47 protein-coding genes and 9 tRNA genes (1 of these 56 only partly in view) are annotated in these 57,671 nt (G+C 40.5%); 35 read left to right on the forward strand and 21 right to left on the reverse strand.

Going from position 1 to position 57,671, the window contains the following annotated elements:
* Window positions 1-93 precede the first annotated feature (93 nt).
* Window positions 94-1,353 (forward strand): iron-sulfur cluster carrier protein ApbC, encoded by a 1,260-nt coding sequence (gene apbC / locus DCO44_RS06650; protein WP_116760275.1) that lies wholly within the window; start codon window positions 94-96, stop codon window positions 1,351-1,353.
* A gap of 62 nt (window positions 1,354-1,415) precedes the next feature.
* On the opposite strand, the gene DCO44_RS06655 is transcribed toward apbC, so the two are convergent.
* A complete protein-coding gene (locus DCO44_RS06655) occupies window positions 1,416-1,955 on the reverse strand; it encodes a DUF2062 domain-containing protein (RefSeq protein ID WP_116760278.1) in 540 nt (179 codons plus the stop codon).
* Window positions 1,956-2,326: 371 nt separating this feature from the next.
* Between DCO44_RS06655 and DCO44_RS06660 the strand changes: the two genes are divergently transcribed.
* The 6 genes from DCO44_RS06660 to DCO44_RS06685 all read left to right on the forward strand — a co-directional run bounded on the left by DCO44_RS06660 (window position 2,327) and on the right by DCO44_RS06685 (window position 9,548).
* On the forward strand, window positions 2,327-2,920 hold the full coding sequence (locus tag DCO44_RS06660; RefSeq protein ID WP_116760280.1) for a LysE family translocator: 594 nt from the start codon (window positions 2,327-2,329) through the stop codon (window positions 2,918-2,920).
* A 128-nt stretch (window positions 2,921-3,048) separates the two neighbouring features.
* Window positions 3,049-3,618 carry a dCTP deaminase gene (dcd, locus tag DCO44_RS06665; protein WP_099338403.1) on the forward strand — a complete coding sequence of 190 codons (570 nt, stop codon included), beginning with the start codon at window positions 3,049-3,051 and terminating at the stop codon, window positions 3,616-3,618.
* Between the two features lie 279 nt (window positions 3,619-3,897).
* Window positions 3,898-5,295, forward strand: a complete 1,398-nt coding sequence (locus DCO44_RS06670; RefSeq protein WP_116760282.1) for a hypothetical protein — start codon at window positions 3,898-3,900, stop codon at window positions 5,293-5,295.
* Between the two features lie 10 nt (window positions 5,296-5,305).
* Entirely contained in the window at window positions 5,306-5,923 is a 618-nt protein-coding gene (locus DCO44_RS06675) for a hypothetical protein (RefSeq protein ID WP_116760284.1), read from the forward strand.
* A gap of 23 nt (window positions 5,924-5,946) precedes the next feature.
* Entirely contained in the window at window positions 5,947-8,184 is a 2,238-nt protein-coding gene (locus DCO44_RS06680) for a DUF6160 family protein (RefSeq protein WP_116760286.1), read from the forward strand.
* Between the two features lie 26 nt (window positions 8,185-8,210).
* A complete protein-coding gene (locus DCO44_RS06685; RefSeq protein WP_116760288.1) occupies window positions 8,211-9,548 on the forward strand; it encodes a hypothetical protein in 1,338 nt (445 codons plus the stop codon).
* Between the two features lie 58 nt (window positions 9,549-9,606).
* Here DCO44_RS06685 and DCO44_RS06690 read toward each other — a convergent pair whose 3' ends face one another.
* The 4 genes from DCO44_RS06690 to DCO44_RS06705 form a co-directional block, all read right to left on the reverse strand.
* Window positions 9,607-11,322, reverse strand: a complete 1,716-nt coding sequence (locus tag DCO44_RS06690; protein ID WP_116760290.1) for a proline--tRNA ligase — start codon at window positions 11,320-11,322, stop codon at window positions 9,607-9,609.
* A gap of 89 nt (window positions 11,323-11,411) precedes the next feature.
* On the reverse strand, window positions 11,412-14,516 hold the full coding sequence (locus tag DCO44_RS06695; RefSeq protein ID WP_116760292.1) for an efflux RND transporter permease subunit: 3,105 nt from the start codon (window positions 14,514-14,516) through the stop codon (window positions 11,412-11,414).
* Window positions 14,517-14,531: 15 nt separating this feature from the next.
* Window positions 14,532-15,629: an efflux RND transporter periplasmic adaptor subunit gene (locus DCO44_RS06700; protein ID WP_116760294.1), complete on the reverse strand. Its 1,098-nt coding sequence runs from the start codon at window positions 15,627-15,629 to the stop codon at window positions 14,532-14,534.
* Window positions 15,630-15,656: 27 nt separating this feature from the next.
* Window positions 15,657-16,298, reverse strand: a complete 642-nt coding sequence (locus DCO44_RS06705; protein ID WP_116760296.1) for a hypothetical protein — start codon at window positions 16,296-16,298, stop codon at window positions 15,657-15,659.
* A 283-nt stretch (window positions 16,299-16,581) separates the two neighbouring features.
* Between DCO44_RS06705 and pilG the strand changes: the two genes are divergently transcribed.
* From pilG to DCO44_RS06735, 6 genes are all read left to right on the forward strand, one after another.
* The gene (gene pilG / locus DCO44_RS06710) at window positions 16,582-16,965 is read left to right on the forward strand and encodes a twitching motility response regulator PilG (RefSeq protein ID WP_116760298.1); all 384 of its coding nucleotides are present in this window, start codon (window positions 16,582-16,584) and stop codon (window positions 16,963-16,965) included.
* 20 nt (window positions 16,966-16,985) lie between these two features.
* The gene (locus DCO44_RS06715) at window positions 16,986-17,354 is read left to right on the forward strand and encodes a response regulator (protein WP_116760300.1); all 369 of its coding nucleotides are present in this window, start codon (window positions 16,986-16,988) and stop codon (window positions 17,352-17,354) included.
* Between the two features lie 3 nt (window positions 17,355-17,357).
* Window positions 17,358-17,894: a chemotaxis protein CheW gene (locus DCO44_RS06720; RefSeq protein WP_116760302.1), complete on the forward strand. Its 537-nt coding sequence runs from the start codon at window positions 17,358-17,360 to the stop codon at window positions 17,892-17,894.
* A gap of 48 nt (window positions 17,895-17,942) precedes the next feature.
* Window positions 17,943-20,015 (forward strand): methyl-accepting chemotaxis protein, encoded by a 2,073-nt coding sequence (locus tag DCO44_RS06725; RefSeq protein WP_116760304.1) that lies wholly within the window; start codon window positions 17,943-17,945, stop codon window positions 20,013-20,015.
* Between the two features lie 158 nt (window positions 20,016-20,173).
* The gene (locus DCO44_RS06730; protein ID WP_116760306.1) at window positions 20,174-24,658 is read left to right on the forward strand and encodes an Hpt domain-containing protein; all 4,485 of its coding nucleotides are present in this window, start codon (window positions 20,174-20,176) and stop codon (window positions 24,656-24,658) included.
* A gap of 4 nt (window positions 24,659-24,662) precedes the next feature.
* Window positions 24,663-25,124 (forward strand): hypothetical protein, encoded by a 462-nt coding sequence (locus DCO44_RS06735; RefSeq protein WP_116760308.1) that lies wholly within the window; start codon window positions 24,663-24,665, stop codon window positions 25,122-25,124.
* A 66-nt stretch (window positions 25,125-25,190) separates the two neighbouring features.
* Here the strand turns inward: DCO44_RS06735 and dapE are convergent, their stop codons facing one another.
* From dapE to DCO44_RS06750, 3 genes are all read right to left on the reverse strand, one after another.
* Window positions 25,191-26,324, reverse strand: coding sequence for a succinyl-diaminopimelate desuccinylase (gene dapE / locus DCO44_RS06740; RefSeq protein ID WP_116760310.1), 1,134 nt, complete (start codon window positions 26,322-26,324; stop codon window positions 25,191-25,193).
* Window positions 26,325-26,439: 115 nt separating this feature from the next.
* Window positions 26,440-26,580: an entericidin A/B family lipoprotein gene (locus DCO44_RS06745; protein ID WP_016167063.1), complete on the reverse strand. Its 141-nt coding sequence runs from the start codon at window positions 26,578-26,580 to the stop codon at window positions 26,440-26,442.
* Window positions 26,581-26,695: 115 nt separating this feature from the next.
* Entirely contained in the window at window positions 26,696-27,574 is an 879-nt protein-coding gene (locus DCO44_RS06750) for a DUF1853 family protein (RefSeq protein ID WP_116760312.1), read from the reverse strand.
* A 96-nt stretch (window positions 27,575-27,670) separates the two neighbouring features.
* Here DCO44_RS06750 and DCO44_RS06755 point away from each other — a divergent pair, with 96 nt between their 5' ends.
* From DCO44_RS06755 to DCO44_RS06805, 11 genes are all read left to right on the forward strand, one after another.
* Window positions 27,671-28,045, forward strand: coding sequence for a YbaN family protein (locus DCO44_RS06755; RefSeq protein ID WP_116760314.1), 375 nt, complete (start codon window positions 27,671-27,673; stop codon window positions 28,043-28,045).
* 40 nt (window positions 28,046-28,085) lie between these two features.
* Window positions 28,086-28,592, forward strand: a complete 507-nt coding sequence (gene elsL, locus DCO44_RS06760; RefSeq protein ID WP_116760317.1) for a cell wall-recycling L,D-carboxypeptidase ElsL — start codon at window positions 28,086-28,088, stop codon at window positions 28,590-28,592.
* A gap of 226 nt (window positions 28,593-28,818) precedes the next feature.
* Window positions 28,819-28,894, forward strand: a tRNA-Val gene (locus tag DCO44_RS06765).
* A 23-nt stretch (window positions 28,895-28,917) separates the two neighbouring features.
* Window positions 28,918-28,994, forward strand: a tRNA-Asp gene (locus DCO44_RS06770).
* A gap of 50 nt (window positions 28,995-29,044) precedes the next feature.
* Window positions 29,045-29,121, forward strand: a tRNA-Asp gene (locus DCO44_RS06775).
* A gap of 21 nt (window positions 29,122-29,142) precedes the next feature.
* Window positions 29,143-29,218 (forward strand) — tRNA-Val (locus DCO44_RS06780).
* Between the two features lie 13 nt (window positions 29,219-29,231).
* Window positions 29,232-29,308: transfer RNA gene (locus DCO44_RS06785), tRNA-Asp, on the forward strand.
* A 100-nt stretch (window positions 29,309-29,408) separates the two neighbouring features.
* Window positions 29,409-29,484 (forward strand) — tRNA-Val (locus DCO44_RS06790).
* A 44-nt stretch (window positions 29,485-29,528) separates the two neighbouring features.
* Window positions 29,529-29,605: transfer RNA gene (locus tag DCO44_RS06795), tRNA-Asp, on the forward strand.
* A gap of 94 nt (window positions 29,606-29,699) precedes the next feature.
* A tRNA-Val gene (locus DCO44_RS06800) sits at window positions 29,700-29,775 on the forward strand.
* Window positions 29,776-29,855: 80 nt separating this feature from the next.
* Window positions 29,856-30,317, forward strand: a complete 462-nt coding sequence (locus DCO44_RS06805) for a DUF2750 domain-containing protein (RefSeq protein WP_116760319.1) — start codon at window positions 29,856-29,858, stop codon at window positions 30,315-30,317.
* Between the two features lie 3 nt (window positions 30,318-30,320).
* Here the strand turns inward: DCO44_RS06805 and DCO44_RS06810 are convergent, their stop codons facing one another.
* The 4 genes from DCO44_RS06810 to yccS form a co-directional block, all read right to left on the reverse strand.
* Window positions 30,321-31,106 (reverse strand): YdcF family protein, encoded by a 786-nt coding sequence (locus DCO44_RS06810; protein WP_116760321.1) that lies wholly within the window; start codon window positions 31,104-31,106, stop codon window positions 30,321-30,323.
* Between the two features lie 132 nt (window positions 31,107-31,238).
* The gene (locus DCO44_RS06815; RefSeq protein WP_116760323.1) at window positions 31,239-33,854 is read right to left on the reverse strand and encodes a PepSY domain-containing protein; all 2,616 of its coding nucleotides are present in this window, start codon (window positions 33,852-33,854) and stop codon (window positions 31,239-31,241) included.
* Window positions 33,855-34,015: 161 nt separating this feature from the next.
* Entirely contained in the window at window positions 34,016-34,576 is a 561-nt protein-coding gene (locus DCO44_RS06820; RefSeq protein ID WP_116760326.1) for a hypothetical protein, read from the reverse strand.
* A 160-nt stretch (window positions 34,577-34,736) separates the two neighbouring features.
* Complete coding sequence (gene yccS / locus DCO44_RS06825) at window positions 34,737-36,911, reverse strand: YccS family putative transporter (protein ID WP_116760328.1); 2,175 nt, start codon at window positions 36,909-36,911, stop codon at window positions 34,737-34,739.
* Between the two features lie 140 nt (window positions 36,912-37,051).
* On the opposite strand from yccS, the gene DCO44_RS06830 reads away from it, so the two are divergent.
* Entirely contained in the window at window positions 37,052-38,269 is a 1,218-nt protein-coding gene (locus DCO44_RS06830; protein ID WP_116760330.1) for a multidrug effflux MFS transporter, read from the forward strand.
* Window positions 38,270-38,340: 71 nt separating this feature from the next.
* Here the strand turns inward: DCO44_RS06830 and DCO44_RS06835 are convergent, their stop codons facing one another.
* Window positions 38,341-38,898 (reverse strand): hypothetical protein, encoded by a 558-nt coding sequence (locus tag DCO44_RS06835; protein WP_116760332.1) that lies wholly within the window; start codon window positions 38,896-38,898, stop codon window positions 38,341-38,343.
* 245 nt (window positions 38,899-39,143) lie between these two features.
* Between DCO44_RS06835 and DCO44_RS06840 the strand changes: the two genes are divergently transcribed.
* Together DCO44_RS06840 and DCO44_RS06845 are read left to right on the forward strand one after the other, a co-directional pair.
* Entirely contained in the window at window positions 39,144-40,643 is a 1,500-nt protein-coding gene (locus tag DCO44_RS06840) for a cation:proton antiporter (RefSeq protein ID WP_116760334.1), read from the forward strand.
* A 29-nt stretch (window positions 40,644-40,672) separates the two neighbouring features.
* Complete coding sequence (locus DCO44_RS06845) at window positions 40,673-41,017, forward strand: MGMT family protein (protein ID WP_116760336.1); 345 nt, start codon at window positions 40,673-40,675, stop codon at window positions 41,015-41,017.
* 54 nt (window positions 41,018-41,071) lie between these two features.
* Here the strand turns inward: DCO44_RS06845 and DCO44_RS06850 are convergent, their stop codons facing one another.
* Complete coding sequence (locus tag DCO44_RS06850) at window positions 41,072-41,512, reverse strand: universal stress protein (RefSeq protein ID WP_116760338.1); 441 nt, start codon at window positions 41,510-41,512, stop codon at window positions 41,072-41,074.
* A gap of 349 nt (window positions 41,513-41,861) precedes the next feature.
* Here DCO44_RS06850 and DCO44_RS06855 point away from each other — a divergent pair, with 349 nt between their 5' ends.
* Window positions 41,862-43,310 carry a KAP family P-loop NTPase fold protein gene (locus tag DCO44_RS06855; RefSeq protein ID WP_116760340.1) on the forward strand — a complete coding sequence of 483 codons (1,449 nt, stop codon included), beginning with the start codon at window positions 41,862-41,864 and terminating at the stop codon, window positions 43,308-43,310.
* On the opposite strand, the gene DCO44_RS06860 is transcribed toward DCO44_RS06855, so the two are convergent.
* The 4 genes from DCO44_RS06860 to carA form a co-directional block, all read right to left on the reverse strand.
* Complete coding sequence (locus DCO44_RS06860; protein ID WP_116760342.1) at window positions 43,307-43,930, reverse strand: CatB-related O-acetyltransferase; 624 nt, start codon at window positions 43,928-43,930, stop codon at window positions 43,307-43,309. The two genes, DCO44_RS06855 and DCO44_RS06860, sit on opposite strands and share 4 nt — an antisense overlap.
* 423 nt (window positions 43,931-44,353) lie before the next feature.
* Complete coding sequence (gene greA / locus DCO44_RS06870) at window positions 44,354-44,830, reverse strand: transcription elongation factor GreA (RefSeq protein ID WP_116760346.1); 477 nt, start codon at window positions 44,828-44,830, stop codon at window positions 44,354-44,356.
* Window positions 44,831-44,923: 93 nt separating this feature from the next.
* On the reverse strand, window positions 44,924-48,157 hold the full coding sequence (gene carB / locus DCO44_RS06875) for a carbamoyl-phosphate synthase large subunit (RefSeq protein WP_116760348.1): 3,234 nt from the start codon (window positions 48,155-48,157) through the stop codon (window positions 44,924-44,926).
* A 14-nt stretch (window positions 48,158-48,171) separates the two neighbouring features.
* Complete coding sequence (carA, locus tag DCO44_RS06880; RefSeq protein ID WP_116760350.1) at window positions 48,172-49,314, reverse strand: glutamine-hydrolyzing carbamoyl-phosphate synthase small subunit; 1,143 nt, start codon at window positions 49,312-49,314, stop codon at window positions 48,172-48,174.
* A gap of 307 nt (window positions 49,315-49,621) precedes the next feature.
* Here carA and DCO44_RS06885 point away from each other — a divergent pair, with 307 nt between their 5' ends.
* On the forward strand, window positions 49,622-50,077 hold the full coding sequence (locus tag DCO44_RS06885) for a hypothetical protein (protein ID WP_116760352.1): 456 nt from the start codon (window positions 49,622-49,624) through the stop codon (window positions 50,075-50,077).
* 66 nt (window positions 50,078-50,143) lie between these two features.
* On the opposite strand, the gene DCO44_RS06890 is transcribed toward DCO44_RS06885, so the two are convergent.
* Together DCO44_RS06890 and DCO44_RS06895 are read right to left on the reverse strand one after the other, a co-directional pair.
* The gene (locus DCO44_RS06890; RefSeq protein WP_116760354.1) at window positions 50,144-50,683 is read right to left on the reverse strand and encodes a DOMON-like domain-containing protein; all 540 of its coding nucleotides are present in this window, start codon (window positions 50,681-50,683) and stop codon (window positions 50,144-50,146) included.
* A gap of 9 nt (window positions 50,684-50,692) precedes the next feature.
* Window positions 50,693-51,016 (reverse strand): YhbY family RNA-binding protein, encoded by a 324-nt coding sequence (locus DCO44_RS06895; RefSeq protein WP_116760356.1) that lies wholly within the window; start codon window positions 51,014-51,016, stop codon window positions 50,693-50,695.
* A 185-nt stretch (window positions 51,017-51,201) separates the two neighbouring features.
* Here DCO44_RS06895 and rlmE point away from each other — a divergent pair, with 185 nt between their 5' ends.
* The 5 genes from rlmE (at window position 51,202) to DCO44_RS06920 (ending at window position 57,037) form a co-directional block, all read left to right on the forward strand.
* Window positions 51,202-51,852: a 23S rRNA (uridine(2552)-2'-O)-methyltransferase RlmE gene (gene rlmE, locus DCO44_RS06900; protein ID WP_116760358.1), complete on the forward strand. Its 651-nt coding sequence runs from the start codon at window positions 51,202-51,204 to the stop codon at window positions 51,850-51,852.
* 136 nt (window positions 51,853-51,988) lie between these two features.
* Window positions 51,989-53,878: an ATP-dependent zinc metalloprotease FtsH gene (gene ftsH, locus DCO44_RS06905; RefSeq protein WP_116760360.1), complete on the forward strand. Its 1,890-nt coding sequence runs from the start codon at window positions 51,989-51,991 to the stop codon at window positions 53,876-53,878.
* 142 nt (window positions 53,879-54,020) lie between these two features.
* Window positions 54,021-54,872 (forward strand): dihydropteroate synthase, encoded by an 852-nt coding sequence (folP, locus tag DCO44_RS06910; RefSeq protein ID WP_116760362.1) that lies wholly within the window; start codon window positions 54,021-54,023, stop codon window positions 54,870-54,872.
* 135 nt (window positions 54,873-55,007) lie between these two features.
* A complete protein-coding gene (locus DCO44_RS06915) occupies window positions 55,008-56,600 on the forward strand; it encodes a VWA domain-containing protein (RefSeq protein WP_171304944.1) in 1,593 nt (530 codons plus the stop codon).
* Between the two features lie 122 nt (window positions 56,601-56,722).
* On the forward strand, window positions 56,723-57,037 hold the full coding sequence (locus DCO44_RS06920; protein ID WP_116760366.1) for a DUF5713 family protein: 315 nt from the start codon (window positions 56,723-56,725) through the stop codon (window positions 57,035-57,037).
* Between the two features lie 84 nt (window positions 57,038-57,121).
* On the opposite strand, the gene DCO44_RS06925 is transcribed toward DCO44_RS06920, so the two are convergent.
* A tRNA-Leu gene (locus DCO44_RS06925) sits at window positions 57,122-57,207 on the reverse strand.
* Between the two features lie 209 nt (window positions 57,208-57,416).
* Between DCO44_RS06925 and DCO44_RS06930 the strand changes: the two genes are divergently transcribed.
* A protein-coding gene (locus tag DCO44_RS06930; RefSeq protein ID WP_116760368.1) for an alkaline phosphatase D family protein crosses the window boundary here: on the forward strand, window positions 57,417-57,671 show its start. Its footprint extends 1,530 nt past the window's final position; 255 of the gene's 1,785 nt are visible here — the first part of the coding sequence; it begins with the start codon at window positions 57,417-57,419; its stop codon lies off the right edge, out of view.

The raw sequence follows: 57,671 nt of genomic DNA on the forward strand, positions 1-57,671 counted from the left end.
TATTGCCAAAGTGGCGCGGTGAAATGCTTAACCTAACGGAAAATAAGCGTTAAACTATATTATTCAGCTGTAATCCAGATTTGGAGTAAATGTATGTCTTGGCTTTCTTCACTTAAATCCGTTTTTTCACCCGCTCAGGAGGTGAAAGAAGAAGAAATCCAGCAAGTTTTACAACAATATTTTCTGCCGAATTCAAATCACGCATTAAAAGACCGTATTTCACAAATTAATGTGCAAGGTCGAGTCTTACAAATCACCATTAATACCTACCCTGAAGAAGCTGATCATTTACAACAAATTCATGATGATTTGGCTGAGTCCCTAGAAAAATGTGGGATTCAGGAACTCAATATGCATGTGATTCAACAAAAAACAGCACATGCTGAAAAATCTGGTGGCTGTGGGCACAATCATGCGCAAGGCGAAAGCTGTTCAAGCCCTGCTAAACCAGAAAAAACCAATTTACCGCCAGTCATGGATGCTGCTGCATCGACTCAGACTGAAACAGAAACCGATCCGAATAATCCTCCAATTGCCAAAGCAGCCCCGCAACAGCGCGATGTGCCGAAGCATCCACGTATTCAGAATGTGATTTTAGTGTCTTCTGGTAAAGGTGGTGTCGGTAAATCAACGACGACAGTCAATTTGGCTTTGGCATTGCAGCAATTGGGACTAAAAGTTGGTGTTTTAGATGCCGACATTTATGGTCCAAGCATTCCAACCATGTTGGGTAATGCGGGTAAAACCCCAATGATTGAAGCGGAAAACTTTGTTCCGCTCGATGCGTATGGACTTGCTGTACTTTCGATTGGGCATTTAACAGGTGACAATAATACCCCTGTGGCATGGCGTGGTCCTAAAGCAACAGGTGCATTAATGCAACTATTCAATCAAACCTTATGGCCAGATTTGGATGTGCTAATGATTGATATGCCTCCAGGAACTGGAGATATTCAATTGACTTTGGCGCAGCGTATTCCAGTGACTGGCGCGGTGATTGTGACCACGCCACAAAATGTCGCACTTCTGGATGCAACTAAAGGTATTGAATTGTTCAATCGTGTGCATATTCCAGTGATGGGTGTGATTGAAAATATGTCGACCCATATTTGCTCGAATTGTGGATTTGAAGAACAAATTTTTGGTACAGGTGGGGGAGATAAATTGTCAGAGCAATACCACATTCCATTGTTGGGACGTTTACCGCTCGATGCAGCCATCCGTGAAAATGCAGATGCAGGTCAGCCTTCTGTTATTGTTGGTGATGCTGCGGCAGAAAGCTACTTGGCGATTGCGGAAAAAATCGTGGCACAATTAACCAAGTCGGATAAAGATAAAAATCGAATTTTCTAAAGTCAAAAAGGGATGTTGATCGCAACATCCCTTTTTACATGATGGTTTTGGCTGAGTGTTTTTTAGGAATGAAATCTTTTATTCCATTTACGTAAAACCGACCAGCGCCAAATAATACGTGTGCAAATATAAAGAATAAATGCAGTTAATAATGCTTCTAATACTAATCCAGTCATTAAAATTTTGGCAAGATGCAAGTCAATATGACCATGCCCAAAGTTTTTAACCCAGTTCAAAATCTGGTGTAATACCCCTAAAATCATATCTTTATCAATCATATTGACTTGGAAAATTTTACTGCCTAACCAGAAGCCCAAATATAAAATGGGTACGACAGTGAGCGGGTTAGATAACCATGCAAGGGTTAGGCTCAGTGGGAGGTTCACTTCAATCAATAATACTGTGAACACAATAAAGACACTGTGAAACGGCACAGGTAGAATGCCCCAAAAAGTACCAATAAAAACAGCATGGGAAATAGATTTTCGATTGACGTACCAAAGCACAGGATTCAAGGTGCGTTGACCAAAAATCCGCATAAACTTCAGTTGATTGACTTTTTCAGGAGAGGGAAGCCACGATTGGAAAAATTTCTTTGCCATACGAAATCAGCTTTTCAGGACAGGGTATTGTGCATGATTTAAGTGAAAAACGATAGTTGATTCACCTTTTTGCTATAAGGAACTGTGCTTTAGAGTTACATACCAAACTGAAAGTAAACTTAAAAAAACTGCTGAATCATGGCTTTAAATTGTATAGCGCGACATAAAAATTAAATGAATTGTGACAAAAAATATAATATATCTTGATAGCGTGACCCACAGGTTTTATTGGACTTATTGTTGTTAAAATGATGATTTTTATCGAATATGTTAAAGTCGCAAAAACTTTCTCGATTTTCCTTTACAATATTTTTTTTGCTATATTGAAACAATTCAACTACGCTTCATTTGCTCAAATGTGAGGTAAGGGTATGGTTTCTTTGTTTTTTATAGGATTGGTGGTTTCTTTATTATTAACCCCAGGTCCTACCAATACTCTACTTGCTTCATCTGGTATTCAGGTCGGCATTCGAAAATCATTTCGTCTTATTCCTGCAGAAGCATTTGGTTATCTAATTTCTATAACCGTATGGGGTATCATTATTGGTACCGTATCGCGTCATTATCCAGTCATTCCGACTGCACTGAAACTTTTTAGCGCCAGCTATATTCTATTTTTAGCCGTTAAACTATGGAAAACGGCAGATGTAGAAGAAAGTTATAATCAACCAACCATTCGTGCTCGTGAGCTATTTTGTGCAACTTTGTTGAATCCTAAAGCACTTTTATTTGCATCTGCTATTTTTCCAGCAGTTGTTTGGATCAATGTAGATGCTTACATTGCACATATGTTGGTATTTTTGATTTTGATTGTTCCTATTGCTTTTTTCTGGACTTTTATTGGTTCGATCTTGGCATCCAACCGAGTACGTTGGTTAACTAAATCTAATCTGCAAAAAACAGCATCGATTGTGTTGGTTAGTTTTTCTATTCCATTGAGTTATTCGGCCTTATTAAACCTTTAATTTTCTCAAGCACGCTGTTGAATTTGCATTTTTAAAGCATGCAGCATCACATGTGCCCGTATTTTCATTGGGGCTGAATTAAGTTAAAGTACAGCGCAAGAATTGCTTGAAGTTTTGGAAATAGAATAATGGCTATTAAGTCTGATCGTTGGATTCGCGAAATGAGCGAAAAACACGGCATGATTGAACCGTATGCGGAAAATCAGGTACGTTTGGATGAGAATGGCGAAAAGCTCATTTCTTATGGCGTGTCGAGTTATGGCTATGATGTTCGTTGTGCGCGTGAATTTAAAGTGTTCACCAATGTTCACTCTGCAATTGTAGATCCAAAACATTTCGATGAAAAAAGTTTTATCGATATCGAGTCTGATGTTTGCATCATTCCACCAAACTCATTTGCTTTAGCGCGTACTGTGGAATATTTCCGTATTCCCCGTAATGTGTTAACCGTGTGTCTTGGCAAGTCGACTTATGCACGCTGCGGTATTATTGTAAACGTGACGCCGTTAGAGCCTGAGTGGGAAGGTCATGTCACGCTTGAGTTTTCCAACACCACCAATTTACCTGCGCGTATTTATGCAGGTGAAGGTGTTGCGCAAATGCTGTTTTTTGAGAGTGATGAAGTGTGTGAGACTTCTTATAAAGACCGTGGTGGTAAGTACCAAGGTCAAACGGGTGTAACTTTACCGAAAGCTTAATTTGCAGTAAGTTGTATTATCACTAAAAACCTATTTGTTCAGTCAAATAGGTTTTTTTTATGGCTAAAAACGCATCAAGCTCTGAATCTTCATTCATCGGAAAATGTCGACATTTCCTGAGTTTTTTTTGCAATCGTGTAATTATTCAGCATAATGAGGGTTAAAAATGTCTTGGTGAAATGTACCTGATACGGAACATTTGACAGTAAAACAAAGCATAACCAAGTCTAGGATGAACAAAATAATGATGCGGAGCATCAAATAACAAGGAAGGTCGCGATGACGGATTGGCATACGACAATTTTGCGTAAAACATTGCTAGCGAGCATGATTGGGCTCTGTTGTTCTTATAGTTTTGCTTTAGAAGCACTTTCAGATCAGGTATTAAGTAATTCTACGGGCGAAGGCATTGCTATTCTGCCTGAAAATTTCAAAATGGTATTTCAAACTGCCGAAGATGGTTTGACCGTGGCGCAGAATCAAACTCGTTTAGCCAATCGCAACTATGACACTGGTTTAATTCGCTTTATCCCAGTGGGACCACTTTCAGACACAGCCAAAACTGCGGGTGCCAAAAAAGCAGATGTCTTTTTTTATGGTTTAGCGTTATCGGCATCGGACAGTAATCTAAATTCTCGTTTTAGTAATATGGGCTTCAATTGGGGGCAAGAAACCAATCCTTGGGTATTTAGTGTGAAGTCTATTAGTACCACCGCCAACCGCGTGGTATATGACTTTGCAGGGGTTGCACAAGATTTCAGTTATTTATCTTTAGAAGCACCTTATGCTCTTGATGGTGCTGCCAATACCGCAGCGGATAATAATATTAAATTAGGCTTGTGGGGAGATTTCTTCGAACGTAATCCTTTGGTTGCTGCACCTGTCGATGCTAAAAACGGCGCACCTGCGAATTTAAATGGCTTAGACAGTCGTTTAAGGCTGCAAATGGTGGCCAATGGTTTGTCTTTGAATGGATCTAATTTAAAGTTATTCCAGACTTTGGGGGGAGCCACAAGCTCATCACTACCGACGTCTTATAACAATACTTTAGGTCTGGCGGCACTCATTCGATTAAATACCAATGATAATCCAAGCGCTGCAACTGAAGATAAATCCAAAGCATTGCGCATTAGTACAGCAGAAACCTTAGGCACAGATATAACCAATGATTTAACTACGCCTGCAATTTCTAAAACTTCGGCACCAAATTTTAATGAACATGATGGCGTGTTTTTATATAGCCCGAATATTAACTTGGTATTGGGAAGTGTTTATCAACCCTTAATTGTTGATACGGCGGCAGATGGTCAAAATTTTGTGATTGAATTGACCCGTATTCCGAATAAAGCCAATGTTTATCAACAAATTTATACGGACTACACCGCATTGGCGAGTGGTGCGGCTTCGGCTTATAAGGGTTCAACCTGTAATGTTCAATACTGTGGTGATCCAATCAGCATGGGGCAAACTTATCAAGGCAATACAGCCACACACAGCAGTATTTCCATTGGTACAGTCGGTTTTACCAATAACAATAAATTTTTAAAAGCTGACACCAGTACCAATGCAGTAGGGGTGAGTTTTGTTACCCCAGCAGGAATCAAGACCAATTTAGGGTCTGCAGCGATCGATGGAATGTTAATTCAACATCTGAAAATTACGACAACAGGGCTATAAGGAGAAATAGATGAAACATTATATTCTTGCTGCCCTAATGTTAAGTTCTCAGTGTGCTTCGGCAGCGTTAGATGCATTAGATGCCAACCAATTATCGAATATACGTGGACAAGGCGGGGCAGATTTAAGCTGGTCATTTTCTTTAAATCATAACTTGCCGACCAATACTACAGAAGTCCCTTATGAGTATTCCTGTAATGGCGCAGGTAATGAATTTTGCCGTTTAGCCTTTAACGTGAGTAATCGTAAAGATGCCAGTGGAAACTTGTATTGGCTAGTTTTTAAAAAAATACAGGGCACAATTGCGATCGATAAATTTCAATTAGATGGCACCACTGTAACGACCAGTGCAGGCTATAAAACGGCAATGAAATTGACTTTTCTAGATGGTTATCCAATCCAGATTCGTAATTTTGGTTTTGAAGCACTGGCTATTGAAAAAGATTCAGGTACGAGTGATGCGCAAAAAGGTTATTTAAAGCAAACGACTTATAGTTCATCGCATGAGTCTGTGTTTGATCGTGGTTTAGAAACAGGCTTTACGGGCTTAAATATGCATGGAAATTTAGCCTTATCAGGAACAATGAAGTTTTTTAGTTGTAATTCTACTGCGACTTCACGTTGTTAATTCAATCACATAAGGAACTGTGAATGAGTACAAACAAAATTATAAAACTCAGTGTGTTGGCTTCGAGTGTTTTATTGGCGCAGCAGATTTATGCTTTAGAAGCACTTTCAGATCAAAGCTTGCGTACTGTCTCAGGACAGGATGGAATTAGCTTAAGTTATGAAACTGACCGAGTCACCATTGATCAATTCAATTGGAAAGACAATACCAATTTCTCGAATGGTACTTCAGGGAATTTGAATCTTTCCTTGAATAATATTGAAATCAATAAAATTGACAATAATAAAATTGGTGGGAAAGTTAAACTCGATGTGGGAACCAATGCCAATAAGACGGGCATGCGGATAGAGGCGGTGATTAATCCTGCCAATATACATATTGCCAAAGTGGCTGTGTGTGGTGATGGCACACGTGGTGCAGATTGCATGAACCAAAATACCTTGGGTGCTTTAACTCTGCAAAATCGGGCACCGATGAATTTTGTCTTAGAAACCCGAAGTGGTTTGTTTAACTCAAAAGATAAAGCCTATTTGGAATTTGGTCTGCAAAATGCCAATATTTTCCATACGCTCAAAAATGGCAATGAATATAACCAGCTTATTTTAAAAGACTTTAACTTTAATTTTAAAGGTACAGGTTATTTATATTTAGATGCCAATAAAGGCATGGTGTTATCGACCAACTCACCGAATGCTTCGGACAGTACAGTGAATGAAGTTGTTCTTGAGCGTGTTCAGGATTTGGATAATCCAGGCAAGACTCGACCTGGTTTTAATATTGATGTGCGATATAAAACCAATGTCGGCAATGATGGAAAATTGTATACCGCCAATGAAAATACAGACCAACTGAATTCTATTATCCGTTTAGGGGCATCTGGACGTTTACGAGATGCAGAAGTATCGGTCAATGCTGATCGAACAAATTTAGGTGGTGCAGAAGGGACTTCAACGTCAAGTAATCAAATGACAGGTTCAACAGGACTGCACTTGAATGTGAAAACCAGTTTTACTCGTGATGAGAAGAATGCATCTGGTGTTGTGACGGCGGAAGGGACAAAATTTGAGCTTGGGCACACGGGTAAGAATTCTTATGCCATCGAGTTTGGGAATTTAACGCCATTACAAATTCGTACTCAAAATGGCTCTAATTTAGTTGCCAATAATAATCTGGCTTATATTAATTTTGGCGACATTTATATTAATGCAGTGCAAACCAAATCGTTGGAGTTTGAAATTGGGCAAAATATTGCCAAATTATTAGGCAAGCAAGCAGGCATTGGTCGTTATAACTTAAGCAATAATGCACAGAATGCTGTCGCAATTGCAGTACGAGGCATGGATTTTCAAGCGATTGCCCGAAATGCTAAGTTTATTGCCAATAATAGCAATGACGCGAGCCATCAAATTACCTCCCAAAGTGCAACATGGGGATTGGGTATTCCCATTTATAATTTGAATGCCAATTTAGGTTTATATGGCACGACTTATGGGGCAAATAATGCTGAAGCGATTGGTTTTGGTTTAACTATGTCCACACAGGGGCGTGATGCAGCAGGCTCTAAAACAACCTCCATTATTTTGATTGATGGTGCGCCAAATAGTTTCAATACGGCGGAAGAAGTGAATTATTATACAGGTCTGCGCAATATTGATTTCTTCATGGATACGCAAGGCGTGTTGGCAATGGAGCAATCAGGCATTAAGTTAGACTTGCCTCGTTTAGTGATTGCAATGGGGGCTGAAATTGCATTGGGGCAGTTACCAGGCAGTCGCTATGAGGCTGCTGCATGCGCGAACGCTGCAACAACTAGTTTAAATTGTTTTGTTCCAGCCAATAGTTTTACCAATACGGATGATGTGTTATTCGGATTGGCATTGCGCTTGGATTCTTCAGCACAATTGAACATTTTACCAGGGACAGCAGCAGATAATCATTTAGCCATTCAAGGCAATATTAAACTGAATGCTTCTGATGCAACCACCAATAAAAACTACCTACATTTGACCAATGTTCAAGACAATGCCACGATTGGTTTTGACCGAATTCAAGGTGAACTAGATTTGAATGCCAAAATTTTGGTAGAGAAAGATCAGGTTAAATTTAATAATAACATCCGTTTAAATCCGACTAATCAGGCTGCTGGGGTTTTCAAAGCCGATGTTAATTTATACCCGACAGCAGATCGAGCACAGAATTTAGGCACGATGGTGTTTACTGGTGGGAATATTCGCAGCAGTTTCGGCATTACACCAAGATAAAAAGAATGAAAGGAATCTAAGCGGTCATGAAGACGAAACTATTATTAAGCATTTTACTAGCTACCGCTATTACACCTGTCATGGCAAAGAGTTTGCAAAGTCTTTCCGATCAGGAACTGTCAGATGTATCGGGTCAAGCTTTATTAACGTTACAATATTTACAGGGAACCTCACAAACCGATCAGAAAGGGGATACTTATAATCAATCCAATATTGGCTTTTATAAGTTGGGTCTTGAAGCGGTTATGGAGTTGAATGCCAATATTAATAAATTGGCATTGGGCTGTGGTGGTGTCAACAACAGTGTACGTGCCAGTAGTTGTGACATTGATATTGATAATATTTCTTTAAGTGGTTTACCTGCAAACTCCAACTATACGTCTGATGAGCGAGCAGCAACTTCGGCTAAAATTACCAATCCATTTTTACAATTTGCGATTAAAAATCCGAACTCAGCAGCTACGCGTGAAGTCGTAGGATTTCGTGTCAGTGCCGAGAAGATTTCAGGACTCATGACTTTAGGTACAGAAAACTCTGCAACACCAAATGGAATTAACACTTTTAGTGGTTATATGAAAACTAAAACTGCAACGGGTACAGCCGTGACACAGGCACGTAATATGACTTATGCAGATACAGGGTTAACGATCAATGGTATTGTGCAAGGCCGATTATTGGGAAGTAGTTCTGGAACAACGTGTGTCGATGGTTTTTTAGATCCTTGTTATGATATTTCTTATACCTCGAATAATTATAATTTAAGCCTTTCTTCAACTTCTGCCCCTTTTACGATTAACTCTACCATTGTGTCGGGAACGAGACTAAAAGATGTGGTTTTAAAAGGCAGCGGGACAGTTGGGCAGATTGACTTTAGTGGGCAATTAACGGCTAAAGTATTAAATTTATTAAACTTAGATAAGCAAGTAACAGGCAACATTACAGGGCTTAAAACCGATATTACGGTCAATCAGAACTTGGGTTTAATTCATGCGCTATATTTAAATAACCCAGCTTCACTATCGTTACAGTCACAAAAAATATTATGGCCTGGGGCAGCGGTAGCTGCCAATCAAGGTTGGTGGCTGTCTATGGAAGATGAAGTGGAACTTGGGAGTTTAAGCCCAACTACACAAGTAGCGATTACCAATCAAGTTTTACAGCAAACCATTGCTGGGATTAATAAAGATTTAACTGAAAATCCACGAAATTGTGGAAACCTATTAACAGGATGTGTAGGGGGTTCTGCATTAGTCGTGGGTAATGTTCCTATGAATACCACGACTTTAGATTTTCCACTGACTAATTTAACTTTGCAAGGGCAAAACTTTCGTTCTAACTGCTTTGGTGGAATGAAGTTCTGTTGATTGCAAGACAATAAAAAATCCCGCAAGTTGCGGGATTTTTTTATTTTACGAACAAAAATTACTTGGCAATTTTTGCTAATAATTCATCTTTAGACATGTTCACTGATTCAGCATCGGTACGGCCTTTATATTCAAACGTACCTGCATCCAGACCTTTCTCGCCAATCACGATACGGTGTGGAATACCTGTTAACTCAAGATCGGAGAATTTCACACCTGGGCGCTCATTACGATCATCCAGTAATACGTCATAACCCGCAGCAGTTAACTCCGCATATAAAGCTTCAGCAGCTTCTAAAGTACGTGGAGATTTGTGCGCATTCATTGGCACAATTGCGACTTCAAACGGTGCAATTGCTGCTGGCCAAATGATACCTTTCTCATCAAAATTTTGTTCGATTGCAGAAGCGACGACACGTGTAACCCCAATGCCATAACAACCCATAGTGACAGTAAATGGTTTGCCATCTTCGCCCAATACTTTACAGCCCAAAGCTTCTGAGTATTTTTGACCCAATTGGAAAATATGACCGACTTCGATACCGCGTTTAATTTGCAGTGTACCTTTACCATCTGGAGATGGATCACCTTCAACCACATTACGTAAGTCATAAACTTCGGTGAATTGAGCATCACGTTCCCAGTTTACACCTGTCGCATGCTTGTCTACTTCATTGGCACCTGCCACAAAGTCAGACAGTACCGATGCAGCACGGTCAACAATTACTGTTAAACCTTTTTCAACTAAACCTTGTGGCCCACAGAAACCAGCAGTTAAACCAAGCGCTGCAAGCTGTTCTTCTGTTGCAAACGTTAATGGTGATGCAATCAATGGGTGCTTCTCAGCTTTAATTTCATTCAGCTCATGATCGCCACGCAAGAATAAAGCGATAACCAGAGTTTGACCGTTTTCATCTGTTACACCTTGTACCAACAATGCTTTTACAGAGTGTGCAGGATCAGAATTCAAGAATGCAGAGACATCTGCAATGGTTTTTTGATTTGGTGTATCGACAATTTCCAAAGCTTGGGTTGGAGCAGTGCGTTCACCAACCAATACTGCTTCAGCCATTTCAATGTTGGCTGCATAGTCTGATTCAGTCGAGAAAGCGATATCATCTTCACCGCTTGAAGCTAAAACGTGGAATTCATGTGAACCTGAACCACCAATCGAACCTGTATCCGCTTGTACTGGACGGAAATCCAAACCTAAACGGGTGAAAATGTTGCAATAGGTTTGATACATTAAATCATAAGTTTCTTGCAAAGAGGCTTGATCTGCGTGGAAAGAATAAGCATCTTTCATAATGAATTCGCGTGAACGCATTACGCCAAAGCGTGGACGAATTTCGTCACGGAATTTGGTTTGAATTTGGTAGAAATTGATTGGTAATTGCTTATAACTTTTTAATTCATTACGTGCTAAATCTGTAATCACTTCTTCATGGGTAGGACCCAAAACGAATGGATTATCATGACGATCTTTGAAACGCAATAATTCTGGACCGTATTGTACATAACGACCAGACTCTTCCCAAAGGCTTGCAGGTTGCGCTACGGGCATGAATACTTCAAGTGAGCCTGAACGGTTCATTTCCTCACGTACAATCGCTTCAACTTTATTTAGCACACGTACGCCCATCGGCAGCCAAGTGTATAAACCTGAAGCCAATTTACGAATCATGCCCGCACGGAGCATAAGTTGATGTGAAATAACTTCAGCATCGTTTGGGGTTTCTCTTAACGTTGCAAATAAAAAGCGACTCGCGCGCATGAATACTGTCCTAATATTAATCGTGAAGGATAATCCAATCTAAAATGAAACAGCCACTCGATACTGACTGTCCATTGAACTGCCATGGATTATGCCATGATTTTCTGTTTGAGACGAAGTAGAAAATTCTTAAAGTCGTCTAAGTAAGTAAAGATCACAGGAACCACCACCAAGGTGAGCAGGGTAGAGGTAATGACTCCACCAATCACGGCATGCGCCATCGGGGCGCTTTGCTCACCACCTTCATCGAGTCCGAGCGCTAGCGGAATCATACCCATGACCATCGCACTGGTGGTCATTAAAATTGGGCGTAAACGGGTTTTACCTGCTTGTAAAATCGCATCATAACGGCTGCTGCCAGATTCCATGGCTTTTTTAATAAAGTCGATCAGTAAGATGGCATTTTTGGTGACCAGTCCCATCAGCATAATGATGCCAATAATGGAGAATAGATTCATGGTCGAATTGAACAAGAACAGGGCCAAAAATACCCCAATCAGCGACAGCGGGAGTGACGCCATAATCGCAGCAGGGTGAATAAAGCTATTAAACTGCGAACCTAAAACAATATAAATAAACACAATCGACAAGGTAATTGCCGTGAGTGCATAGCCCGCCGATTCAGCCATATCGGCATTTGCTCCTTGAGTATCGAAACTATAGCCCGCAGGCAGTTTAAAATTATCCTGAATTTTTTGTATATCGGCCCCAATATCACCCGCAGGGCGCCCAGCCGTATTGGCTTCAACCAAGACTTCACGTGCCAAATCACGACGATTAATCTGAGAAGCTCCTAAGCTTTGTTCTAGGCTCGCGATACTGCCAAGAGGCACTAAAATATTTTGTCCTGACTGATCTTGTTTTGCAGCGTTAATGTATAAATTGCCTAAATCACTTGGTAGGCTACGTTGGCTTTCAGCTAATCGAACATTGACATTATAGGTTTCACCGTTGTCATCTTGCCAAGATGTGACATCATCCCCCGCAATTAAAGGGCGCACAACATTGGCAATTTGACTGACAGATAAACCTAAATCATTCGCCAAAACTCGATTAATGTGGACGGCCAAAGTGGCTTTAGGTTCTTTGAGCGAACTTTCTAAATCGACAACGCCTCGAACTTGAGCAACTTCTTGCATGAACTGATCTGAGATTTTTTGTAGTTGATTTAAGTCAGGTCCTTTAATCGAGATTATGATCGGTTTTTGTCCACCAGAAACATTTTCATCGGCAGAGGCAACCGAAGTCACCCGAATTCCTGCAATGCTTTTAAGACGATCACGGAATTCATTATTCAATTTAATTAGTGTTTTGTCGCGTTGTTGGCGTGGGGTCACCGTCACATGCAGGCTGACATGGTTTTTCCCACGATCTGTAACGCCGTTAATTACGCCATAAGTACCGAGTACTTCAGGGTTCTGTCTTAGAATTTGCTCGACTTGTAACAGTTTGGCCTGCGAATATTCCAAAGATGCATTAACTGGCGTTTCAAATTTGATGCGAATCTGAGCTTTATCTGGCGTAGGTACAAATTCGGTACCAATCATTTTAGATAAAGCGAGAGCTCCAAAAAGGGAGGCAATCGCAATCATGAGCGTAATCAAGCGAAAGCGTAATGCCAACTTTAATAAGTACTCATAAACGTGGGTGATACGCTCTAGCAGATGTGCAATCGCATCAAAGAAACGTCTTAATAGGTTTGGTTTTTTAGATTTTTTGCCTGAATCTGTCCAATGCGCAGAAAGCATAGGATCAAGGGTGAAACTGACAAACATGGAAATCAGTACGGCTGTACTGACTGTTACCCCAAATTGGTAAAAGAAACGACCGATAATACCGCCCATAAAGGCAACGGGTAAAAATACCGCCACAATGGTTAAGGTCGTGGCTAAGACTGCCAAGCCGATTTCTTTGGTTCCATCCAAGGCAGCACTGACGTGATCTTTACCCATATCGGCATGGCGAACAATATTCTCCCTGACCACAATCGCATCATCAATCAGTAAGCCAATGCTTAGTGACAAGGCTAACAGCGTCATCATATTAATGCTAAAGCCGAAAGCCCAAATCATGGCTAAAGTACCCAATAAAGAGATGGGTAGGGTCATGCCTGTAATAATGGTAGAGCGGAAGGAGCCAAGAAAAAGTAAGACAATCAAAACGGCGAGTATTGCACCTTCAAGAATGGTTCGGCTGACATCTTGAATGCTGCCACGAATGCCTTGAGAGCTATCGACCACAACTTTGACACTGACGCCCTTGGGGAGTTGTTGTTCAATCTTGGCTAAGGCTTTACGGGTGCCATCCACCACTTGAATAATATTTGAATCGGAGTTGCGCAATACATCAACCGCGACAGCAGGGTTGCCATTTAAAAAAGCGCTAGAGTCAAGTTCTGCCTGACTGTCTTCAACAGTCGCAACTTGTTTGAGAAAAATCGGACTGCCATTTTTGGTGGCAACGATTAAATCTCCAAAAGCATAGGGATGAATCACTTTGGATTTGATTTCGACCACAAGTTCGGAATTGGCTTGTTTGAGGGTGCCACCTGGAACTTCAATATTTTCACTTTTTAGGGTGTTGATGACTTGGTCTACGCCAATGCCATAGCTTTGTAATTTGTATGGATCAATGACAATTCGAATTTGGCGTTGGCTATCGCCTAATAAATTGACCGCACCCACGCCAGATACCGTTTGTAATTTGGGTACAATCCGCTGGTCGATATAGGTACTGAGCTCACGTAAGGACTGGCTATTGGACTCAAATACAATTGACATAATTGCACTGGCAGTCGGGTCATAGCGTTCTACCACAGGATCCTGAATTTCATCTCGAAACTCGGCAGTCACAGGTGCTATTTTGTCGCGAATATCTTGAGCAGCGACAGCAGAGGGAACGTCTAAGTTAAACTCAACAATGATGGTGGAAAGCCCTTCACTGGATTGAGAAATGACTTGTTTTAATCCTGAAATGGTATTGATCTGATCTTCCATTTTTTTGGTAATTTCAGATTCAATGGTTTCAGGCGAAGCACCTGGATAAGTGGTATGCACAACAACAAATGGAAAGTCGACATCAGGAAATTCCTCCACGCTCATGCGTTGCCAAGAAGCTAAGCCGAGCACCATCAGCGATAACATCATCATGATAGTAAAGACAGGATATTTTACGCTGATACGGGTTAACCACATTTTGAGACCCTAAACTTATTTAGTTCGCTGAATCGTAACGGTTTTATGAAGATCATCATCGTTGAACTTTACACGGCTAATTTGATCGCCATTGGTCAGTCCAGAGACAACAGCCATATTTTCGCTATAGCGTTGTTCAAGTATTTGTATAGGAACGCGTTCAATTTTTTGTTGACGGATAACCCAGACATAAGGCTTTTGTTCAAGGTTTTGAATCGTATCTAAGGGAATTAATTGTCCCGATGCAGAAGGTACTGCCAGAATATTACCTTCGACAAATGCGCCTATACTTAATGGATTAAGCACTGAATTGGGTGTGGCATAAAATTCAATTTGACGACTGTTTAAATCCGCCAATGGTGAGATGCGACTGAGTGTTGCGGTCAGTGTTTCAGGACTTCCTTGTATGCGGTATTCAATTTTTTGCCCAGCTTTTAAAGCACTGCGCTGATCACTTGGTAAACGTGCTTGAAGTTCTAACCGTGTTGGATCAACGATTTCAAATAAGGTTTGACCCGCAGCAACGGTTTGACCGGGTTCAACCTGACGCTTGGTCACAACGCCTGTTATTGGGCTACGTAAAGTCCCATCTTGTTCAGCTTTCAGTGCAATATCAACAGTCGCTTGTTGCGCGTTGGCATTTTCTAATTGCGCCTGATAGTCCACTTGACTTTGTTCAAATTCAACTCTGGAAATAAAGCCCTGATCAAGTAACCGTTGTTTACGTTTCATCATGTTCAGAGCGAGGTTGGCTTGCGCTTTTGCCGCAGCTAAATTCGCTTTTGCTTGAGCTAGACGAGCTTCATTATCTTGATTGTTGAGCTGGATTAAGATTTGTCCTTGCTGTACAGCATCTCCAACATTGGCACGGACTGAAGTTGCGGTTGCTGTCACTTGAGATTGCAGGCTGCTTTGATTCAAGGCGCGAATACTGCCCGTAAATGAAGTTTTTTCTACAGACTGACCAAAATTAAGCGCAACTAAATCTTGCTGAATCAGCTCAATCTTCTTATTTTCACTGGGGGGAAGAGTTTCAGGTTGTTTTTGACAAGCTGCGAGTAAAAAACAAATCGTGAGGGCTGATGTTTTAAATAAACGGAGTACATACTGCATCAAAAAAGTCCTTACTACATTGCAGAATTAGTTTTCCATGGCTTTTAAGCGCGCAATGATATTCGCGTATTCAGCTTGCGTATTGCGATAGTTGGTTTGTAACGTCTGAATTTGCTCTTTTTTATTGCTGATATTGGTCGCATTATTGCTGAGATTGCTTTTTAAAATCGCTGGAACAGGATCACCCTTACGTAAATATTCCATTTCTTGTCGTTTAAATAAAATACGATCACTTTGTAATTGTTTGAGCTGGTCTTGTTGGAAGCGGATCTGCTTTTTGAGATAGGCTAAGGTATCATCACGTTTTTGGGTTGCAACTTGGCTGTTGGTATAGGCACGTTTTAAACGTAAATCAGCTTCACGCTGTTTAGCCTGAGCAGCACGTTGCGGTGCTTTTTTTTCTTCGGTTTCCGCATTATAGGGACGATTACGTTTAATCACCTGCATATTGCGGTCGAGAGCTTCATAACCATAGCGAATATGATTGGGGGTTACATTGGTGCTAATATTCGCCACACCTTTGCTATCATAGTAACGATACCAAACAGCCTTTACGCCTTCAGCAAAAGTAAATGCAGATTGGAGGAGCAATAGGCTAATCAGCAATACTTTAAATGCGATTTCCTTTTCTGCAATGAAAGCAAGTTTTCGACTAAACTGACTTTTCATTGAATCCCCCACAAAAGTTAAAGTTGACTAAATTACTTATTTTTAAGTAATAAAAAAGTTATATTAGAACTAATCTAGAGAAGAAAAAACCTTTATTCATCAAAAAAAATATTGGGGTGAATTAAAATGTGAAATTGTTTGTGAAATTGGGTGAAAATGTCGACTTAGTTTGAAACTGTTCATTGAAAATACAAGTAAATATATGTTAAAAATGTTAGCAACTTGTAATAAAATTTTTATATACCAAATGTATGTACATTCTAAAAATGGGACGGGTCATTAAATGGACGATAAATTTCAAAATCTAAAAGTCATGGTAATTGATGATTCAAAAACCATTCGTCGTACAGCCGAAACATTATTACAACGTGAAGGTTGTGATGTGGTCACCGCAGTAGATGGCTTTGAAGCTTTATCAAAAATTGCTGAAGCAAATCCAGATATTGTTTTTGTCGATATCATGATGCCGCGTCTAGATGGCTATCAAACTTGTGCACTGATTAAAAACTCACAAAATTATCAAAATATTCCTGTCATTATGCTATCGAGTAAAGATGGCTTATTTGATCAGGCTAAAGGACGTGTTGTCGGTTCTGATGAATATTTAACAAAACCATTCAGTAAAGATGAACTTTTAAACGCAATTCGTAATCACGTAACAGCATAAGTTTTGTATTGGGGAAGAGCATGGCTCGTATTTTGATTGTAGATGATTCGCCTACAGAAACATTCCGTTTCAGAGAGATATTAGGCAAGCACGGATTTGAAGTCATTGAAGCTTCAAATGGTGCAGATGGGGTAACAATGGCACAAGCAGAGCTTCCTGATTTGGTGCTTATGGATGTAGTGATGCCTGGTGTGAATGGTTTTCAGGCAACACGTCAAATTGCGCGTGGTGAAACAACCAAACACATTCCAGTTGTGATTGTGAGTACCAAAGATCAAGCAACTGACCGTGTTTGGGGTAAACGTCAGGGGGCATGTGATTACTTAACCAAGCCAATTGATGAACAGCAATTGATCGATACCATTAAGCAGCACCTCAACGCAGGATAAACTATGGCAGCGAACGGATTTATCGAATTACTTCGCCTAGCGAAACGTGGGAATAAAAACTACGTTTCGACTGAGAATGAAGTAAACCGATGGTCAGGGATTGCATTTGAAATGATGGGGCAATATTTCGTTGCCCCTCTAGGTGAGGTTTCGGAAGTTATTTATCCACCAAAATATACGCCTGTTCCAAATACTCAGTCTTGGGTGATGGGGCTAGCGAATATTCGTGGACGACTGCTTTCTGTTGCAGATTTGCCACACTATATTTCTGGACATCGAAGCCAATATTCACCGACACAAAAAGTCTTATGTATCAGTCATCATGATCATTATGTCGGATTAGTCGTCGATCAGGTTTTGGGCATTCAACACTTCAATAAGAAAAGTTTCTTTTCTAAACATAAAGATTTAGATAGTAATTTACAAGAATATTGCCAAGGGTATTTTCATCAACATAACCAACAATGGCATGTTTTCTTATTTAGTCGTTTATTGCAAAATCCAAAATATATGAACGCATCTATAAAACTTATAAATTAATATAGTCCCACTCATTAAGAATGAAGGCAAAATTCGGGGAGAAGCTGCATGGGCTTTAAGCTAAAAAAGAAAAATGCAGGTGAAAGTACCAACCGTTCAGGTGGTAATGCTTTAGTAGCAAAATTTCAATCACAGACGGAACAGTTTTCACGTGTATTCGGTGACAGTGAAAAGTCCAAACCATTAATTTTGGGTGCAGCATTTTGTATCATCTTGGCCCTATTCCTTCTGTTATATCTATTCTATAGCGTACCGCGTAATAATGAATTTACGCGTAGTTTGGGTGACTTACGTTTATTATCTCAAACGATTTCACGCCAAGCGACAGAAGCAACTGCTTCAGGTACGCCAGAAGCGATTAAAAAATTGACAGATTCGCAAAAGACGTTCGCTGAAAACCTTGAAACAGTGAATGATATTCATGCGAGTACTCCAGCACTACGTGAAGTAGATGCACAATGGAAAAAAGTTTCTGAAAATATTGATTTAATTGCTTCACAACAAAAAATCATTAATCAGTTATATGACACCAACATTGCGATCAGTGAAAGTATTCCAGGTATTCAGGCTGAATATAACTTGATGGTTGACCAAATGGCACGTCAAAATATGCCAAGTAGTCAGGTTGTTATTGCGAAAAACCAGGTGTTTATTGCAGAACGTATTTTACGTTCGATTAACTCGGTATTAACAGGTACGACTAACTCAAGTGCATCAGCAGATGACTTTAGTGCAGATACTGAAACGTTTGGTTCGTATTTGAATGCCCAAATTAATGGTAGTGCAGAACTGGGTGTACAACAGATTGCAGAACCTGCTTTACGTGAATCTTTAGATGGGATTAAAGCGGAATATGATGAAGTATTAAAATCTGCGGCAGCAACAGTTTTAAAGAACTCCACGCAAATTGTAAAAGTACGTCAAGCTTCTTCTTCAATTTTTGAACAATCAGATGCATTGTTAACAAACTTAAACAAGCTATCTGGCGGTACAGGCTGGTCAATTGCAATTCCTGCCTTGGGTCTAATTCTGGCACTGATTGGCTTCTTATTCTGCGTATTTAAATTACTGGTACTTCGTGGTGAAGCTGATAAGGTTCGTGTATCACGTTTACAAGAAGAATATGACCGTAACCAGAATGCGATTTTACGTTTACTCGATGAAATTGCCGACTTAGCAGATGGTGACTTACGTTCATACGCAACGGTATCTGAAGATTTTACGGGCGCAATTGCCGACTCGATTAACTTCGCGATTGACCAATTACGTGAGTTAGTTTCGCGTATTACTGAAACTTCAGCAGAGGTTGCACACTATACGCAAAATACGCAGGTCATTACCAACCAGTTAGCCGAAGCGTCTGAGCATCAGGCACAAGAAATTGCAGGTGCATCTGCCGCAATTAATGAAATGGCAATGTCAATTGACCAAGTATCTGCCAACGCTTCTGAATCAGCTACGGTAGCAGAACGTTCAGTACAGATTGCAACCAATGGTGCAGAAGTCGTAAACCGTTCAATCGAAGGTATGGATATCATTCGTGAGCAGATTCAAGAAACATCAAAACGTATTAAGCGTTTGGGTGAGTCATCTCAAGAGATTGGTAACATTGTTGCCCTGATTAACGATATTGCAGACCAAACAAACATCTTGGCATTAAACGCAGCCATTCAGGCATCTATGGCGGGTGAAGCTGGTCGTGGTTTCGCGGTTGTAGCCGATGAAGTACAGCGTCTTGCGGAACGTTCTGCCTCTGCAACCAAGCAGATTGAAACACTGGTAAAAACCATTCAAACAGATACCAACGAAGCCGTTATTTCAATGGAACAAACCACTTCGGAAGTTGTCCGTGGTGCGAACTTGTCTAAAGATGCGGGTGTTGCACTGGATGAGATTCAAAACGTATCGGGTAACTTGGCAAAACTGATTGCGAGCATTTCGGATGCAGCAAAACTGCAATCGGCATCAGCAGGTCATATTGCAACCACGATGAACGTTGTACAAGAAATTACGTCACAGACCACAACAGCGACTTTCGATACAGCACGTTCGGTTTCTGAACTTGCCAATATGGCAGAATCTCTGCGTGAATCTGTAACGGACTTCAAACTACCTGAATAAGTTAGCTATTCAAAGGGTATTCCGATCTGACACAGGTCGGAATACTTATCTAGTTTTAAGCATCGAACCGCTGTACTTCTAGAACAAAGTTCGGCGTGATGATTACACTCAGGTTTTAGCGCCTTTTATGGTGGCGAGAAACGTAAGAAGCCAAAGCTATGAAAGAAATATTAAAAAATTTAGTCGATACGACAACGCTTCCAGAAGATAGTTATCTTGAACAAGATGCTGAAATTCTAGAGATCTTTGTAGAAGAAATTGAAGAAATTTTTGAAGAATTAGATACTGTTTTTGAGCAGTGGTTAGCAAATCCTTCTGATCAGGATACTTTAACGACCATTCGACGCCATTTTCACACTTTGAAAGGCTCGGGTCGTATGGTGGGGGCAAAGTCTGCTGGTGAAGTGGCTTGGGCTGTCGAAGATACTTTAAATCGTGTCATTTTTGGTTCTGTTCCTTTAGAGCTTAAGATCCAGAAATTTGCAGAAACGGTTTATCGTGTTTTTCAGTTCAAGCTTTATCCGCAGTTTAAATCGGTCAAACCGATAGAAATTGATTTAAGACCTTTGGTTCTATTGGGGCAAGAGCTACAACAGGGTCGATCAATTGAGCCTGCACTTGAAGAGTTATTATCTTTAGCGGATCGACTCAGATCTTCGGATGATTTGACTGGACTGGAATTGGGTGCTTCTCAAGTAGATATTGTCTTGGTGGAAGAAGAGCTATCTACCGAATCTAGCGATTTGCAAGAAGAGACTACTTCAATTTTCATTGAAGAAGCGGAAGAACATCTTGCAACGATTGATCACTTCTTGAAACAAGAAGCTGGCGAAGTGCCTGATTATAATGGGTTGATTCGTGCCTTGCATACTTTGCGAGGTAGTTCATCTATGGCGCACATCCAGCAAATTTTTGATGCCAGTTCAAAAGTTGAGAATTTATTTAAGACGCTTTTACAAGAAGAGATTGTTTCAACTTCAAATGAAACAGTATTACTCATTCAGTATGCAGAATTTGTACGAGACTTTTTGCATATTCTACGTCAGGGTAAAGTCGAAAATTTAAGTCAAGTTGATCAAACTTTTAATCAAGCATGGGAAAATTACGGCTTTAATCAAGAAGAGTTTGAATCTAGTGCAAATCCACAAGGTTTAGTATCACAATTAATTGAATTGGATATTGATCTGTTATTGGATGCAGAGCTCGAATTTGAAAAACGGATTAAAAATGAATTTCCTACTTATGTCGAGCACTTAAGTCAAAAAGCAAATTTACTCGCTGAGCATACCAATAATCGTGCTTCACAGGGGATTCATGATTTTATTCAGATTTTAGATAAATGTTATCAAACGCTTTTAGCTAAACCGACCTTACTCAATATTGACTATGCTTATGAGTTATTTGCTCAGGCGCATCAAGAATTTATCTATCTGTTTGATACTTTAGCTGCGGGGCAGCGCATAAGTTTATCTGCACCAGCAGAGCAAGTGCTTCAAAACTTAACGGCATTTGTACAGCAAGATCTGGAAATTTTTGATCCAGTTGAGGAAAACCTATCTGTAGAAAATGCTTCTGAGCTTGAAGCAGATTTAACAGCCGAATCTGGTCATCAGGTCGCTGCGGTTAACTTTGCGACTTTGTCAAAACGCTTGCACAGTGATGCGAAATTAGTGGATGTCGATGAAGCCAATCGACAATTTGATGAAGATCTATTGGATATCTTCCTCGAAGAAGCTGATGAGTTGCTGATGGGGATGGATCAGGATGTTCATACATGGAGCAGTGATCAATCCAATACGGCGGCATTGAATAATTTAATGCGCTATTTGCATACCCTAAAGGGTGGTGCAAACATGATTCAAGCGACGCATATTGGTTTAATTGCACATGAATTAGAAACCATTTATGAGCGTATTATTAATCAGCAAATTCAAGCATCTCCTGCTTTGATTCAGATTGTTCGTTTGGTTCAAGACAACATTGCTGATCGTATTCAAACGATTCGAGAAGAAAAAGTTGATTATCCAGCTCCAGAAGCGATTGATATTTTAAATAATATTCAAGCTTTGGTTGCGGGATCTGTGGTATCTACAGCTACAGAGGTGGTTGCAGAACAAAAACTGCCTGCTGTTGAGCAGGTGGTTGCATATGAAGCTACGACCATTGAACCGCCAGTTGTACAGCCTGTGCACGCGGAAGTCAGTCCATTTGAAGAAGAACCTGAAACTTCCGATTGGGTTGAACCAGTATCACAATCGAACATTGTTGAGCCACCACTTCAAGTTGAATCTTTAGCACTTGATGAGAGTGTACGCTCAATTGTTGAAGAAACTTTCTACGAAGAAGCCGCAGAAATTTTCGATACCATGGAAAAGTTGCTGCGGAATTGGTCCGAGCAGCGTAGTGACCGTAGTTTATTGCTTCAATTGCAACGTGCAGCACATAGCCTTAAAGGTGGTGCGCGCATGGCTGAAATTGAGCCAGTAGGGGCTATTGCATATCGTTTAGAAAGTGCTTTTGAACAGTTTGCAGTTCATCACTTCAATTCAAATGTTTATGATCCATTACTACAAACCACGATTACATGGTTAAGACATGCAATTTTTGACCATGATTATACTAATTTCGATAGTTTAAAAGCGGGCTTGGAAGCGATTGAATATGCAGATGTCACTGTTCAATTGCCAAGCCGTAATAACTCTAGCCACACGCAGATTACTGCGCCAAGCTTTGAATTTATTCAAGGGGATGGAGCAGAACCACCTGCAATGATGGGTGAGTGGGAAAGCTTTGGAGCCAATGATCAATCGAATGAGATGATTCGAATTTCAGCTGATTTGATTGAGAAGATGATTGATTTGTCGGGCGAAAATTCGATTAACCGTTCACGTATTGAAATGGACCTTGGTCAATTAGGCAATACATTGAATGAAATGGAATTGGCGATTAAGCGTCTTGCAGACCAGTTACGTCGAATGGAAGGTGAATTAGAGTCACAAATTATTGCCAAACATGGCAGTGAAGTTGGTCGATATGCTGACTTTGACCCATTAGAAATGGACCAATATTCATCGTTAAATCAGTTGTCTAAATCCTTGGCGGAATCTGCTTCGGACTTGGTCGATTTCAAGAGTACTTTGGCTGAAAAAATTCGTGATACGGAAGGTTTATTATTACAACAATCTCGTATTCAGGCCGAAATTCAAGAAGGCTTAATGCGAACACGCTTGGTGCCTTTCTCGCGTTTATTACCTCGTTTGCAACGTATTGTGCGCCAGACAGCTTCAACGCTAAACCGACCTGCTGAGTTAATTGTCAACAATACTGAAGGGGAACTGGATCGTACTATTCTTGAGCGTTTAGTGACCCCGCTTGAGCATATGTTACGAAATGCTGTCGACCATGGTATTGAAGACCCTGCACAGCGTCAGTCGGCAAACAAGCCTGAAATTGGAAAAATTGAACTCAATATTAGCCGTCAAGGCACAGATGTTGTAGTCGAATTCCATGATGATGGTAAAGGGATTGATGTAAATCGAATCAAAGAAAAAGCGATGTCTTTAGGTTTGATGAAAGCTGATCAATTACTTGAAAAAGAAGAGATTCTACAGTTTATTTTCCATCCAGGGTTCAGTACAGCACAGCAGATTACCCAAATTTCTGGACGTGGTGTCGGTTTGGATGTCGTGCAAAGCTCGATTAAAGCGTTGGGTGGTCATGTTACTGTAGACTCAACACTTGGAAAAGGAACAAGTTTTAGTATCCGCGTTCCAACGACTGTGGCTGTAAGTGACGCCTTAATGGTGAAATCTGGCGATCAGCAATTCGCACTTCCTTTGGCGCACATTGAGCGTATTGTTCGAATTGCACCAGCAACTTTGGAAACTTACTTTAATAGTAAAGAAGATTATTTCAAGATTGATAACCAAAGCTATAAGTTACGTTATATTTCGGAATTTGTTTCCAATCAGCCTTTACCGCGCTTAAGCAGTATTGCTCATTCGTTGCCTGTGCTGTTAATTAAGGGCAATAGTGGTCAAACCATTGCCTTATTGGTTGATCAGTTGATTGGATCACGTGCACAAATTGTGGTGAAACCAATCGGTCAGCAATTTGCTGCAATTGGTGCAATTACTGGTGCAACCATTCTGGGTGATGGTCAGGTGTGTTTGATTCTGGATGGTCAAAATATTGCCCGTCAAGTGCAAACGACACAACGTGTGAAACATGGACATGACCAACGTGATTCATACCGTTACAGTGATACACGTCGTTTAATTATGATAGTGGATGACTCGGTTACAGTACGTAAAGTGACTTCACGCTTGTTAGAACGACAAGGTTATGATGTGGTCACTGCAAAAGATGGTGTTGATGCTATAGAGCAGTTAGAAAACGTCAAACCAGATTTAATGCTACTGGACATTGAAATGCCACGTATGGATGGATTTGAAGTGACGAACTTGGTTCGCCATCATGAAGTTCATAAGCAATTACCAATTATCATGATTACATCACGTACAGGTGAAAAGCATCGTGAACGCGCATTTAGTTTGGGTGTAACCCATTATATGGGCAAACCATTCCAAGAGGCTGAATTGTTGAATAACATTGAAAGTCTTTTGACTGTGAAACAGGGGTAATTTGATGAGTGAGAAAATCGCGAATAAATCGGTTTTAGACCAAATTAGTCAGCAAGAGTTACATCATCTTATTACAGTTTCTACTGGATTTATTGATGCTTACATCATTCAGTGCTATGGCAAAGTGGCAATGTTATTGCCACAAAATATTGTGCTTTCTGCGTTGGATAGCCAGACACACGTTTCTTCAGTGGAGTGGCATGATGTGAAATTACCTGTTTATGCAGTGAATGATCCTGCAAAAGAAACAGGTGTTGCATTGGTGATTGAAGGTGATGAAGTCGATCAGCGTTTTGCCTTGATGTGTAATGAAATGCCGAAATCTGTGCGTGTTCGTATTTCTGAGGTGGTTGACGAAGAAATGACAGTCACTGATCCAATGGTGTTTCAGTACGTGAGAATGGGTGAGCAAACTTTTCAAGTGCCTAATGTTGTACAGATTCAAACCAGTTTAGGCATCAATTAGTCAAGCTTCAATAAAAAAACCCATGTTCAACATGGGTTTTTTTTATTGTTTGATAGATCCGAAATTTTAAGTCAATAAACCTTCCAGAATTTGTTCATAAATTTCAGCTAAAGGCTCTAAATCGGCCACATTTACGTGCTCATCAATTTGATGGATGCTGGCATTAAGTACTCCAAGTTCAAGTACTTGAGCGCCTGTAGGAGCAATGAAACGACCGTCCGATGTACCACCACTCGTAGATAATTCAGTTTCACGACCAGTCACATTACGAATTGCATTTTGAGCTGCACTAACCAACTCGCCCACTGGAGTGAGGAATGGTAAACCTGAATGTGTCCATTGAATTTCGTACGTCAAACCATGACGATCTAAAATTTCTAACACACGTGTTTTCAACTCTTCTGCTGTGACTTCTGTAGAATAACGGAAGTTAAATGTCACAGTCATCGTACCAGGAACGACATTGGTTGCACCTGTACCTGCTTGAATATTGGAAACTTGGAACGAAGTTGCAGGGAAGTACTCATTCCCATGATCCCAAACGGTATCGCACAGTTCAGCAATGGCTTTAGAAGCCATGTGAATTGGATTAATCGCAAGATGAGGATAAGCCACGTGACCTTGCTTACCTTTGACTGTGAGTACCGCATTTAATGAACCACGACGGCCATTTTTTACGATGTCACCTAAATGATGCGTACTTGATGGCTCACCCACAAGGCACCAAGTCATTTTTTCTTGGCGAGCCTCTAGGGTTTCAATAACTTTGACGGTTCCATTAATCGCAGGACCTTCTTCATCAGAGGTGATTAAAAATGCGATTGAGCCTTTGTGATTTGGGTGCTTAGCCACAAATCGTTCCGATGCCACCACCATTGCCGCCAATGCAGTTTTCATGTCTGCACTACCACGGCCATAGAGCTTACCATCCCGAATTTCTGGAATAAAAGGCTCTGAGTGCCAAGCATTCAAGTTGCCTGTTGGTACCACATCTGTATGTCCTGCGAAACAAAAAACAGGAGCTTCAGTCCCTTTACGCGCCCAAAGATTATCAACATCATCAAAACGCATAGGTTCAATGTTAAAACCAATTTTTGCTAAACGTTCAGCCATAATGTTCTGACAGTCATGGTCAACAGGTGTAACAGAAGGTTGGCGGAGTAATTGCAGACTAAGTTCGAGTGTTTCAGAGTGATTCATACAGAAAAGCAAATGAAAAATTTGCTGCTATGATAGGCGAATCGAATCAATAAAGGGAGTTTTGATATAAAAAAACCTTATCGTTTTGATAAGGTCTTGATGTTCTTTGGGGGGATTATAATTTGTCTGCACTTTTTTCCGCACTATCTGTAACGACATCCCCAACTTTGGAAACGTCTTTACCTACACCTGCGACGGTATTACAACCTGCCAGAAAAAAAGTGAGTAGTAATGAGATCGCAATTGCTTTTTTCATAGTGTTCTCCAAAACATGAATTATTATCTTGAGCACATATAGATTAAAAAACATTCAGCATAAACAGTACCATGATTTCATTATAAAAAAGTTAAAGAATGTATATGGCGCCATTTTACTGCTGAACGTAATGCTGTAGCAGAGGGCGGTTGCGATACATATAAAAATTTTGTTCCCCATCTTTATCCAAATAACAATACAAACCATCAGTCCAGAGCCGTGGTGTTATGCTGGTTGCAGATGCGTGAGGGCAGAGCCATTCATGTCGCTGTAAACGATAAGGTGATGCAGCGTGAGGAATCACATCATAGCCCCACAAGCCTATTCTACGGTGCTGGTTCACCCAATGTGGTATTTGCTGTGTCGTTGCATGTAAAGGAATATACAGTTGACCTTTTAAGATGACAAAGCGTTGTTGTATTACGTGATTAAGTGCTTGATCAAATTGAAACTGCTTTTGGGTAAAATGGTTTAATTTACGTTTTAATGTATCTGTTCGATTGAGCCCATACCAATGCGGAAAAGAAAAATCACATTCTGCCAAATAATATTTTAATGCCACTTCCCAATGTTCAATTTGATTGGTCTGCGTATTCTTAAGTAAAAAATCTAATTCGCCTAAAGTTTTTGGGCCTGCAATTTGTTGGATGCTATGCCCTAAAAGCTCATAAGGGTGATAATTATGATCACGTAACCAAAACCAAATGAACATTTCAAAGCGTAATCCAAGTCGAGTGCTTTTTAATTGATTTAAAAAATCTTCTAATTCGCTCGGATGCTGATCTAAATACTGTAGTCGTGTTTGGTAAAGATGAAAATATTGTGTCCAAATAAGTGCAGTATGCAATTGAAATGATTGTTGGATATTAAATTGATCTGGATAAGCGCTCAGAATATTGGGACTGGCAAGGCTAAAAGCCAATTGCCGCACCAGTGGATTTTTAAAATACAGCCATGGTTCAAAAAGATGGTCTTGTTGTAAGGTCAAAAACATAGTGAAAACCGAAATGGCAGAATAATGTACAGAATTTAAAAAGGATAAAGTGTAAAAACATTTTATACTAGCGCAATTCTGGATTAGGGCTTGAAGATGAATATATTGTTTTGGCGAAGTTTAGTGGTGCTTTTTGTCATCCTTGGCTTTATTGGTGCTGTACTACCAGGTATGCCAACAACAGTATTTTTAATTTTAGCTGCTTGGGCAGCCTCAAAAGGTTGGCCGCAAGTGGATGATTGGTTATTGAATCATCCCAAACATGGCGCAACATTACGTGCTTGGCGTGAAAATGGCACTGTGCCACGCAAAGCCAAATGGATTGCATCGATCATGATGTTGTTTAGTGGTGCGTTGATGCTATTCACAACCGCCCCATTTGCAGTCAAAGTCTTTACTGACTTAACCATGTTGATTGTAGCGATTTGGTTATGGTTGCGTCCAGAACCAGTTTCGCGTGAAGCACGATAGATGATGCTCATAACAAGTGCACGTTTTTTAGGACAGTTCAATGCAATATTCATTACAACAAGCAGATATTTTAATAGATTTGGCAGAGCAAACTTTGCAACTACCTAAGTATAATAAGTTTTATGTGATTTCATCGGGTAAAAATGGGATTGGTGAACAAGAAAATAGCGGCAAGACGCCAAGAGGATGGCATCAAGTGGCATTAAAGTTTGGTGAGTTTGCACCAATCAATGCAGTCTTTATCGCACGTAAAGAAACAGGGGAGGTTTATGATCAGGCGCTTGCCACAGAATTTCCAGAACGTGACTGGATCTTGTCACGTATTTTATGGCTTGCTGGTTTAGAGCCACAGTTTAATCAAGGTGAGGGGTGCGATACCTTCAATCGTTATATTTATATTCACGGTACACCAGATAGCGAACCAATGGGTATTCCAATGTCGCATGGCTGTATCCGCATGCGCAATCAAGATGTGATTGAGTTATTTGAACTGATTCCTGAAAATGCATTGGTCTATATTTCTGAACAAACTTTAAATTTAAGTTAAAACACCAGTATTTTTGTCTATACGTTCAAAATGCTTGAAAATAAAGAGATGGTCGTGTGTGAAAAATAAGCATATTTTCTAAATAACTTGCAGAATTTGCTTGTTTTTATAGCAAAACACTTATTTTTTAATCACTCAAACATAAAATTATGAAAACAGTGAGAAAAGCGTTTGACACTGGGTCAGGATTCTCTATAATGCACCACACAAACGATGAAGACGTTAAGGGCGCTTAGCTCAGTTGGTAGAGCGTCTGCCTTACAAGCAGAATGTCGGCGGTTCGATCCCGTCAGCGCCCACCAAGCCTTTACGTTAAACTCTCAGTGCAGCGGTAGTTCAGTTGGTTAGAATACCGGCCTGTCACGCCGGGGGTCGCGGGTTCGAGCCCCGTCCGCTGCGCCACTTGAAGAGTTTAATAATTGTTTGTACCACAAATGCGATATTGTGTAAGTGCAGCGGTAGTTCAGTTGGTTAGAATATCGGCCTGTCACGCCGAGGGTCGCGGGTTCGAGCCCCGTCCGCTGCGCCATTTACACAAAATAGCTTTTGAGGGCGCTTAGCTCAGTTGGTAGAGCGTCTGCCTTACAAGCAGAATGTCGGCGGTTCGATCCCGTCAGCGCCCACCATAATCTTTGCGATGCAGCGGTAGTTCAGTTGGTTAGAATATCGGCCTGTCACGCCGAGGGTCGCGGGTTCGAGCCCCGTCCGCTGCGCCATTTCAAAGAAGTTTTACAGTTTGACAAGCTGTGTTTTAAAAGATAAGCCTTGCTGTTTATCTTGCATCATAAAAATCGTGATGCTATTTTTAATGCCTTAGGGCGCTTAGCTCAGTTGGTAGAGCGTCTGCCTTACAAGCAGAATGTCGGCGGTTCGACCCCGTCAGCGCCCACCATAATTTTGACAGATTATGGATTTTGGTTTTAAGAATTCCGTGTTGCAGCGGTAGTTCAGTTGGTTAGAATATCGGCCTGTCACGCCGAGGGTCGCGGGTTCGAGCCCCGTCCGCTGCGCCATTTTAATATCTTATTACCCTGAATAAGATGTTTAATCCAGATAAAGCTCCTTTATCTAGATATGATAAAAATAGGTCTCTATTTTTATTCTTCAGGGCGCTTAGCTCAGTTGGTAGAGCGTCTGCCTTACAAGCAGAATGTCGGCGGTTCGATCCCGTCAGCGCCCACCATATATCTCCTTCATATTGTTTAAACTCAGTCTTTTATATAGAATTTATTATTCAATAATAATTCAATATATATCATTGATATGAGAAACCCTTATCAGCGTAAAGCTGCATCTAAAAGTCATAATTCTAGCCTGAGTGCGCAGAATATCTATCGGCAATTTATTGAAAATATGGTTGCTCAAGGATCTGTGAGTGCTTTATATCAGGATGGTTGGGCATTATGCGCAACCCCGACAGGGCAACGTGCATTTGCAATCTGGCAAAATAAAAATTTAGCTAAATTGTTGATTAGGGACAATTGGGCAGATTATCAATTGAAAGAGATCAGCCTCAAAGATTTGGTAGAAAAACTGATCCCCTATCTAAGAAAGGAACATACCACCATTTCTTTGGACTTAACGCCTGAGGGGCAAAATATCTTGGTTGCACCAGAAAAACTATTATTAGATTTAAAAAACTATTTATATCAAGTGTACATGCAAAAACCTGAGTTATTTCAGGACATGAAGCTTCCTCTACCTCGTCATATTCGTCTGAATTAATCCTTAAAATTCATTGAAGAGCCAGCCACTACCATAAGCAAAATATTCTCTGAGCCATGAATTATAACGGTTAATCAGAGGTGTAGGGGCGGCTACAGTAATGATATGACGATAGCCTTGTTTACGGGCAATCGCGGCAGCTCTTAAGGTATGAAAATCACTGGTAACGATGGCAATGGGTTCATTTAATTGAATATTGAGCTGAGCAAGAATTGGTTGACTATTTTTTAGATTTAAATCAGTACTGGTACTTTTGTCTTCAAGCCAAATACGGGTAGGGGATATAGAGAATTTTTGCTGCACATACTTGGACATAATCTCTGCTTCAGTGTATTTCTCTCTAAAATCTAAACCGCCCGTCATAATGAGGGGAGCGTTGGGTTGTTGTTCTGCCAGTGCAGCCGCCTGATCTAAACGTTGTGCTAAGGTGGCGGAAGGTTTCCCATTTTCTATGCCACTTCCCAAAACAATAATGGCTTTCACAGGGGCTTGCTGAGTATTGTTTTGAGTTGCTAGGTGTAAATAGACAAAAAAGCAAACTACACTCGTGCTCCAAAGTAGAAAACCTAAGCAGCCCACACGCCAGAGGATATTTCTCAATGGTGTTGTATGAATAGAAATTTGAATTTTAGGGTGGAAAATTGCAAAGACCAGTAGTCCTAATCCAATCAACAACGGCAGTATAGTACCTAAATGAATTTTATTGAGACTGATTAAGTAAGCCCCATCCAGAAAGAGCACAGTTCCAATGAGTGCCGCGAATAGTCTTTTTAATGGTGTTGATTGCATAGGTATAGATTGGATTTATATATTTATGATGAATGGTAACTGAGTTTAAGGCATTGCTGCTTATGATATTGAATTGATCAATAAAAAACCGAGCCTATTTAAGCTCGGTTTTTTGTTTTATGCTACAGCTTTTTAGTACACATCGCGACGATAGCGACCTTCTTGACGAAGTTGTTCTACAGTGCTTTCACCTAGAATATCAATAAGGGCTTGATCGACATCTTGGGCCATTCCCTGAATGCTACCGCAGACATAAATGACTGCACCACGATTGAACCAAGAGATCAGCTCTGCTGCTTGATTACGTAGAACATGGTGTACATAGACCTTTTCAGCTTGATCACGTGAGAAGGCTAAATCCAGACGTTCTAACATGCCTGTGCTTTGCCACGCTTCAATCGTATTTTGATAGAAAAAGTCATGTTCACGTTGACGTTCACCAAAGATGAGCCAGTTTTGGGTGTAATCTGCACGGACACGCGCATGTAATAGACTCATCAGTCCTGCAATACCTGTCCCATTACCAATACAAATGATTGGGCGATTATCATCAATGAGGTGGAATGACTCATTATTACGAATACGTAGTGCAATCTCTTGACCGATTTCAGTGTGTGCAGTTAACCAACCTGAGCCTAAGCCAAGCTCACCTGTACGATCACTTTGCTGACGTACCACTAAACGTAGTGTTTGCTGTGATGGAATGCTGGCAATCGAATATTCACGCGAAGCCAAAGTTTGCAGTTGCTCAAGCAAATGTTCCATGTTGGCAAAAGGTTCAACATCGGTATTTAGTTGTTTATCCCATAATGCCTGCTCAATTGAAACAGCTAAGGATTCCACCTGAGTTTGGGGTGCAATTTGATGTTTCGCCATGAATTCAGCAATACGCTTCGCACTGTTGCCGGGTTGAATTTCAGCAATATCACCCGCTTGCCAATGTGCCTCATGCTGGGCTTGCAGTTCGATATTAAATGCCGGTGCGCCAAGACTATTAGGATTTAATAAATCACGTTGGGTTAATGTCCAGCGATCAAATGTTTTATCGATGTGCATGGCTTGTAAATCAAGCTTGCTGCTTTTCGCAAGTGCGTTATTCCAACGCTGTATATCTTCATGGTTGGCATTATCGACTTCTATGGTGTCGAACAGTGCATGAGCTTGATTTTGTTTGAGCCAAGCCGCAATGGCATGTCCGAAGCTACAATAACTGTCTGGATATTCTTTAGACCCTAAGGCCAATACTGCAAAATGCACATGGCTTAAATCTATTTTACTGTTCAGTATTTTTTTGGCAAAACCAGAAGCAAGATCAGGTGCATCGCCCGTACCGTAAGTACTTGCAACAAACAAGATTTGTTGAGCAGATTGCAGATCTTCTAGAGTCAGTTGTTGCACGGTTTTGACCGTTACAGGCTGGCGAGCTTCTTGTAAACTGGTGGCTGTACGCCAAGCCAGTTGTTCAGCCACACCCGTTTGTGATGCATAAGCAATGAGCCAAGGTTTTGCATTTGGATCTACAGTAATGCCGTGATGGCTTAAACGAGCTGCTTGAGTTAATTTCTTCTGCTTGCGACGTTTAAGGTAGAGCATCCATCCTGTGACAAAGAACAATGGCATTGCAAGTGCGGCAAGCATGGCAAAGAAGTGATACACAGGACCAAAGAAGCTACCACGGTGTACGGGCAGCATACTACTCATGATTTTCTCATTGAGCTTTTTGTCTGCATATAATTCAATATCTTGTATGGTCGCAGTTTGATAGTTATAGACGGCTTTATTTCGTGCTCGTTCATGTTGTGGAACTGGATCGACAAAACCGAGTTCAACTTGACCATCTGCTTTTTTAGGCAGATTCAAGGTGAGTGTGGAATAGTCATGTCCCAGTTTCGCTTGAACACCTGTCCAGGTTTGTGAAAGTACCGTTTGCATCTGTGCTGGACTCAGCTCAGCGTGGCCTCGATTTTGTATATTGGTATTATGAGAACGACCTTGTGGGGCATCACCACGTTGTTCACCTGATGCTCCACGTGGACCTTGCTCTTTAGGTTTACTGCCTTGCATTTCTGGTTTCGGTTGTTCAACACCCATAACTTTAAACATGCCACTACGCCACCAATCATAAGACCAGTAGAGTCCTGTGCATGCCATCAGTAAATAAAATACCACCACCCATGTACCAACAACGGCATGTAAATCCCACAGAAAATTACGACCTTTAAGTTTAGGCTTAACAAATAACCATTGTTTAACAGAGTGTTTTTTGGGCCAGCGTAAATATAATCCACTCAAGACGAAGAAAATCAGCATGAGTGTACAAGCAGCCGTAATTTGTTTACCTACAGGTCCAACAGTCAGATTACGATGCAATTGCTGCACAAACTGGAAAAAACCTTGTCCCTTTATTTCTGGTAGAACTTCAGCAGAGTAGGGGTTGACCATCATGTTATAGCCACGTCGAGCGCCTTCTTTGACAATATTGACCGTGCTTGAAGCAGTAGGGTCTTTCGCAATTGTGATGCTGTTAATTTGGATATTAGAATCGACATGCTGAAAATGTAAATAGAGTTCAGCTGGTGTCAGCTTGTCTCGATTTTCAGCCTGCACAACATAGCTATCCGTATTGATCCATTTAAGGATTTGTTGATCATAAGAATAAATAGCGCCAGTTACGCCCATGATGGACAGTATTAATCCAGCGGTAATCCCCATAAACCAATGAATTTGGAAAAATATTTTTTTCAACATGATGGTCAAGTGTTGGAAGTGTGAAAAAATTGACGAAATTATAACTTAAGATTTAGAAGATAATGTGGATTTTGAGGATAATATTTATTCTCATTATCATTTTTAATTTGTTTCGTAAAAAAGCCTTCATATTTCAGAAGGCTTTTTTTGTATTCGGCTGCTTAGATTTTCTTCGCTTCGCCTACAGATTCATTTAGATGTTTGCGAATGGTTTCGAAAGAGAAATTACGCGAGTCCATACGCTTAGGTAAAATATAGGCACCTTGTTGACCTTTCACTTTAAAGTTCAGCAACATAAATTCTGGTGTGTTATACCATTCGTAAATGTCTTTCCAGCCAATTGCACCAACACCTTCTTGCATGCCCATTTGTTGGCGCATCACGAGACCGTGAGGTTGTACGCCCAATTTTACGCCTTTGATTTCCTGCGCAGGAAATTCATTCATTTTGCGTTTAACATACCATTCTAAGCCATAAATACGAATTGCAAGGTATAAAGCCACCCCAACAATTGCCACCCAGCAGAAAATGGTTGAGTAGTTTTTTAATAAGATGATGCCCACAATCGCAAGAGCTACGATGGCACCCATAATCATCCATGCTTTGGTGCTAATTTTATTGGTACTACGCCAAATCACCATCTGAGCATGACGTTGCTCAGCTTCAGAGATTTCGTAGTTCACAGGTTGTAGCGTGTAAGCGTATAAATTTTTTGCGGTCATAGTGAAAAGAGCAAATTTAAAACTGGAGAAAGTTTAGCATTAAATAGTCAGGGTTGATACGTTATAAATGCATTGTATTGCGGGGAAATTGCTGCTTTTTTAACAGCAATTTTTTAAATGCCCCGCAAGCCTATTTGTAATGTGTAGAATTTAATATCTTTTATAAAGATGCAAACTCGGTCGCCTGATCATCACGTTCATTACTCAAGTTTTGTTTGAGGTGACTCAATTGCTGCAAGATGCTGAACATTAAAGATAATTGCTGCAAAATAATCAAAGACAATTGATCTTCTTTTTTATCTTGTGTCAGGCGTTGTCGAATGGTTTGCAACATATTTTGCGTCGTTAAATCAGGCATTTCATCTTTAAGTAATGCCCCTTGAATATCCTCCTGTGCTTGATTCAGCAGATTTAGAATTTCAGGATCTGTGATTTGGGCACGATGTGCGCCAAGTGCAGCGATATAACTCAAGAAGGTATGATTCAGACAAAGAAACTCAAAGGCCTGACTTTTTTGCGTAGGGTCAAAGTCAGGTTCGGTCGCAAGGGTTGAAATCAGGGATGCTACATCAGCATCAGTATTGTGTGCAGCACGTCGAACCACACGATAATTCAAACCATTATTTCGACCTTGTTTGTATTGTTGAATCACTTCATTTAAATAGTTACATTGAGCTTGTAAGCTACGTTGAATACTATGCGGCAGACGACGGAATTTCCAATCTGGAAAAATAAAGGTCACTCCTAGCCATGCAAGGGCGCAACCAATCAAGGTATCAATCATTCGTGGTACGGCTGCCGAAAATCCTAAACCATCTAAATTAAAATTAATTAAGGCCAAAATAGTGATAAAGGCAGTCGCTTGCGCATATTGTTTACTGCGTAATTCAAAAAACAACACGCCACTCAAAACTAGCAGCAGTAACTGACCTTCAATTGAAGGAATAAAGTACAGCACCGCTTCACCAATAATAATCCCAATGAGTGTGCCGACGATGCGTAGGCGGAGTCGCCGTTTGGTGGCATTAAAGTTAGGTTGGCAAACAAATAGGGCAGTTAAGATAATCCAGTATCCATATTGAATTTGGGTGACTTGTACAAAAATATAGCTGACCAACAGCACAATGGAGAGTCGAATGGCATGGCGAAACAATACGGATTCAGGTGTAAGATGCTGTTTGATTCGAATGACAATATCATCCCAACCTTTAAGGTCATCATCCTTCAGTTGGTTTTCAATATGTTTGCTTTTATCAAAAACAATATTTTGTTCAGTTTCCAAGTTACGCAGTTGTGCATCAATGGACTTCAGGTTCTGGTATAGAGAAAACAGGGCATTGATCCAAATCGGATCGTAATGGTTATCGTCGCGTAATTTTTCTAAAGATACCTTTAGATTTTGAAAAGCATGTTTAAAGCGCTTGTTATGTTTATAGTTTTTCCGCAATAAAATGCTTTCACTCAAATCTTTACAGGCTTTACCTTGAATAGACAAAATGCGTTGGAAGCGAAACAGGATATCGCTGTGTTCAAAAACTTTGGTCAGAATTTGATAGTCAATGTGGGCGGAATCTGCACGTTCATGGATATCTTGTGCGACAAAATAATATTGTAAACTACGCCGAGTATCGCGTTGACCACGGTCACCTTTTAAGCGAGTGAGCAGGGCTGTTTTCATTTCGTTAAAAATGCCCACCAATTTGCCATTTTCCAGTGACAAATCAATCATGCTTTGCTGGTAGCTTTGTGGAGTCATATCAACATCAAAAAGATTGGATTTTGCAAACAGGAAGTTACCTAGCGAGGAATAGCATTCGGATAATTTGTCTTGAACTTGGCGAACTGGGAACAATAAGAAACTGATGGTTGAAATTAAGCCATACCATGCGGCGCCTGCAACCAATAGCGAGGGTTGCATATACCATTCTTCAAATAAATGTACGCCCAACATGGAATATACGGAAATGACCAAACAACCATAAGAAATGGTGGCATAGCGGCGCCCCAAAGAGCCCAATAAAATAAAACCAATACAAGAGATGATCAGCCCGATGGCGAACAAAACAGGATGTGGGAAAAGAAAATAAATAGAGGTTGCTGTAACAAAAAAACCGATATAGGTATAAACCAAATTTAAAAGACGCACCGAGAAGCGGTCATCAATGTCACTGAGACCCGCGGCAACAACACCTAAGGTGAGGGGGATGGTTGCCAGTTGATAGTCTAAAAAATAGGGAACAAAAGCAGTCCCTGAGAACGCAATAATCATGCGCACGTTATACATAAAAGAGGTGTTATACGTGGTTTGCTTCAGACGAGTAAGCCAAGTGTTCAAGTGGTTTCCTTCAAGAGATGTACATCAAACCTTTATGCAAAAAATAGGTTTGAGTCAGGATTTAATTTCACTTTTCTGATCAAGAAATAATACTATGGAGAGTGTAAGCTTGTCTTGTTTCTTCGTAGTTAAAATTAAATATGAATACTCTGCAATCTCCCGTAAAAAAAACATATTCGACTTCTTGGATCATGTTATTGGCCCTATTAACTGCTTTAGGTCCACTTTCCATTGATATGTATTTACCTGCTTTACCACAGATGGCCAAAGACTTTGGGGTCAGTACCCAAATGGTGGCAAATACTTTACCTGCTTATTTTCTGGGGCTTGCCATAGGGCAGTTAATTTATGGACCTTTGAGTGATCGGATTGGGCGGAAGAAACCACTGTACTTTGGCTTAAGTCTATATGTGGTTGCCAGTTTATTGTGTGTGCTTGCAAGTAACGAATGGGCACTCATAGCTGCCAGGGTATTACAAGCACTTGGGGGATGTGTAGGGGTGGTGATTGCACGAGCTGCTATTCGAGACCGTTTAGATATGAATGCCTCGGCGCAGGCTTTTGCTAGTATGATGATTGTGATGGGGGTTGCACCAATTTTAGCACCCACACTGGGAGCATTGGTACTCAGTTATTTTAATTGGCATGCCATTTTTGTTTTTCTGATGATGATTGGTGTGGCTTGCTGGTTATGTATTCATTTCTTCTTTCAGGAAACCTTAGCGCCTGAACGTCGTCTACGTTTGAATTTAACCCAAATTTTTCAGTTGTATGCAGCTATTTTTCAAGATCGTAGCTTCCGTGTCCCAATGCTTGCAGGCTGTTTCTCGGGTGGCGTGCTGTTTTGTTATATCAGTTCATCCGCAGCTATCCTCATGAATGGTTATGGTCTGAATCAGCAACATTTTGCGATTGCTTTTGGTTCCAATGCTTTTGGTATTATGTTGTTATCAACCTTAAATAAAAAACTCGGTAAGCATCTTTCAGTTTTCACACGCTTGAAAATTGGTGGATTTATTCAGCTTGCAGGTGCTTTGGTGTTAGTGCTTGCAGGTCTGTTGCAACAAGCTCCAATTGGACTGGTGTATGCGGGTATGTTCTTGGCGGTTTCAGGGATTGGTTTTACAGGGCCGAATGCCATGGCATTGGCGATGTCAGAACAAGGTGCTCGTGCAGGAACCGCAAGTGCAGTAATGGGCAGCATGCAATTTGCTTGTGGCTTGCTGGGTGGCGTGATTCTGAATTTCTTGGTCTGGACAGACTTAATGAATATGGCGACTTTAATGTTGTGCTTTATTAGTATCGCGATGTTGGCAATCTTTAGTTTATCTCCAGAAAAAGTAATGGCTCAGTCATAGGGCTGAAGCGAAGTAAGACAGCCATCATCATGATTAAAAAAAGATGGCTGTCTTAAATATTTATGAAAGCGTTACTTGCGTAGAAATTGCTTAAAGTTGCGCAGAATACGGAAGCTCACATACAGCGCAATGAGGGCAAAAATCGCAATACCGAAGACCACATATTTTAATTGCTGAATGTCTTGTTGGAAGAAATTTTCGATTTGCGCATCGCTATATGCAAAACGGCTGACTTTCTGCGTTTGGCTGTCATGAAATTGAATATGTTGAATGTAATGCTGCTGTCCAATTTGTTTCAAACCAAGCGAGTCAATTTGACGTCGATGAGTTTGATTTTCAGCATCGATACACAGGTCTTGGGCATAATGCTCACAGCTTATTTTGGCAATAAAGCCTTGGTTGGCGACTAAAATAAAAACGGATTCGTCAGGTTTTTGATTGTTGGTGACCAAGACTAACGGTTTAGCTGTGCTAGATTTCAGCTCAAACTGCTGAGCTTGAGCCAAAGCCTGAGAGGCATTTTTAATTTCTAATGTTTTGACAACACATGTCCAGACCAATGCCAAGGTAATTAAAAAAATACTGGTTGCGAAACATAGGCGAAATACGGTTTTAATGGTCTGGTGCATAAATGAGTCAATATCCTAAAAGTTTAAAGCGCAAAATAGTGGGAGTCATTTGAATAGGGATTCAATCTAAACGCTTTGTTTAATTTTGCACAAGTTTTATGTTAAAAAAATTAACGAAACTAGGAGGCTAGCTTTAAAAGGCGGTACACTAAAAATGTAAAAAACAGTGTTTAATTCAATATTTAGTTTATAAAACATTGAGTTCATTCGCTTGATTTCACCCCTTGGTTAGCATCGGAACTCGCATGGGTAATTTTTTATTTCTTCAAATTTTCACCGTTATTTTTGCCTTATCAATTGCGACCACGATTTTTAACAAGCGAATTTTAGGTTTTCCACAGGCCATAGGCGTTCCTATCGTTTCTGCAATTTTTGTCTTTATTTTGCAGTGGGGAGCTAGTTTACTCAACGGTAATCAGTTTATTACCATCAATATTCATAATATCGAAAATGCTGTACGTCACATCGACTTTTATGACTTTCTGATTAATGGGGTGATTTGTTTTATTTTGACCTCCTCAGCCTTGAAATTCAAAGTGTCCGATTTACGCAGTTATTGGAAGCCAATCAGTATTTTAGCCAGTATCGCATTGGTGTTATGTGCTGTTTTTTTTGGTGTCGTACTCTATGGTTATCAATTTTTGGTTGGGAAGCATGTCGATCTGTTGGTGTTATTGCTTTTGGGCGCGGCTTTAGGTGCGACAGATCCGATTGGGATTAAAGGGGTGTTAAGTTCGGTTCGTGCGCCGCATCATTTAATTGTTAAGTTGGAAGGCGAATCCTTATTTAATGATGCAATGTGTATTGCCTTATTCATGACCTTACTCAATGTCTTGCAAGGTGAGCATTTTAGTTTTATCGGTACACTACAAACCTTACTATATGAAATTGTCGTCGCAATTATTATTGGTTGGGGTTTTGGTCTAGCCATTTTGAGATTGCTTCGTGGCAAACATGAAATGGAATCCCTCATTTTAACTACCGCTTTACTGGCATGCGGATCTTACTTGGTTGCACTGTTTGCACATGCTTCCGCACCAATTGCCTGTGTATTTGGTGGCTTAATTGTCGGAAATCGTTGGAAAGAAATTCTACAAGAACGTGAGATTCGGGAGGTCAATCACTTTTGGCATACCGTTGAGGGAATTATTAACTCCTTCTTATTTACCTTAATTGGTTTAGAACTCTTTATTCTAGATTTAAGCGTGAGTCTGATTTTGGGCGGTATTATTGCCTTTATTATTTTGCATGCATCACGTTTTGCAGCGAATTATCTTGCCTTTGCCTTTTTCCCAAGTTTCCGACACAAAAGTTATAACGGGAGTTTAGCGATTCTTTCTTGGGGTGGGGTACGAGGTGGAATTTCACTGGCTTTAATTCTTGCTGTTGCCAATATTCCACAATTGAGTGAATACAGCAGTATCCTGATTGGATACACCTTTATTAGCGTACTTTTATCGGGAGTGGTCTGTGGATTAGGGCTACCTGCCGTGATGAATGCCTTTTATTACAACCCTAATGAAGAAACAGAAGGCTTTAAAGGTTGGTATCAGCGTTTGTGCCATAAGATGAACCGTAAAGGTTTTCAGTATATCGTCGGGGAAGATGCGACTGGCAATGAAACCATCACCATTTATAACCCAGATGCCTTTGTCGATGTAAAAGCAGATGATGGGGTTGCAGCGGTGCACAATCCAGAAAAAGTCCAAGAAGTGAAACGACTGGAGAGCCCAGGTAACTTCTAATTGATCTTCAGCCTAGGAATAAACTCTAAATGCTTATTGCTAAAACATCTTCCCAAGAATTAGCACTATTAATTCTGCAAGTGGTTGCTTTAATTCCTTATGGAAAAGTTGCAACCTATGGACAAATTGCCAAGATGGCGGGTTTGCCCAAACATGCCCGTTTAGTTGGGCGTGTACTGCAACAAGTTGAAGATCAGCATTTGCCTTGGCATCGTGTGATTAATTCGCAAGGTAAAATTAGCCTAAGTAAATTGGACGATCAGGGGGATAATCTTCAAATTGTAAAATTACAAGCAGAGAATATTGTTGTGATTGCGGGGAAGATAAATTTAAAGCTCTATCAGTGGGATGGAGAAATTTGTAAAGTTGGTTGAAGGGTCTTACATCCAATGCTGAGTATGAATGTAAGACCAAGTTGATTAATCAAATTATTGACGAACCACCAATACAGGTACACTTGTGTCGCCCAGAATTTTTTGTGCAACACTACCTAAGAAGAATTTTTTTAGCCCTGTACGACCATGTGAGCCAATCACAATTAAATCGGCATTGGTTTCTTTGGCAGCATTAAGAATTTCCTGATGGATCATTTGCCCTTCAAGTAAACGAGTTTCAACAGTTAAGCCTTCAGCACCAAATTTAGCTTTGGCATCTTCAAGTGTGCCTTCAATTGATGTACGAGCACGTTCAATCAGATCGTTAGTCTGTGCCGCAGTAATATATTCGGCTGCAATGTAAGGGTCTAAAGCAAGTACTTGCACAACCGTAATTTTACTGCCAAAGACTTTGGCAAGTTCTGCTGCTTGCTTCACTGCTGCAAAAGAGGTTTCTGAACCGTCAACTGGAACTAAAATATTTTGATAAGCCATCTGTATTACTCCTTGTTTTCATTACAATCTTTTCTAAAACTGTTTTATCCGAGAGTTGCGACTCAAAACTATTGTTTATACTTTTATACTAACGCTAATTTTGATTTTATAAAACCTAGTATTTTCATAAGGATAAGGCTTTATAAACCGTCGATTCCATAACTTAACTTAGCATGTTTTTTGTATAAAAAGTATGCGTTGTTGTACTAAAGTCGGGTAAAAATTGTGATAAAAATGAAACAGCTAAGTTAAAGCATATTTTTATTAGAAATATGCTTAAATGAGTGAAACTTGGTCAGGTTTGTAAGGCATAGTATGATGTTGCTAACTTATTAATAACAAACAATACATGACTGATCAAACCCAATTAAACTGGAACAGAACAAATTTAGACAATATTGAAACCGCTTGGGAGGGTGATCTTTGGGATCGTAAGCGTCTAGGTATTCAACTGACGAGCTATGTTGATCGTTTGCAGTGTGGAGCTGTACTCGCTTTAGATGCCCGTTGGGGTGAAGGGAAAACTTGGTTTGTTCGACATTGGAAAAAACATTTAGAAGTTGAAAATCATAATGTGATTTATCTAGATGCATTTGCAAATGATTATTTGGATGATCCATTTTTAACTATCGCTGCTGAAATTAGCCAAACATTTAAAAATTCAGACAATATTGATGATGCAGATGTGAATAGTTTTAATGAGAAAACAGCATCTGTCTTAATTTCTTTAGCCGCAATACTTCCTGTAATCGCAGCAAAGGCTGGATTGCGTTGGATTGGTCTTGGTGGTGCAGGTGAGGTAATTCAAGAAGTTTATAAAGATGGCAAAGATGTTTATGACTCAGTCAGTGATGAAATAACTGGGAAACTCAAGGAACATATAGAAAAGAAAATTGAAGATCATCATTTAGAAAAAGAGACGATTCAAGATTTTAAAAAGGAATTAACTCAATTAGCAGATAAGTTAGAAAAACCTTTGGTTTTTATTATTGATGAACTTGATCGTTGCCGTCCTGATTTTGCAATTCGTTTGATTGAAAGAATTAAGCATTTCTTTGATATTCCTAAAATTGTTTTTGTTTTGGTAATGGATAAGACTCAATTTTCAAAGGTTGTTTGTCATAACTATGGTTATGATGATGAGTCAGGTGAAGAATATTTAGATAAATTTGTGGATTTCACAATTAGACTCAAAAGCACATTAAATGAACCTGACTTTTATGCAGAGGTGATTAAACATTTATTCGTGAATGTGCTTGGCTATAAATATGAGTTGTTAGAAAGTAATAATTTTTATCATGAGTGCAGAGCATATAATCAAGCCACTGGATATTCCAAAAGAGAAATTATAAATTTAATCCATAGGTTTTCATTATTAGTAACAGGAGATGATAAGAAGGACTCTCTAGTTCTAGCAGCTTTATTTTTCAAAAACTCTGAAGATTTATTTAAAGATATTTTTTTAGCCATCCATAATTATACAGATTTTATAATTCGTAAAAATAATAGTGCTTTTGGAGATGTGTGGTATGAAACTGATAGAGAACAAAGATCAAATATTATGCTGAATGTGTGGAGTAATTCATTCGGTGTAACATCATCTATTGTTAACTTTATAAACTTAGTTAAACAAAATATTGGAGATCGTGAGTCATTCATCAGTAGCTCTATATTTACACAGAAAATTGATCAAAAAATATTGTCATTACTTCAAAGTTATTCAATAAATTCTTTGTGTCAATCAAACCAGTTTGATCTTAAATGGTTTCAATATATAGAGTCAGGTATAAAACATTAAGTAAGATTTATATAAGCCTTTAGTATTTCAACATCATCCGTCTGTAACTGCTCACGCATCTTTAAAAACTGCTTTTCATCTAAGTCATAAAGTTTAAGGGCAAGCAGTTTTTGAATATCATCTTCTGGAAATCGGTATTTAATCACTTTGGCAGGCACACCACCCACAACTGCATAAGGTGGCACATCTTTGGTGACCACAGCCCCAGTCGCAACCACAGCACCTTCACCTAGTGTGACCCCTTGCATAATCATGGCACGACTGCCAATCCAGCAGCCATCTCCAATGATCGTATTACCTGCGAGAACAAAACTACGTGTATCAAAGGGAAAAGCTGAAATCCAGTCGGTACGATGTAGCTGATTACCCCCCATCATAATCACGCATTCAGCACCAAAACAGACAAAATTGCCAATATGCAGTTGGTCAATTGGTTTTTCGGGCGTAGAAGGTTTGTTATGCAAATAACGCACGACACAACGCTCAAAACCCTGATCCCAATAGGCTGAATAATATGAATAATTACCTTTAATGTGAATATTCGGATTCTTTACCGTTTTAGAGATGAATTCGAATTCGCACCAGTGTTTGACAGGAGAGTTAATCAAAGGTTCAGACATAAAAGACATCACAAAGCATGAGGATGTGTATTATAGCGGATCATATGACGTTTCCCTATTGGGTAATTTTGATGTGATTGTTTGTTGTATATCCAGATGACCATGCTGCGCTAACGAAAGAGATTCCAAAATAACCTAAACCCATGTTGGATAGAATTGGGAAAAAGAAAACCGGCAATAGCGGAAATTATGGTCGTCATCAGGATGATCATCACTGAGCTAGTACTGCTGTTAATATACATTGACCATGTGAATGCAAGCATTATTCCAAGGAAAATGCCACCAATTGCGTAGTAGAAAGCTTGGATGATTCTATTGTCCATTATTTGAGTAGTCGTTTTGAATATATGTTTATATTTATCTTAAAAGGTTTTGTACAAAAAGCCCCTCAAAAGAGGGGCTTGAATCGCTAATTACGCAAAATTAAAGGTATTCAACACTAACAATTTCGTATTCAACTTCGCCATTTGGCGTTTGAATTTTTGCTTCGTCGCCTTCGCTTTTGCCCAAAAGGCCACGTGCGATAGGAGAGTTCACTGAAATTTTATTGATTTTAAAATCAGCTTCGTCATCGCCCACGATCATATAGGTCTTTTGTTCTTCGGTATCTAAGTTTTCGATAGTGACTGTCACCCCAAAAACCACACGACCGTTCTGTTCAAGTTCTTTTACATCGATAACTTGAGCCGCACCCAATTTACCTTCGATGTCTTGAACACGACCTTCACAGAAACCTTGTTGCTCACGCGCAGCATGGTATTCCGCATTTTCTTTCAAATCCCCGTGCTCACGTGCTTCAGCAATTGCCGCAATAATACGTGGACGTTCAATACTTTTTAATTGATGTAATTCTTTCTCTAAGGCTAATTTGCCTTGGGGAGTCATAGGATAACGTTGCATTGTTGTCCCTCAAGTCTGTGAGTGTAAAAAATATAGGTTTATAAATGAAAAAAGCCCGCCACCGAGAGGTGACGGGACTTCTCGGTAAACGAATTAACCTACAGTTTGTAAATCTTGCAAACGGTATACATCCATTGGCAATTGAATCGCAAAAGCTTGGCATACAGCATCAGCACCGTTCAAGGTCGTCGTGTTATACACTTTCGCTTGAAGCGCTGAACGACGAATCGAGAACGAATCTTGTTGAGCTTGTTTGCCTTCAGTTGTATTGATAATGAGGTGAACTTCGCCATTTTTCAAGCGGTCCACGATATTAGGACGGCCTTCAGTGACTTTATTTACACGTTCACACTCAATACCCGCAGCTTTAATGAACTCATAAGTACCGCCAGTCGCAAGTACTTTGAAACCAAAGCCTACCAGTTGCTTCGCAATACCAACAGCACGAGGCTTGTCTGAATCACGCACAGAGATAAATGCATGCTTCACTTCGCCTTCTGTAGGAAGACCCGGTACGCGTTCATTCGAGCCTAACACAGCTTTATAGAATGCTTCACCAAATGTTTTACCTACGCCCATTACTTCGCCTGTAGATTTCATCTCAGGGCCAAGAATAGGGTCAACACCCGGGAATTTGTTGAATGGGAACACCGCTTCTTTTACAGAGAAGTGAGTCGGGATGATTTCTTTAGTGAATCCTTGAGATTCTAAAGATTGACCCGCCATACAACGTGCAGCGACTTTTGCTAAAGACTCACCGATACATTTAGAAACGAATGGCACAGTACGAGACGCACGTGGATTCACTTCTAGGATGTAAACGTCTTCGCCTTTTACAGCAAACTGTACGTTCATCAAACCAACAACGCCAAGCTCTTTCGCCATAGCAACAGTTTGACGACGCATTTCGTCTTGGATTTCAACTGAGAGCGAGTATGGAGGAATCGAACATGCTGAGTCACCTGAGTGAATCCCTGCTTGTTCAATGTGCTGCATAATACCGCCAATCACAACGTCTTTACCGTCAGATACACAGTCTACGTCAACTTCAATCGCATCATCTAAGAAACGGTCAAGAAGAACAGGCGCTTCATTTGATGCTTGAACCGCATCACGTAAGTAGCGTTTAAGTTCGTCGTCGTTGTATACGATTTCCATCGCACGACCACCGAGTACATAAGAAGGACGTACTACAAGTGGGTAGCCTACTTTAGATGCTTCAGCCATACCTTCTTCAGCAGATTTTACGATGCTGTTGTTGGGTTGACGAAGTTGAAGACGTTGAATCATTTGTTGGAAACGTTCACGGTCTTCTGCGCGGTCAATCGCATCTGGTGATGTACCGATAATGGGTGCACCCGCTTCTTCTAAAGCACGAGCCAATTTAAGCGGCGTTTGACCACCGTACTGAACGATAATACCTTTTGGCTTTTCAGTACGTACGATTTCAAGTACATCTTCCAAAGTGATTGGTTCGAAGTACAAACGATCAGAAGTGTCGTAATCCGTTGAAACTGTTTCAGGGTTACAGTTCACCATGATGGTTTCGTAGCCATCTTCACGCATTGCAAGCGCCGCGTGTACACAGCAGTAATCGAATTCGATACCTTGACCAATACGGTTAGGACCACCACCGATCACCATGATCTTATCTTTATCAGATGGATTTGATTCACACTCTTCATCGTAAGTTGAATACATGTATGCAGTGTCAGATTCGAATTCTGCTGCACAAGTATCCACACGTTTGTAAACTGGAGTCACGCCCAAGTTCCAACGGTGCTTACGGAATTGTTTTTGTGAAATACCCATCAAGTTCGCGATGCGAAGGTCGGATAAACCTTTACGTTTGAACGAACGGATGTTATCTGCGTTTAGATCACCAAAACCTAAAGTTTTGATTTCATTTTCAGTTTTGATGATGTCTTCGATTTGGATCAAGAACCATTTATCGATTTTTGTCGCTTGGAACACGTCTTCTAACGTGAAACCATGACGGAATGCATCAGCCACATACCAAATACGCTCTGGACCCGGAACTTTAAGTTCAACCAAGATCTTTTCTTTCGCGCCTTCAGTACCTACAGCGATTTTTTCATCAAAACCACATGCGCCCACTTCAAGACCACGAAGCGCTTTGTTTACAGACTCTTGGAAGTTACGACCAATCGCCATCACTTCACCCACAGATTTCATTTGCGTGGTGAGCGTTGCGTCTGCTTGTGGGAATTTTTCGAAGTTGAAACGTGGAATTTTTGTTACCACGTAGTCAATTGCAGGTTCGAACGAAGCAGGAGTCGTTCCGCCCGTGATGTCATTTTTCAATTCATCAAGGGTATAACCGACAGCCAATTTCGCTGCGATTTTTGCAATCGGGAAACCTGTTGCTTTCGATGCAAGGGCAGATGAACGCGATACACGCGGGTTCATCTCGATGATCACCATACGGCCAGTATTTGGGCAAATACCGAACTGAACGTTAGAACCACCTGTTTCAACACCAATTTCGCGAAGAACTGCTAAAGATGCATTACGCATCAATTGGTATTCTTTGTCTGTCAATGTTTGCGCAGGAGCAACAGTGATAGAGTCACCTGTGTGCACGCCCATTGGGTCAAAGTTTTCGATCGCACAAACGATAATACAGTTATCGTTTTTGTCACGAACAACTTCCATCTCGTATTCTTTCCAACCAATTAAAGATTCATCAATCAATAATTGTTTAGTTGGGGAAAGATCGAAACCGCGTTCACAGATTTCAAGGAATTCTTCTTTGTTATAAGCGATACCACCGCCTGAACCACCCATCGTGAATGATGGACGGATAATCACAGGGAAGCCGAAGCGCGCTTGAATTTCTAACGCTTCTTCCATGTTTTCAGCAATTGCAGCTTTTGGACATTCAAGACCAATTTTACGCATTGCTTCATCAAACAGTTTGCGGTCTTCAGCTTTTTCAATCGCTTCTTTACTCGCACCGATCAATTCAACATTGTATTTTTCTAAAATACCGTTGGCATCAAGTGCAAGCGCACAGTTCAGTGCTGTTTGACCACCCATTGTTGGAAGGACAGCATCTGGACGCTCTTTTTCAATGATTTGTGCAACAGTCTGCCAAGTGATTGGCTCGATATAAGTTGCATCTGCCATCGCAGGGTCGGTCATAATGGTTGCTGGGTTAGAGTTCACCAAAATAACACGGTAGCCTTCTTCACGAAGAGCTTTACACGCTTGCGCACCTGAGTAGTCAAACTCACATGCCTGTCCGATGACAATCGGACCTGCACCAATAATTAAGATACTTTTAATGTCTGTACGTTTAGCCATGATCGCTTCCTTAATTACTTCTTAGATGCTTCGATAAGTTCGATGAAATGATCGAACAATGGTGCGCAGTCATGCGGACCAGGGCTTGCTTCAGGGTGACCTTGGAAGCTGAACGCTGGTTTGTCTGTACGATGAATCCCTTGAAGAGTTTGATCGAACAAAGACTTGTGCGTAGCTTTCAAGTTTGCAGGAAGTGTTTCTGCATCCACTGCGAAGCCGTGGTTTTGCGAAGTAATCATCACTATGCCAGTTTCCATGTTTTGAACAGGGTGGTTGGCACCATGGTGGCCGTGAGGCATTTTCACCGTTTTTGCACCTGAGGCAAGTGCAAGAATTTGGTGACCCAAGCAAATACCAAAGACAGGTAGGTTGCGAGCGTCTTCTACAATTGTTTTTACAGCTTCAATTGCGTAGTCACATGCAGCTGGATCGCCAGGGCCGTTCGATAAGAACACGCCATCTGGATTCAATGCAAGCACGTCAGCAGCAGGAGTTTGTGCAGGCACGACAGTGAGTTTACAACCGCGGTCTGCAAGCATACGTAAGATGTTGGTTTTGACACCGTAGTCGTATGCAACAACATGGAATTTAAGTTCAGGTTGTGTGAAGCCTTTGCCTAATACCCAAGAACCTTCTGTCCATTCGAAACCAGTTGGGTCACAGCATTCTTTCGCTAGGTCTAAACCATTTAAACCACCGAAGGCACGTGCTTTTTCTAAAGCTTGCTCTTCAGTAATATTTTCACCAGCAAGGATGCAACCATTTTGCGCACCTTTGTCACGCAAAATACGGGTTAATTTACGCGTATCAATATCTGCAATTGCGACAACATTATGTTCTTTTAAGTATTCGCCTAAAGATTGCGTTGATCGGAAGTTGCTATGCAATAAAGGCAGGTCACGAATGATCAATCCGTTGGCCCATACTTTATGAATTCGACCTGACTCAGCGTCTTCATCATTACAACCTGTGTTACCGATATGAGGGTAAGTTAAAGTCACAAGTTGTTGTGCATAACTCGGGTCAGTCAAAATTTCTTGATAGCCAGTCATGGCAGTGTTGAAAACGACTTCACCAGTCGTACTACCCGATGCACCAATAGACGTTCCTTTAAAGATCGTACCATCGGCAAGGGCTAAAATTGCTGGGGTGCTCAAACCAAAGCTCCTGAAATTTAGGCTGTAAAAAAGCGAGTAGACGAAAAAAAAGGAAGGCTATCTAAAAACCTACCCTCCCTATGTCTGCTCGCTTGAACTTAACATGGCACTATACGCAACTTTACCCATAAAGTCCATGCCAATAAGACGGAATTAACAAGATAAAGGGTTTTTATTTTGTAGAGAAAGTAGTTTTAAGTTTTTAAAAGAAAAATGTAACAACAAATAATTGTCTGACAAATCAGAATCTAAATTTTATCAAATCACGTTAAGCTGTCGCTGTGTATATAACAACAGGAATAAAATCATGACTGAGCAAGAAAAAGTGACTAAATCAAAGTCAGCGTTGAAAGAAGTCGTTGCAGAAAGCACTGAAAAGCTTGAGCAAGTGGCGAAAGAAGCAACAGAGCAGGTCACTGAAGCCGTAGTTGAAAGTAAAGAGAAGATTGAGGCAGAAGCGAAACAGCTTAATGCCAGTGTGCAAGATCAAATTCGTCAGTTGAAAGAAGATGTATTGCAGCGTATCGACAGTTTGAAATCACAATTAAATCTGTCTCAGAAAGATTTGACTGAGCTTAAAGATTTTGTGAAAACTGAAGTTAATGCTGTGATTGATGATTTGAGCAAATTTGGTAAAGAGTTAAAAGATGATGTGAGTCAGATTTCTGTCAAGCATAAAGATCAACTCACTGAAACTTTTAAACGTTCTAAAGAGCATACGCTTGAAGCTTGGAATAAAGTATCAAGTAAAGAAATCTCTTGAGCTTGTGAGTAAATAAGAACCTTTAAGCTTCACCTCTCCTTGTAAAGGGAGAGGAGTTGAATTGCTTTAGAGCTGATGTAGCCAATCACGCTTGTTGTGGAAGTCTGCATTTGGACTGCTATGCTGCATGGCGTAGAACTGTTCACCTTGAGCAGTTTTTAGCACAGCCGTTAAACCAATAAATAAGTCAGACCATTTCAATTTATGTTTCAGTATAAATTCGGTTAAATCTAAACTGACATTCAGTCCATAGTGCGTGCGCTTAAGTTGATTTAACTCAATATCATACGCAGCATGTGGCGGCATATCTTCAGGATAGCGATACTCTTCAAATTGATAAACTTGCCACGCTTGAGAAGGCGACAAATTGATTTCACGATAAAAATCTTCGTCTTTCACACCAATAAAAATCTCAAAGCAGGTGCTTTCCCAAAGAAAATCCTGACGTGGGTGAGCGGAAACCAATGCAGGCCACTCAATCCACTGGTTCGGGTCACGAATCCAAAAGCCGACATTTAGATTAAAAGGGCTGACTTGTTCAATCGCGCCGACCACTGAAATCGCTTGAAAGCGACGATCAAATGCACTGAGCTCGTAGCTTGCCATAAATTGAAATTACTTAGATAAATGTGCGTGGCGAACAAGGTTCGAAAGTTTTGGATTTTGTTGCTTAGCTTTTTTATAAAGCAGGGCAATTTTACCAATCGTTTGCACGACTTCAGCACCTGTCACTTCCGAGATTTCAGCAATAGCCGCTACACGTGCTTCACGATCTTCACCAGCAATTTTAACTTTGATAAGTTCGTGATCATTTAATGCACGGGTAGTTTCCTCAACGACATTTTCAGTCAAACCTTGACCACCAATCATTACTACAGGATTAAGTGCATGACCAATTTGACGTAAACGCTTGCGTTCCTGAATAGATAAAGCCGCCATGAAAGATAACCTAATTTTAAAAACGACCTAGTATAGCAAAATTGAGTTGAAGCGGTTGAAATAATCGATCTTGTTGATTGAAAAAAACAGCAGGATAAAGTGGATTTTGATACAGATGTATACTGCAAGCACTTGGTTTTTCACGTACAATAAAAAATTAGAAGTTTTTATACGCATAGAGAGTTATGGCAACACGCATTACCAATCAAAAATTATCCCAAAGTAGTCGTGCGTGGATGAGAGAACATCTTGATGATCCTTTCGTGAAAAAAGCGCAAAAGGAAGGTTATCGAGCACGTGCTGCTTATAAGTTATTGGAAATTCAAGAAAAATATAAAATTATTAAGCCCGGTATGACCGTGGTGGATTTGGGAGCTGCTCCAGGGAGTTGGTCTCAAATCGCAGGAAAACTGGTCGGTGACAAAGGTTTAGTCATTGCATCAGATATTTTAGAAATGGATGCTTTACCAGATGTGACTTTTTTACAAGGTGACTTTCGTGAGGAAGAAGTCTTCGAAAAATTGTTAAATATTTTAAATGGGCGCGTTGTTGACGTTGTAATTTCAGATATGGCCCCCAATACATCAGGTAATAAGGCTGTAGATCAACCTCGTCAAATTTACCTTTGTGAGCTTGCATTAGATTTTGCCAATAAGGTTTTAGGACCGAAAGGGCAGTTTGTGGTGAAAGTTTTCCAAGGCACTGGATTTGACGAATTCCGTAAACAAGTGGTCGATAGTTTTGACGTGCTGAAGACGGCTAAGCCGGCTGCATCACGTGCTCGTTCGAAAGAAGTTTTTTTAATCGGCCAAGGGCGCAAGAAGGCTTTGAAGTAAAGTTTACTTGCCAACGCGTTAAAAATTGTGCATTTTGTACTTTTTTACATTATTGAACAGCTGGGTTTACAGCTTACATTATTAAGGTCACCCATCCTTGGGCATGATCAAATTAGATTGATATGGGAATAAAGCTTTGAGCGATCTCTTCAAGAATGCCGTGTTGTGGCTCATTATACTGGGTGTGCTGATTTTAATTTTCAGCAACATCAGTGACCGTGATAAGCCAACTGCAATGAACTATTCAGAGTTCGTTACAGCGGTGAATGCTGGTCAAATTAAGCAAGTCACAATTGATGGTGAAAGAATTAGTGGCACTAAATCAAATGGATCTGAATTTGAAAGTATCCGTCCAGCGGTGCAAGATCCTGAATTGATGCCTAGCCTGATTAAAAACAATGTTGTCGTTGAAGGAACTGCACCACAACGTCAAGGTTTGTTGATGCAACTTCTGATTGCAAGCTTCCCTGTACTTTTAATCATTTTGTTATTCATGTTCTTTATGCGCAACATGGGTGGCGGAGCAGGCGGTAAAAACGGCCCAATGAGTTTTGGTAAGTCAAAAGCAAAAATGCTTTCTGAAGACCAAATTAAAATTACATTTACTGATGTAGCGGGCTGTGATGAAGCAAAGCAAGAAGTCGTCGAAATTGTAGACTTCTTGAAAGATCCTGCGAAGTTTAAACGTCTAGGTGCAACCATTCCAAAAGGCGTTTTGATGGTGGGTCCACCAGGTACAGGTAAAACTTTGCTTGCAAAAGCCATTGCGGGTGAAGCGAAAGTTCCTTTCTTTAGCATTTCTGGTTCTGACTTCGTTGAGATGTTTGTGGGTGTTGGTGCATCACGTGTCCGTGATATGTTCGAACAAGCTAAACGTCATGCACCATGTATCATTTTCATTGATGAGATTGATGCGGTAGGTCGTCATCGTGGTTCGGGTACAGGTGGTGGTCATGATGAACGTGAACAAACCTTAAACCAGATGTTGGTAGAAATGGATGGTTTTGAAGGTAATGAAGGCATTATCGTCATTGCTGCAACCAACCGTGCAGATGTATTGGATAAAGCATTGCTACGACCAGGTCGTTTTGACCGCCAAGTCATGGTGGGTCTTCCAGACATTAAAGGTCGTGAGCAAATTTTAAATGTTCACTTGAAGAAATTGCCGTCGGTGACTGGTGTAGATCTGAAAGTTCTTGCACGTGGTACGCCTGGTTTCTCTGGTGCACAATTAGCAAACTTGGTGAATGAGGCTGCATTGTTTGCTGCTCGCCGTAATAAAAACACGGTTGATATGCATGACTTTGAAGATGCTAAAGACAAAATTTACATGGGACCAGAGCGTAAATCGATGGTTCTACGTGAAGAAGAGCGTCGTGCAACGGCTTACCATGAAGCAGGCCATGCTATTGTTGCAGAAATTTTGCCGGGTACAGACCCTGTTCATAAAGTTACAATCATGCCACGAGGTTGGGCATTGGGTGTAACTTGGCAGTTGCCTGAACAAGACCAAATTAGCCACTATAAAGACAAGATGTTGAATGAACTTTCAATTTTGTTTGGTGGTCGTATTGCCGAAGAAATCTTTATTAACCAACAGTCAACTGGTGCTTCGAATGACTTCGAGCGTGCAACCAAAATGGCACGTTCGATGGTGACCAAATATGGTATGTCGGACAGATTGGGTGTAATGGTTTATGAAGATGAAAACCAAAATGGTTTCTTCGGTAATGTTGGTAGCCGTACTATTTCTGAAGCTACACAGCAAAAAGTAGATGAAGAAGTACGTCGTATTTTGGATGAGCAGTACCGTGTGGCGCGTGAAGTCTTAGAAAATAACAAAGATATTGCACATGCCATGGTGAAAGCTTTGATGGAATGGGAAACGATTGATCGTGATCAGATCCGTGACATTATGGAAGGTCGCGAGCCACAACCACCTAAAGTGTATGTGGCGGAGAATCCTGTGATTGATGTGACCCCAACCAAGGGTCCATCTACTCCACCACCATTACCAGCAAGTTAAGTTTAAACGTTAATGAAAAGAGTCTCTACATGAGGCTCTTTTTTTGTGCTGAGGCTTTTGAAGTGATGTTTAGGTTAAAACTTTTCAGCCAGAGAGAGCATTGAATTGCTACACTAATAGCACTTGTTTCAGGAGTGTTTTCATGCAAATTATGCCCTTACCCAATCGAGTTTTAGCATGTGGTCGTTTAAGTTTAGATTTGTCACAACCACATGTAATGGGTATTTTGAATGTTACACCTGATTCTTTCAGTGATGGTGGATTACATAACACCAAGGATGCAGCGGTTGCACATGCATTACAGATGCTCACTGAAGGTGCAACTGTGATTGATGTTGGTGGAGAATCTACGCGACCGGGAGCATCTGTGGTTGAGATCGGAGAAGAAATTCGACGAGTGATTCCTGTGGTGGAAGCACTTGCACAGCATGATGTGATTATTTCAATTGATACTTCTGAACCAGAGGTAATACGTGCGGCTGTAGCAGCAGGAGCGCATATTTGGAATGATGTCCGTGCATTAACTCGGCCACAGGCCCTTCAAACTGCTGCTGAGTTAAATATACCGATTATTATTATGCATATGCGTGGTGAACCAACTACGATGAATAATCTGGACCAATACCGAGATGTCACGGAAGATGTGATGATTGAATTGCAGCAACGAGTTGATGATGCATTGGCTGCTGGGGTTAAGCCTGAACATATTTTGATTGATCCAGGTTTTGGTTTTGCCAAAAATGCCCAGCAAAACCTCAAATTGCTCAATGAGTTTTGGAAATTGAATGCAATGGGGTATCCAATACTATCGGCATTGTCGCGTAAGCGTTTTATTGGTGAAGCATTGGGAGGGGCTGATGCAGGGCAGCGAGCAATAGGTTCGGTTGCTGCGCATTTATTGAGTATTCAACAAGGGGCATGTATGGTGCGTGCACATGATGTTAAAGCGATGTCCGATGCAATTAAAGTGTGGCAAGCTATGCAATTGGCTTAGTTGTTGATTGAATTTTTCAAAGAAATAAAAGGATTATTGCTTTAATCTTTTTGGGTTGCCACGCAGTAAGTGTGTGCTGTAAAGATGTAGATGAGTTTGTTAAATATTTGAAATTAAAATAACACGGGAATAATGATGATTGTGAAACCGAAATTGTTGGTTGTGAGCATGAGTGGTTTATTGTTGGTGGCTTGTGGGAAAATGCCCAATCAACAGATGTCTATGAGCAAAATGGCAGCTGTGGAAGTGGGAATACCTGTACCATCAATGGTAAATGCTTATGAAAGTATGCCACAACCCATTGAGAATACTGAAAACTATCAGAAAATAGAAACCAATCCAGTATATGTGGTTGCACAACAGCCCATCTCGACGTTTAGTGTTGATGTGGATACGGGCAGTTATAGCAATGTGAGGCGTTTTCTGACACGTGAAGGTCAGTTGCCGCCTGTAGATGCGGTTCGAATTGAGGAAATGGTGAATTATTTCAACTATGATTATCCCAATCCTACGGGGCAGCATCCATTTTCAGTGAATACTGAGGTTGTAAATTCGCCATGGCAGCCAACTACTAAAATTATAAAAATTGGTATTAAAGCTAAAGATTTGGAAATAAAGCAATTACCACCTGCTAATCTGGTATTTTTGGTGGATGTTTCGGGAAGTATGGATGAGGACAATAAACTGCCTTTGGTTAAAAAAACCTTAACCTTACTTACTGAACAATTGCGCCCACAAGATAAAGTTACCATTGTGACCTATGCGAGTGGCGAAGATTTAGCATTGGCACCGACTTCTGGTGCAGACAAGGATAAAATTTTAAAAGTCATTCACCGATTAAAAGCGGGGGGTGCTACTTCAGGTGAGCGAGCAATTCAATTGGCCTATGAACAAGCACAAAAGTCTTATGTTCAGGGTGGCATTAACCGCATTCTGATTGCAACAGATGGTGATTTTAATGTGGGAATTACTAATTTTGAAACCTTAAAAGGGATGATCGCTGAGAAACGAAAGTCAGGGATTTCTTTCTCTACATTCGGTTTTGGAACGGGTAATTATGATGAGCAGTTGATGGAACAATTGGCGGATGCGGGAGATGGTAACTATAGTTATATCGACAATGAGCGTGAAGCAAAAAAAGTATTACAGCGACAACTGAGTTCGACATTGGCAACGGTTGCTCAAGATGTAAAAATCCAAGTGGAATTTAATCCGGCTACGGTTAAAGAATACCGTTTAATTGGTTATGAGAATCGCGTATTAAATAATGAAGATTTTAATAATGATCGTGTCGATGCGGGTGATATCGGTGCGGGACATACAGTCACAGCCTTATATGAAATTATTCCTGTAGGGCAAAAAGGTTGGTTGAATGAATCGCGTTATCAAGCGCCAGTAAACTCAACCAAAGCCAACAAACAAGAATATGCTTATGTGAATGTACGTTATAAACAACCACAACAAAGCCAAAGTATTTTACTGAGTCAACCTGTCCCTGCGCGCAGTGTGGCATTGACACAGGCATCTTCAGATACTCGCTTTGCTATTGCGGTTGCATCTTATGCTCAACAGCTACGTGGTGGGCAATATAATGCCAATATGAAGTGGGATGATATTTTAAAATTAGCCCAAAGTGCAGCTCAACCAGATGAATTTGGCTTGCGTGCAGAATTTTTAGATTTGGTGAAAACAGCGAAAAGCTTAAGTGCTGAGTCTATAAAACCCTAAGGATTCAGGTTATTTTTATATTCAGACAACTGGGCAGTATTTATACTGCCCATTTTTTATTTGGTAAATGTTCATCTTTATGCTATATAGGCTCGCGTTTATAAGTAGTTTTGAGTGGCTGTATGTTTGCAGATTTACTTCTCCCAATGTTTGACGATGATTATTACCCTGATGTATTGGTGGCGGATGTACAACAATGCATTGTGCAATTTGCCAATAAAGTCGCAAAGGTCAAAGAAAGCACGGCAGAAATTTATCGTTTTGCTAATGAAACAGTTATGGCAATTAATGAAATGAAGCCACAATTTGAAGATTTAGATTCATCCTTGGATGATACCGCTGCGGATTATATTGCCGAAGCGATGATGATGGTGGTGCAAGAGCATGGCCATTTCGATGTGGAAATGGAAGAGTTGATTGTAAATCGAGAGTGGTAACACTCTCTTTTTTTATTTATTTCAGATATAAAAAAACCAGCTTTCGCTGGATTCTTTATTGCACCATTTTAAGAAGTATTAAAATGGTGCCCGGGGCCGGACTCGAACCGGCACGCTTTGAGGGCGGGGGATTTTAAATCCCCTGTGTCTACCTATTTCACCACCCGGGCATGAGCGCAATAATAGAGTACGAATTTATTCTTTGCAAGACTATTTCTTTGTATTTGCTTTATTTTCAGACAATTCAGAGGTTTGTGATCAAAAAATCACAATTTCAACGCCAATCTAATTTTTATTGTCATCATATGTTCATGTAATTGAGATCATCATTAAATAATTATTGCCTATTTTTAACTCACGTTTGTAGTGGATTAAAAAAATGACAAATACTTTAACGCGCCGTGAACTCATTCAAAAAACTTTAGCGGGTTTTGGTGCAGTCTCTTTACCTATTTCGCTCACCGCATGTGGTGATGACTCAGATCACGCTTCTGGCTCTGGTGTGAGTGTTCAATTTAAACATGGTGTAGCCAGTGGCGACCCTTTACAAGATCGTGTGATTATTTGGACGCGGGCGACACCTAGTGATGTGCAAGCACGCTTAGAAATTACTTGGGAAGTTGCTCTAGATGCA

The organism is Acinetobacter sp. AM, assembly GCF_003105055.1.
GTDB classification, from domain to species: Bacteria; Pseudomonadota; Gammaproteobacteria; order Pseudomonadales; family Moraxellaceae; genus Acinetobacter; species Acinetobacter tibetensis.

Coding starts and splice junctions, on each gene's coding strand:
- apbC (WP_116760275.1), top strand. CDS start 94: ATGTCTTGGCTTTCTTCACTTAAATCCGTTTTTTCACCCGCTCAGGAG.
- DCO44_RS06655 (WP_116760278.1), bottom strand. CDS start 1,955: ATGGCAAAGAAATTTTTCCAATCGTGGCTTCCCTCTCCTGAAAAAGTC.
- DCO44_RS06660 (WP_116760280.1), top strand. CDS start 2,327: ATGGTTTCTTTGTTTTTTATAGGATTGGTGGTTTCTTTATTATTAACC.
- dcd (WP_099338403.1), top strand. CDS start 3,049: ATGGCTATTAAGTCTGATCGTTGGATTCGCGAAATGAGCGAAAAACAC.
- DCO44_RS06670 (WP_116760282.1), top strand. CDS start 3,898: ATGACGGATTGGCATACGACAATTTTGCGTAAAACATTGCTAGCGAGC.
- DCO44_RS06675 (WP_116760284.1), top strand. CDS start 5,306: ATGAAACATTATATTCTTGCTGCCCTAATGTTAAGTTCTCAGTGTGCT.
- DCO44_RS06680 (WP_116760286.1), top strand. CDS start 5,947: ATGAGTACAAACAAAATTATAAAACTCAGTGTGTTGGCTTCGAGTGTT.
- DCO44_RS06685 (WP_116760288.1), top strand. CDS start 8,211: ATGAAGACGAAACTATTATTAAGCATTTTACTAGCTACCGCTATTACA.
- DCO44_RS06690 (WP_116760290.1), bottom strand. CDS start 11,322: ATGCGCGCGAGTCGCTTTTTATTTGCAACGTTAAGAGAAACCCCAAAC.
- DCO44_RS06695 (WP_116760292.1), bottom strand. CDS start 14,516: ATGTGGTTAACCCGTATCAGCGTAAAATATCCTGTCTTTACTATCATG.
- DCO44_RS06700 (WP_116760294.1), bottom strand. CDS start 15,629: ATGCAGTATGTACTCCGTTTATTTAAAACATCAGCCCTCACGATTTGT.
- DCO44_RS06705 (WP_116760296.1), bottom strand. CDS start 16,298: ATGAAAAGTCAGTTTAGTCGAAAACTTGCTTTCATTGCAGAAAAGGAA.
- pilG (WP_116760298.1), top strand. CDS start 16,582: ATGGACGATAAATTTCAAAATCTAAAAGTCATGGTAATTGATGATTCA.
- DCO44_RS06715 (WP_116760300.1), top strand. CDS start 16,986: ATGGCTCGTATTTTGATTGTAGATGATTCGCCTACAGAAACATTCCGT.
- DCO44_RS06720 (WP_116760302.1), top strand. CDS start 17,358: ATGGCAGCGAACGGATTTATCGAATTACTTCGCCTAGCGAAACGTGGG.
- DCO44_RS06725 (WP_116760304.1), top strand. CDS start 17,943: ATGGGCTTTAAGCTAAAAAAGAAAAATGCAGGTGAAAGTACCAACCGT.
- DCO44_RS06730 (WP_116760306.1), top strand. CDS start 20,174: ATGAAAGAAATATTAAAAAATTTAGTCGATACGACAACGCTTCCAGAA.
- DCO44_RS06735 (WP_116760308.1), top strand. CDS start 24,663: ATGAGTGAGAAAATCGCGAATAAATCGGTTTTAGACCAAATTAGTCAG.
- dapE (WP_116760310.1), bottom strand. CDS start 26,324: ATGAATCACTCTGAAACACTCGAACTTAGTCTGCAATTACTCCGCCAA.
- DCO44_RS06745 (WP_016167063.1), bottom strand. CDS start 26,580: ATGAAAAAAGCAATTGCGATCTCATTACTACTCACTTTTTTTCTGGCA.
- DCO44_RS06750 (WP_116760312.1), bottom strand. CDS start 27,574: ATGTTTTTGACCTTACAACAAGACCATCTTTTTGAACCATGGCTGTAT.
- DCO44_RS06755 (WP_116760314.1), top strand. CDS start 27,671: ATGAATATATTGTTTTGGCGAAGTTTAGTGGTGCTTTTTGTCATCCTT.
- elsL (WP_116760317.1), top strand. CDS start 28,086: ATGCAATATTCATTACAACAAGCAGATATTTTAATAGATTTGGCAGAG.
- DCO44_RS06805 (WP_116760319.1), top strand. CDS start 29,856: ATGAGAAACCCTTATCAGCGTAAAGCTGCATCTAAAAGTCATAATTCT.
- DCO44_RS06810 (WP_116760321.1), bottom strand. CDS start 31,106: ATGCAATCAACACCATTAAAAAGACTATTCGCGGCACTCATTGGAACT.
- DCO44_RS06815 (WP_116760323.1), bottom strand. CDS start 33,854: ATGTTGAAAAAAATATTTTTCCAAATTCATTGGTTTATGGGGATTACC.
- DCO44_RS06820 (WP_116760326.1), bottom strand. CDS start 34,576: ATGACCGCAAAAAATTTATACGCTTACACGCTACAACCTGTGAACTAC.
- DCO44_RS06830 (WP_116760330.1), top strand. CDS start 37,052: ATGAATACTCTGCAATCTCCCGTAAAAAAAACATATTCGACTTCTTGG.
- DCO44_RS06835 (WP_116760332.1), bottom strand. CDS start 38,898: ATGCACCAGACCATTAAAACCGTATTTCGCCTATGTTTCGCAACCAGT.
- DCO44_RS06840 (WP_116760334.1), top strand. CDS start 39,144: ATGGGTAATTTTTTATTTCTTCAAATTTTCACCGTTATTTTTGCCTTA.
- DCO44_RS06845 (WP_116760336.1), top strand. CDS start 40,673: ATGCTTATTGCTAAAACATCTTCCCAAGAATTAGCACTATTAATTCTG.
- DCO44_RS06850 (WP_116760338.1), bottom strand. CDS start 41,512: ATGGCTTATCAAAATATTTTAGTTCCAGTTGACGGTTCAGAAACCTCT.
- DCO44_RS06855 (WP_116760340.1), top strand. CDS start 41,862: ATGACTGATCAAACCCAATTAAACTGGAACAGAACAAATTTAGACAAT.
- DCO44_RS06860 (WP_116760342.1), bottom strand. CDS start 43,930: ATGTCTGAACCTTTGATTAACTCTCCTGTCAAACACTGGTGCGAATTC.
- greA (WP_116760346.1), bottom strand. CDS start 44,830: ATGCAACGTTATCCTATGACTCCCCAAGGCAAATTAGCCTTAGAGAAA.
- carB (WP_116760348.1), bottom strand. CDS start 48,157: ATGGCTAAACGTACAGACATTAAAAGTATCTTAATTATTGGTGCAGGT.
- DCO44_RS06885 (WP_116760352.1), top strand. CDS start 49,622: ATGACTGAGCAAGAAAAAGTGACTAAATCAAAGTCAGCGTTGAAAGAA.
- DCO44_RS06890 (WP_116760354.1), bottom strand. CDS start 50,683: ATGGCAAGCTACGAGCTCAGTGCATTTGATCGTCGCTTTCAAGCGATT.
- DCO44_RS06895 (WP_116760356.1), bottom strand. CDS start 51,016: ATGGCGGCTTTATCTATTCAGGAACGCAAGCGTTTACGTCAAATTGGT.
- rlmE (WP_116760358.1), top strand. CDS start 51,202: ATGGCAACACGCATTACCAATCAAAAATTATCCCAAAGTAGTCGTGCG.
- folP (WP_116760362.1), top strand. CDS start 54,021: ATGCAAATTATGCCCTTACCCAATCGAGTTTTAGCATGTGGTCGTTTA.
- DCO44_RS06915 (WP_171304944.1), top strand. CDS start 55,008: ATGATTGTGAAACCGAAATTGTTGGTTGTGAGCATGAGTGGTTTATTG.
- DCO44_RS06920 (WP_116760366.1), top strand. CDS start 56,723: ATGTTTGCAGATTTACTTCTCCCAATGTTTGACGATGATTATTACCCT.